This window comes from Pseudomonas sp. KB_12, assembly GCF_052114545.1.
GTDB lineage: Bacteria > Pseudomonadota > Gammaproteobacteria > Pseudomonadales > Pseudomonadaceae > Aquipseudomonas > Aquipseudomonas brassicacearum.
This window is the reverse complement of the sequence record NZ_JBFREY010000039.1, coordinates 1-45273: the sequence shown is the minus strand read 5'-3', so window position 1 is coordinate 45273 and position 45273 is coordinate 1. Positions and strand designations below refer to the sequence as shown.

41 protein-coding genes are annotated in these 45273 nt (G+C 61.0%); 27 read left to right on the top strand and 14 right to left on the bottom strand.

Annotation, left to right across the window (positions count from 1 at the left end):
• From AB4Z20_RS24390 to yjiA, 3 genes are all read left to right on the top strand, one after another.
• The coding region (locus AB4Z20_RS24390; RefSeq protein ID WP_442090717.1) for a hypothetical protein at positions 1-164 on the top strand (164 nt) is incomplete at its 5' end.
• A 15-nt stretch (positions 165-179) separates the two neighbouring features.
• Positions 180-377, top strand: coding sequence for a YbdD/YjiX family protein (locus tag AB4Z20_RS24385; protein ID WP_003201656.1), 198 nt, complete (start codon positions 180-182; stop codon positions 375-377).
• A gap of 277 nt (positions 378-654) precedes the next feature.
• Positions 655-1623 carry a GTPase gene (gene yjiA / locus AB4Z20_RS24380; RefSeq protein WP_253478314.1) on the top strand — a complete coding sequence of 323 codons (969 nt, stop codon included), beginning with the start codon at positions 655-657 and terminating at the stop codon, positions 1621-1623.
• A 148-nt stretch (positions 1624-1771) separates the two neighbouring features.
• Here yjiA and AB4Z20_RS24375 read toward each other — a convergent pair whose 3' ends face one another.
• The 5 genes from AB4Z20_RS24375 to AB4Z20_RS24355 all read right to left on the bottom strand — a co-directional run bounded on the left by AB4Z20_RS24375 (position 1772) and on the right by AB4Z20_RS24355 (position 10249).
• Complete coding sequence (locus AB4Z20_RS24375; RefSeq protein ID WP_442090715.1) at positions 1772-2470, bottom strand: GntR family transcriptional regulator; 699 nt, start codon at positions 2468-2470, stop codon at positions 1772-1774.
• 22 nt (positions 2471-2492) lie between these two features.
• Complete coding sequence (locus tag AB4Z20_RS24370) at positions 2493-3197, bottom strand: FadR/GntR family transcriptional regulator (protein WP_014340296.1); 705 nt, start codon at positions 3195-3197, stop codon at positions 2493-2495.
• Positions 3198-3256: 59 nt separating this feature from the next.
• Complete coding sequence (locus tag AB4Z20_RS24365) at positions 3257-4570, bottom strand: C4-dicarboxylate transporter DctA (protein WP_214512574.1); 1314 nt, start codon at positions 4568-4570, stop codon at positions 3257-3259.
• Positions 4571-4918: 348 nt separating this feature from the next.
• Positions 4919-6172, bottom strand: a complete 1254-nt coding sequence (gene glyA, locus AB4Z20_RS24360) for a serine hydroxymethyltransferase (protein WP_072347783.1) — start codon at positions 6170-6172, stop codon at positions 4919-4921.
• A gap of 228 nt (positions 6173-6400) precedes the next feature.
• Positions 6401-10249 (bottom strand): sensor domain-containing protein, encoded by a 3849-nt coding sequence (locus AB4Z20_RS24355; RefSeq protein ID WP_253469530.1) that lies wholly within the window; start codon positions 10247-10249, stop codon positions 6401-6403.
• A 271-nt stretch (positions 10250-10520) separates the two neighbouring features.
• Between AB4Z20_RS24355 and ettA the strand changes: the two genes are divergently transcribed.
• Positions 10521-12185 (top strand): energy-dependent translational throttle protein EttA, encoded by a 1665-nt coding sequence (gene ettA, locus AB4Z20_RS24350; RefSeq protein WP_018601028.1) that lies wholly within the window; start codon positions 10521-10523, stop codon positions 12183-12185.
• Between the two features lie 246 nt (positions 12186-12431).
• On the opposite strand, the gene AB4Z20_RS24345 is transcribed toward ettA, so the two are convergent.
• The 4 genes from AB4Z20_RS24345 to AB4Z20_RS24330 all read right to left on the bottom strand — a co-directional run bounded on the left by AB4Z20_RS24345 (position 12432) and on the right by AB4Z20_RS24330 (position 15889).
• On the bottom strand, positions 12432-12923 hold the full coding sequence (locus tag AB4Z20_RS24345; protein ID WP_442090714.1) for a GreA/GreB family elongation factor: 492 nt from the start codon (positions 12921-12923) through the stop codon (positions 12432-12434).
• 74 nt (positions 12924-12997) lie between these two features.
• Complete coding sequence (locus tag AB4Z20_RS24340) at positions 12998-13354, bottom strand: hypothetical protein (protein WP_253469524.1); 357 nt, start codon at positions 13352-13354, stop codon at positions 12998-13000.
• 104 nt (positions 13355-13458) lie between these two features.
• Positions 13459-15312, bottom strand: coding sequence for an Lnb N-terminal periplasmic domain-containing protein (locus AB4Z20_RS24335; protein ID WP_442090713.1), 1854 nt, complete (start codon positions 15310-15312; stop codon positions 13459-13461).
• 88 nt (positions 15313-15400) lie between these two features.
• A complete protein-coding gene (locus AB4Z20_RS24330) occupies positions 15401-15889 on the bottom strand; it encodes a DUF3015 domain-containing protein (RefSeq protein ID WP_003185616.1) in 489 nt (162 codons plus the stop codon).
• Between the two features lie 274 nt (positions 15890-16163).
• Here AB4Z20_RS24330 and AB4Z20_RS24325 point away from each other — a divergent pair, with 274 nt between their 5' ends.
• The 4 genes from AB4Z20_RS24325 to AB4Z20_RS24310 all read left to right on the top strand — a co-directional run bounded on the left by AB4Z20_RS24325 (position 16164) and on the right by AB4Z20_RS24310 (position 20754).
• Positions 16164-18602, top strand: coding sequence for a Lon protease family protein (locus AB4Z20_RS24325; RefSeq protein ID WP_253469518.1), 2439 nt, complete (start codon positions 16164-16166; stop codon positions 18600-18602).
• A gap of 367 nt (positions 18603-18969) precedes the next feature.
• Entirely contained in the window at positions 18970-19311 is a 342-nt protein-coding gene (locus AB4Z20_RS24320; RefSeq protein WP_186730510.1) for a PA4575 family protein, read from the top strand.
• Positions 19312-19443: 132 nt separating this feature from the next.
• Positions 19444-19932, top strand: coding sequence for a TIGR00645 family protein (locus tag AB4Z20_RS24315; protein ID WP_014340287.1), 489 nt, complete (start codon positions 19444-19446; stop codon positions 19930-19932).
• Positions 19933-20136: 204 nt separating this feature from the next.
• Entirely contained in the window at positions 20137-20754 is a 618-nt protein-coding gene (locus AB4Z20_RS24310; RefSeq protein ID WP_003205746.1) for an FKBP-type peptidyl-prolyl cis-trans isomerase, read from the top strand.
• Positions 20755-20888: 134 nt separating this feature from the next.
• Here AB4Z20_RS24310 and AB4Z20_RS24305 read toward each other — a convergent pair whose 3' ends face one another.
• From AB4Z20_RS24305 to AB4Z20_RS24295, 3 genes are all read right to left on the bottom strand, one after another.
• The gene (locus AB4Z20_RS24305; RefSeq protein ID WP_003205743.1) at positions 20889-21146 is read right to left on the bottom strand and encodes a PA4570 family protein; all 258 of its coding nucleotides are present in this window, start codon (positions 21144-21146) and stop codon (positions 20889-20891) included.
• 206 nt (positions 21147-21352) lie between these two features.
• Positions 21353-21694: a zinc ribbon domain-containing protein YjdM gene (locus AB4Z20_RS24300; protein WP_003205741.1), complete on the bottom strand. Its 342-nt coding sequence runs from the start codon at positions 21692-21694 to the stop codon at positions 21353-21355.
• Between the two features lie 198 nt (positions 21695-21892).
• A complete protein-coding gene (locus AB4Z20_RS24295) occupies positions 21893-22861 on the bottom strand; it encodes a polyprenyl synthetase family protein (RefSeq protein ID WP_024617321.1) in 969 nt (322 codons plus the stop codon).
• A 239-nt stretch (positions 22862-23100) separates the two neighbouring features.
• On the opposite strand from AB4Z20_RS24295, the gene rplU reads away from it, so the two are divergent.
• From rplU to AB4Z20_RS24265, 6 genes are all read left to right on the top strand, one after another.
• Positions 23101-23415 carry a 50S ribosomal protein L21 gene (gene rplU / locus AB4Z20_RS24290; RefSeq protein WP_003176051.1) on the top strand — a complete coding sequence of 105 codons (315 nt, stop codon included), beginning with the start codon at positions 23101-23103 and terminating at the stop codon, positions 23413-23415.
• 35 nt (positions 23416-23450) lie between these two features.
• A complete protein-coding gene (gene rpmA, locus AB4Z20_RS24285; protein ID WP_003176049.1) occupies positions 23451-23708 on the top strand; it encodes a 50S ribosomal protein L27 in 258 nt (85 codons plus the stop codon).
• Positions 23709-23898: 190 nt separating this feature from the next.
• Positions 23899-25122 (top strand): Obg family GTPase CgtA, encoded by a 1224-nt coding sequence (cgtA, locus tag AB4Z20_RS24280; RefSeq protein ID WP_018600990.1) that lies wholly within the window; start codon positions 23899-23901, stop codon positions 25120-25122.
• Positions 25123-25449: 327 nt separating this feature from the next.
• Positions 25450-26568, top strand: a complete 1119-nt coding sequence (proB, locus tag AB4Z20_RS24275) for a glutamate 5-kinase (RefSeq protein WP_018600988.1) — start codon at positions 25450-25452, stop codon at positions 26566-26568.
• A 9-nt stretch (positions 26569-26577) separates the two neighbouring features.
• Complete coding sequence (locus AB4Z20_RS24270; protein ID WP_003205733.1) at positions 26578-27033, top strand: CreA family protein; 456 nt, start codon at positions 26578-26580, stop codon at positions 27031-27033.
• An 81-nt stretch (positions 27034-27114) separates the two neighbouring features.
• The gene (locus tag AB4Z20_RS24265) at positions 27115-29151 is read left to right on the top strand and encodes a hypothetical protein (protein WP_442090712.1); all 2037 of its coding nucleotides are present in this window, start codon (positions 27115-27117) and stop codon (positions 29149-29151) included.
• 383 nt (positions 29152-29534) lie between these two features.
• Here AB4Z20_RS24265 and rpsT read toward each other — a convergent pair whose 3' ends face one another.
• Positions 29535-29813, bottom strand: coding sequence for a 30S ribosomal protein S20 (gene rpsT, locus AB4Z20_RS24260; protein WP_003185593.1), 279 nt, complete (start codon positions 29811-29813; stop codon positions 29535-29537).
• A gap of 254 nt (positions 29814-30067) precedes the next feature.
• Here rpsT and murJ point away from each other — a divergent pair, with 254 nt between their 5' ends.
• The 6 genes from murJ (at position 30068) to ispH (ending at position 37536) form a co-directional block, all read left to right on the top strand.
• A complete protein-coding gene (gene murJ / locus AB4Z20_RS24255) occupies positions 30068-31606 on the top strand; it encodes a murein biosynthesis integral membrane protein MurJ (protein WP_214512587.1) in 1539 nt (512 codons plus the stop codon).
• Positions 31607-31735: 129 nt separating this feature from the next.
• On the top strand, positions 31736-32674 hold the full coding sequence (gene ribF, locus AB4Z20_RS24250) for a bifunctional riboflavin kinase/FAD synthetase (RefSeq protein ID WP_214512588.1): 939 nt from the start codon (positions 31736-31738) through the stop codon (positions 32672-32674).
• Between the two features lie 13 nt (positions 32675-32687).
• A complete protein-coding gene (ileS, locus tag AB4Z20_RS24245; RefSeq protein WP_442090711.1) occupies positions 32688-35519 on the top strand; it encodes an isoleucine--tRNA ligase in 2832 nt (943 codons plus the stop codon).
• The gene (gene lspA, locus AB4Z20_RS24240) at positions 35512-36024 is read left to right on the top strand and encodes a signal peptidase II (protein WP_003205724.1); all 513 of its coding nucleotides are present in this window, start codon (positions 35512-35514) and stop codon (positions 36022-36024) included. The genes ileS and lspA overlap by 8 nt, the downstream gene beginning before the upstream one ends.
• A complete protein-coding gene (gene fkpB, locus AB4Z20_RS24235; RefSeq protein ID WP_063324306.1) occupies positions 36017-36454 on the top strand; it encodes an FKBP-type peptidyl-prolyl cis-trans isomerase in 438 nt (145 codons plus the stop codon). The genes lspA and fkpB overlap by 8 nt, the downstream gene beginning before the upstream one ends.
• A 134-nt stretch (positions 36455-36588) precedes the next feature.
• The gene (gene ispH, locus AB4Z20_RS24230; RefSeq protein ID WP_253469507.1) at positions 36589-37536 is read left to right on the top strand and encodes a 4-hydroxy-3-methylbut-2-enyl diphosphate reductase; all 948 of its coding nucleotides are present in this window, start codon (positions 36589-36591) and stop codon (positions 37534-37536) included.
• Here the strand turns inward: ispH and AB4Z20_RS24225 are convergent.
• A complete protein-coding gene (locus tag AB4Z20_RS24225; protein WP_253469504.1) occupies positions 37490-38029 on the bottom strand; it encodes a GspH/FimT family pseudopilin in 540 nt (179 codons plus the stop codon). The two genes, ispH and AB4Z20_RS24225, sit on opposite strands and share 47 nt — an antisense overlap.
• A 120-nt stretch (positions 38030-38149) precedes the next feature.
• Between AB4Z20_RS24225 and AB4Z20_RS24220 the strand changes: the two genes are divergently transcribed.
• The 7 genes from AB4Z20_RS24220 to thiO are packed head-to-tail and all read left to right on the top strand — an operon-like array spanning position 38150 to position 44941.
• Entirely contained in the window at positions 38150-38623 is a 474-nt protein-coding gene (locus AB4Z20_RS24220) for a GspH/FimT family pseudopilin (protein WP_253469501.1), read from the top strand.
• The gene (gene pilV, locus AB4Z20_RS24215; RefSeq protein WP_214512592.1) at positions 38620-39081 is read left to right on the top strand and encodes a type IV pilus modification protein PilV; all 462 of its coding nucleotides are present in this window, start codon (positions 38620-38622) and stop codon (positions 39079-39081) included. The genes AB4Z20_RS24220 and pilV overlap by 4 nt, the downstream gene beginning before the upstream one ends.
• On the top strand, positions 39078-39794 hold the full coding sequence (locus tag AB4Z20_RS24210; protein ID WP_253469499.1) for a PilW family protein: 717 nt from the start codon (positions 39078-39080) through the stop codon (positions 39792-39794). The genes pilV and AB4Z20_RS24210 overlap by 4 nt, the downstream gene beginning before the upstream one ends.
• Before the next feature lie 20 nt (positions 39795-39814).
• Entirely contained in the window at positions 39815-40285 is a 471-nt protein-coding gene (locus tag AB4Z20_RS24205) for a pilus assembly PilX family protein (protein WP_258691273.1), read from the top strand.
• Positions 40272-43370, top strand: a complete 3099-nt coding sequence (locus AB4Z20_RS24200; protein WP_442090710.1) for a pilus assembly protein — start codon at positions 40272-40274, stop codon at positions 43368-43370. Before AB4Z20_RS24205 ends, AB4Z20_RS24200 begins: the two co-directional genes overlap by 14 nt.
• 12 nt (positions 43371-43382) lie before the next feature.
• Positions 43383-43784 (top strand): type IV pilin protein, encoded by a 402-nt coding sequence (locus AB4Z20_RS24195; RefSeq protein ID WP_214512595.1) that lies wholly within the window; start codon positions 43383-43385, stop codon positions 43782-43784.
• Between the two features lie 56 nt (positions 43785-43840).
• The gene (gene thiO / locus AB4Z20_RS24190; RefSeq protein WP_258689405.1) at positions 43841-44941 is read left to right on the top strand and encodes a glycine oxidase ThiO; all 1101 of its coding nucleotides are present in this window, start codon (positions 43841-43843) and stop codon (positions 44939-44941) included.
• Positions 44942-45273: the final 332 nt, after the last annotated feature.

The window sequence follows — 45273 nt, the reverse complement described above, 5'->3', positions numbered from 1 at the left end:
AGCACGTGGTGTTCAACGCCTACACCAACGCGACGCTGACGGCATTGTTCCTGTTCGTGGTCTTCAGCATTTTGTTCTACGCGCTCAAGGTCGGCATCGCCGCCTGGGGCACCAAGGAACGCACGGACAAGGAAGCGCCATTCCAGGCCCTGCCGGACGCTTGATAGAGGATTGCAACGATGTTCAATGACTTGAGTCGCCTCGGTAAATACCTCGGTCAGGCCGCCCGCCTGATGGTTGGCATGCCCGACTACGACAACTACGTCGAGCACATGCAAACCAAGCACCCGGACAAACCGTTGATGGACTACGAGGCGTTCTTTCGCGAACGCCAGGAGGCCCGTTACGGCGGCAAGGGTGGGCCCAAGTGCTGTTGATCCGCTGATTGCCAGTGGATGAGCAACCCTTGTGGGAGCGAGCCTGCTCGCGATGGCGGTGGGTCTGACACTCCGCCATCGCGAGCAAGCTCGCTCCCACAGTTGCTTTTGGTGTCTCAGAATTTGTATACGCGCCTCAGACCCCTTGTGGGAGCGAGCTTGCTCGCGATAGCGTCGGGTCAGCAGTATTGGTGTTGACTGACTTACCGCTATCGCGAGCAGGCTCGCTCCCACATTGGTTTGTGCTTTTCTTTAATTTCGAAACAGGAGAATCATGTTGTCCTCTCCCATCCCGGTCACCATCCTCAGCGGCTTCCTCGGCGCCGGCAAGACCACGCTGTTGCGCCATCTACTCAAGGCCGAGCACGGCCTTAAAATCGCCGTGATCGAGAACGAATTCAGCGATGCCGGCATCGACACCCAACTGCTGGGCGACGAGCCGGTGCAGGTCATGACCCTGGCCAACGGTTGCGTGTGCTGCACCATCCACACCGACCTGACCAAGGCCCTGTACCTGTTGCTTGAGCGGCTGGACAGCGGCGAGATTGCCTTCGATCGCCTGGTGATCGAATGCACCGGCCTGGCCGACCCGGCCCCGGTGGCGCAGACTTTTTTCATCGACGAGGACCTGCGCGAGCGCTATATCCTCGACGGCATTCTTACGCTGGTGGACGCAGCTCATGCCGAGATCCACCTGACCCAGGCCATCGCCCAGGCCCAGGTCGGGTTTGCCGATCGCCTGCTCCTGAGCAAGACCGACCTGGTGGACACGGCCCAGGTCCAGGCCCTTGGCGAGCGCCTGACGCGCATCAACCGGCGGGCACCCATCAGGGTGGTGGAACACGGCAAGATCGACCTGGCCGAACTGCTCGATATTCGTGGCTTCAATCTCAATGCGGACCTGGGCGCAGGGTTCAGCCTGCGACCGGTCGGCAAGGCCACCCCGGGCGATCGCATCAGCAGCCTGGTGCTGCGTACCGACAAGGCGCTGGATATCGACAAGCTCAGCGAGTTCATGAATCAGTTGCTGGAAGAACACGGCAAGCAATTGCTGCGCTACAAGGGCGTGCTGAACATCGCCGGCGAACCCCGTCGGTTGGTATTCCAGGGCGTGCTCAAGTTGTACGGTTTCGATTGGGACACCGAATGGGCCCCCGGCGAGGCCCGGGAAAGCGTGATCGTATTCATCGCCGACGAACTGCCGGAAGAGAAGATCCGCGCCGGCTTCGAAGCCGCGCTACTTTGACGACGCTTTGCCTGCGACTATCAACAATGTGCGACCAAAGAGCTTCTCGTGGCGAGGGAGCTTGCTCCCGCTGGGGGGCGTAGCCGCCCTCGCTTTTTTTGCCGGTTGCTGCGCGACCGAGCGGGAGCAAGCTCCCTCGCCACAACCGCTATGCGACCAGCAGTTTTTGCTCCAGATGGTCCAGGTGCTCGTCCATCAGCCGCACCGCTTCGTTGACGTTGCGGCCTTCCACGGCGTCGACGATTGCCAGGTGTTCCTGCCAGGCACAGTGCCTGCGAGACTTGATCTCGTGTCGGGCCAGGGCCAACGAGGTCAACGGCACCAGGCTGCCGAGAAATTGCATTAACGGCGCGTTGCCAGCCATGGCGGCCAGTTGCAGGTGAAACTCGCCGGACAGGCGGATCGCCGGGCCACGCTCGCCACGAGCCAGGCATTGGCGCTCGCGCTCCACCAGATCGCGCAGCTGTTGCAGGTCCTTGGGCTGCGGCGCCTTGCAGGCCAGGCGCACCAGGGTCTGCTCTGCCAGGCGGCGAGCGTGGAGGATCTGCCGGGTCTGCTCCAGGTCTGGCGCGGCAACCTGTGGCCGGTGGTTGGGCCGCAGGATCACCACTTGCTGATGGGACAGGCGTGCCAGAACGCGGCGAATGACGCTGCGGCTGACGCCGAACACATCCCCCAGGCTTTCCTCGGTGAAGCGGCTGGCCGGGGCAATGCGTTGTTCGAGGATGGCGTCGAAGATCTGCGGATAGATATCGTCCACCGACGGTTTGCCGATCCGGCCGGGCAGGGGCAGGGTGGCCAGCACGTTGTGGTTGTGCTGGGGTTGATGGGGCATGAGGTTGTTCATGGCGGTCTCCACAGGCAATGGCTCAGGTGCCGAGGTTGTCGTCCGGAATGTTCAATTCGATGCCCATGCGCTGGCCTTCCCGGAGAATATGCCGGCGCATTTCGGCGCTGGCCTGGGCGCTGTTCTTGCCCCGGATGGCACGGACCACGGCTTCGTTTTCTTCCAGGCGTTCGGCCAGGTGCTCGGGCGAATTGCGCAACACATCGGCGCTCTGCTTGAGAGCGTTACTGGTCTGCTGGACCACGTTCTGGAAAATCGGGTTGGACGTCAGGGCAAACAATTCTTCATGGAAAGCGATGTAGGCGTTGGCGCAGGCATCGCTGTCGTTGGCTTCCAGGGCTTCGCGCATGTCCATGAGGGTCAGGCGCAACTGGCCGACCTCCTTGCTGCTGATGGACTGGGCCACCAGGCCGACGATGAACGGTTCCAGGGTGTAGCGCAGTTGCAGCAGGTCTTCCAGGCTCGCGCCGGCCATGGCGCTGCCTTCACCGGCAGCATCGTTGAGATGGGCCTCCAGCACCACGACGCCTTTGCCGGGCATCGAGCGCACCAGGCCCAGGGTCTCCAGCACAATCACCGCTTCACGCAGGCTGGGTCGGCTGATGCCCAGTTGCTCGGCCAGCTCGCGCTGGCCGGGCAGCATGTCGCCCGAGCGCCACTGGCCCCGGGCGAGGGCGGCGCGGAGTTTCTCCACCACGGAATTGACGACGGTCGATGAACTGATCACATGTGACTCCTTGAAAATCGATCAGGCGATGCCGGTTCGCGGGCCGGCATCGCCGTCTTTCAGAATTGCTGGTGATGGGCACTGCCCACCGGTTTCCTGGGTTGGAAGGTATAGCCTTGTTGGCCGGACAGCACCTTGCGCGCCCGAGGGATGTCGATGTCTTTTTCCCAGCGGGCAATCGCCACGGTGGCCACGCAGTTGCCAATCAGGTTGGTCAGGGCACGACCGATGCCCATGAACCAGTCCACGGCCAACACCAGCACCAGGCCGACCACCGGGATTGCCGGGATCGCCGTCAGCGTCGCTGCCAGGATCACCAGCGCCGAGCCGGGAATCCCATGGGCACCCTTGGAGGTGATCAGCGAGACCAGCAGGATGGTCAACAGATCGCTCATGGCCAGGGGCGTGCCGGTCGCGTTGGCGATGAAGACAATGGCCAGGGTCAGGTAGATCGAAAAACCATCCAGGTTGAACGAGTAGCCGGTTGGAATGACCAGGCCCACGGTAGAGCTGCCGATGCCCAGGTGTTCGAGCTTGCGCATGATCTGTGGCAGCACGGCATCGGACGATGCGGTGCCGAGTACGATCAGCAGCTCTTCGCGCAGGTATTTGAGGAATGGCAGCATAGGCAGGCCCGACACGCGCATCACCGCACCCAGGATCACCGCGACAAAAGCGCTGCAGGTCAGGTAGAACAGGCCGACGAGGCTGCCCAGGTGCTGTAGCGAATCCAGGCCATATTTGCTGGTGGTGAAGGCAATGGCCCCGAAGACGCCGATCGGGGCCAGGCGCACGATCATGCCCATGATGCGGAAGATCACGTGGCTGAGTTCGTTGATCAGGCGTGAAATGCCGGAAGCAGCGTCACCAACAAGGTTCAACGCGCTGCCGAACAGCACGGCAAACAGCAGCACCTGCAGGATGTTGTTTTCCGCGAACGCGCCGATTACCGAGGTCGGGATCAGGTTCATCAGGAACTGGGTGGTGGTGACCATGTGCTGGCCGCGCTGGGCGATATCGTTCACATCAGCGCTGGAGAGCTGCTCCAGGTGGATGTTCGCGCCGCTGCCAATGCCTGTGCTGAAAGCAAGGACCAGGCCGATGACCAGGGCAATGGAGGTGAGTATTTCGAAGTAGATGACCGACTTGAGGCCGATGCGCCCGACCTTCTTGAGATCGCCGGCGCCGGAGATGCCGCTGACCACCACGCAGAACACGATCAGGCCGATGAGCATCTTGATCAGCTTGATAAAACCGTCGCCGAGGGGTTTGAGCTGTGCAGAATATTCGGGAAGGGTAAGCCCGCAGACGATGCCGAGCACCAGTCCGAGGACAACTTGAAGGAAGATCGACCGCGAGCACCATTTGAGCATGGGAGGGATTCCTGGTTCGGTGTCCTTGTTCGCCAGGGAGGGCTGGCGTCGGGACTTCATTATTGTGGTCTTACCGGTTTGTCCAGTGCAGGCGCAGTCTAGGCGCTGTTTTCGCGGGGATGCAAGCTCGATTGTGATGATTTGGCTTTACCGGTCTTACCAGTTGGGGTGAAAGCCCTGTGCTTGAGCGTTTTCTCGGCAGGAAAAAAAGTCGCCAGCTGCCTGAGCGAGTCAGTAAGGAAATAACAGCTATGCACACCCTGGTCTTCGGCGTGCATCCGAGCAGGCAATAAAAAAGGCCCGCATCTTTCGATGCGGGCCTTGTTCAACTGCGCTCTGGCGGGCTAATTAAGCGCCGTAGACCGGCAGCTTCTTGCAGATGGCCTTGACCTTCTCACGCACGGCGTCGATGACCGCTTCGTTGTTCAGGTCCGCCAGGATGTCGCAGATCCAGCCAGCCAGTTCCTTGCACTCGGCTTCCTTGAAACCACGAGTGGTCACGGCCGGGGTGCCGAAACGCAGGCCCGAGGTGACGAACGGAGAGCGTGGGTCGTTTGGCACCGAGTTCTTGTTGACGGTGATGAACGCCTTGCCCAGCGCCGCGTCGGCGTCTTTACCGGAGATCTCTTGCTTGATCAGCGAGAGCAGGAACAGGTGGTTTTCAGTACCGCCGGACACCACGTCGAAGCCGCGCTCGATGAACACGCCGGCCATGGCCTTGGCATTCTTCACCACTTGTTGCTGGTAAGCCTTGAACTCAGGTTGCAGCGCTTCCTTGAAGCAGATCGCCTTGGCTGCGATCACGTGCTCCAGTGGGCCACCCTGGGCGCCTGGGAAGACGGCGGAGTTCAGCTTCTTCTCGATGTCGGCATTGGCGCGCGCCAGGATCAGGCCGCCACGTGGACCGCGCAGGGTCTTGTGGGTGGTGGTGGTGACCACGTCGGCGAATGGCACCGGGTTCGGGTAGACGCCAGCGGCGACCAGGCCGGCAACGTGGGCCATGTCGACGAACAGGTAGGCACCGACCTTGTCGGCGATCTCGCGAAAGCGCGGGAAGTCGAGGACCTGGGAGTAGGCGGAGAAACCGGCCACGATCATTTTCGGCTTGTGCTCGAGGGCCAGGCGCTCGACTTCGTCGTAGTCGATCAGGCCGTTGCCGTCGATGCCGTACTGGACGGCGTTGTACAGCTTGCCGGAGGAGGAAACGCTGGCGCCGTGGGTCAGGTGACCGCCGTGGGCCAGGCTCATGCCCAGGATGGTGTCACCGGCCGACAGCAGCGCCAGGTACACGGCGGAGTTGGCTTGGGAGCCTGCGTGCGGCTGGACGTTGGCGTAATCGGCACCGAACAGTTGCTTGGCGCGGTCGATGGCCAGTTGCTCGACCACGTCGACGTACTCGCAACCACCGTAGTAACGCTTGCCTGGGTAGCCTTCGGCGTACTTGTTGGTCAGTACCGAGCCTTGAGCTTCCATCACCGCGGGGCTGGTGTAGTTTTCCGAAGCGATCAGCTCAATGTGCTCTTCCTGGCGCTGAGCTTCTTGCTCCATGGCGGCAAAGAGATCGGCGTCGTACTTGGCAATAGTCAAATCACGGCTGAACATGGCGGTCCTCAAGGATCGGGGGCAGAAAAGGGGGGCATTCTACCTCAACCGGTTTTGGAAGGCATATGAAAGGGCGTCATGTCGCGGACGAATGGGTTTCACGCGCCATTCTGCGTTGCCCTGGCGGGCCTCATCGCGAGCAAGCTCGCTCCTACATTGGACCTGCGTACACATAACCTGTGGGAGCGAGCTCGCTCGCGATGAGGCCGCTACAGGCGCTGAAGGGCCTCAGTCGAGCATGAACAACGCATCATTGCTGAACTGCGCTTCAAACCGGGTGGCCGGCATCGGCCGGCCGAACAGGTAGCCCTGGACTTCGTCGCAACCGTGTTCGCGCAAGAAGTCCAGTTGCTCGTGGGTCTCGACACCCTCGGCGATCACCGCCAGGTTGAGGCTGTGAGCCATGGCGATGATCGCCCGGGCGATCTGTGCATCCTGCTCGCCGGACGGCAGGCCGTCGACGAAGGTGCGGTCGATCTTCAGCACGTCGATGGGGAATTGCTTGAGGTAGTTGAGCGACGAATAACCGGTGCCGAAATCATCGACGGCGATGCTCAGGCCCAGGTTTTTAAGCCCGGCCAGGATCTGCATCGCCTCGCTGACTTCGCGCATCAGGATACTTTCCGTCAGTTCCAGCTCCAGGCAGGCTGGCGGCAGGCCGGTGCTGCGCAGGATATTGGCGATGCGCGTGCCCAACTGGCCGTCGGAGAACTGCCGGGCCGAAATGTTGACCGAGACCTTCGGCACCCGGACCTTGGCCTGGTGCCACGTCCTGAGCTGCCGACAGGCCTCGGTGATGACCCAGTCGCCGACGTCCACCACCAAGCCGAGTTCTTCGAGTACCGGGATGAAATCCCCCGGCGGCACCAACCCGCGTCGCGGATGGCGCCAGCGCAGCAGGGCTTCGGCGCCAGTCAAACGTTTGCCATCGCCGCTGAACTGCGGCTGGTAATACAGCACGAACTCGTTCTGTTCCAGGGCGTGGCGCAGGTCGCTTTCCAGCTCCAGGCGCTCCAGGGCGCTGGCGTTCATGTCGGCCTGATAGAACTGGAAGTTGTTCTTGCCACGCTCCTTGGCGTGATACATGGCGGTGTCGGCGTTCTTCATCAATTGGCTCAGTTCGTTGCCGTCCTGGGGGCTCAGGGCGATACCGATACTGGCGGTGACGAAGAACTCCCGGCCTTCGAGCACGAATGGCCGGACCAGGCTGGCGAGGATCTGCTCGGCTACGTTGATTGCCCGGTTCAGCGCCATTTCGCGGCTGGCGCGTGGTTGCAGCAGCAGGGTGAATTCATCGCCACCCATGCGTGCCACGGTGTCGTCGTCGGCGACGCAGCCGAGCAGGCGCGTGGCCATTTCCTTGAGCATCCGGTCGCCGGCGGCATGGCCGAGGGAGTCGTTGATCGGCTTGAAGCGGTCCAGGTCGAGGAACATCAGCACGACCCAGGACTTCTGCCGCTCGGCCGATTGCAGCGCGGTGTGCAGGCGATCCTGGAACAGCGTGCGGTTGGGCAGGTGAGTCAGGGCATCGTAATAGGCCAGGCGATGAATGCGCTGCTCGCTGGCCTTGCGCTCGCTGATGTCGCTGAAGAAGCATACATAGCTGGCCAGGTCGCCTTCGTCATCCAGCACGGCCGTAATGCCGACCCAGGCCGGGTAATGCTCGCCATTGCGGCGCTTGAGCCAGACTTCGCCTTCCCAGGTGCTGTGCTGTTGCAACTGCTTGAGCACGTAGCGCAAGTGGGCTTCCTGCTGTTCGTCCACGGTCAGCATGTTGGGCAACTGGTCCAGCACTTGCGACACGGCATAACCGCTGACGCGACTGAAGGCTTCGTTGGCCTGGACAATGTAGCCGGCCGGGTCGGTGATCAGGATCGCCGAGGTCGAGTGCTCGAAGACCGTAGCGGCCATGCGCAGGTCTTTTTCGGCGCGACGCTGCTGGCTGATGTCGCGACCGACGCCGAGCACGCCTTCGAACGCGCCGTGTTCATCCCACACCAGTACCAGCCGCAGCTCGATGGGAATCTTGCGCCCGTCGGCACGCAGGCAGTCGAACAGGAACAACTGGGTCTGCATCTGGTTGCGCAGCTCGGCCAGTTGGTCGGGCTTGTCGAGGGCTTTGCTGACCCGGTCCATCATGCTGTAGATGCCGGTCAGTTGTTGCGGGTTGGCGATGATCGATTGCCAGCCGTTCTGGAAGATCCAGTCGGCGGTGTAGCCCAGCACCGCTTGCACCGACGGGCTGACGTAGTTGAGCGAAAGCTTGTTGTCGGTGGAGAAAATCACGTCGCTGATGCTTTCGGCGAGCATCCGGTAGCGTTGCTCGCTGTCACGCAGCGATTCGCTGGCCTCGATCTGCTCGGTGATGTCCTTGGCTACGCCGATGATTCGTGTCACCTGGTTTTCCCGGTCCCGGGCCAGGGCCTGTTCGCGGATGTCGAAGCAGCGCCATTTGCCATTGCGATGGCGAAAGCGCAGTTGGCATTGCAACAATTGCGTGTACCCGCCCCGCCGTTGTGCCTGGCGCAGGCTGTGGTAATGATCGGCATCGTCGCTGTGCAGCAGGATTTCCCAGAAGTACTCGCCCATCTGGTGCAGTTCGGTGCGGTCGTACCCCAGGGTCTGGCCCAGGTGGTGGTTGCTGAAGATCATCCGCTGGCTGATGACGTCCTGCACATAGAGATGATCCGGCACGGTGCGCACCACGTCGGACCAGAAACCCTCGCGTTCGAGCAGCGAGAGCTCGATCAGCTTGCGGCTGGTGATGTCGCTGATGCTCAGGATGACCGCGTTATGGTCTTGCTGTTTTTCCGGCAGGCGCAGCACCAGCCACAGGTACTGGTCGCGGCCATGGGCGTCCTGGAGCTTGATTTCCAGTTCCAGTTGCTTGTGTTGATCGAGCAGCGCTTCGAGCAGCTTCGAGCCGACGGGGTTGTTGTCCTGCGCACCTTTGCCGACCAGCAGTTGCCAGGCCTGGTCGCAGGAATCGACATTGAGCAGCTTCAACGCCATCTGGTTGACTTCGGTGACGTGGACTTCCTGGCGCAATTGCTCAAGTTGATGGGAGGTTTTCGTCCAGGCGCGCAATTGATCGCCCGTGTGCAGGCCGGCCCGCTCAAAAAAGGCCTTGAGCCCCGATAGGTCAAGCACGCACAGGGCCACGCCAGTGCCTTCGAAAATATCCTGGTAGCGCCGCCGACCTTCATGCAACTGCCGCTGACGCCGGCGCATGTTCAGGAGCGCAATCACCGGCAACAACGAAAACGCCAGGCCCAGCAGGCATTTGCCGATGAAGGCCGGCAGCAGTTGTTCGATCACCTGGCGACGGTCGAACAGCCCCCGCAGTTGCCAGTCGCTGCTGCTCAAGGGCACGGTCAGTACGGTGTTCTCCAGGTCATCCGGGGACAAATGGGTAGGGCTGCTCGAGGGCAGGTTTTCGTCGCGGCTGATGATCTGCTGGTTGAGACGGTTTTCCACCAGCCACAGCGGGCGCAGCCCCATATCGGTCTGCTTGGTCAGGGTGGAGAAAAAATTCGGGTTCAGGCGCAGGGCCCAGTAGCCACGGCTACTGCCGCTGGCCTGGTGCAACAATAGATGCACCACGGAGCCGTCTTCGGCATTGCTGAAATAATGGGCCTGGGCCCGGCTGCGCCGCACCAGCTCGCCGAGGTAATCGGCGTCGGGGCTGTCGGCGTCGCTGTCACTGAGTACTCGGCCGGAGGGGCTCAGCAGGGCCAGGCTGCGCAGTTCAGGCAGCGATTGCTGGAGTTTGCGCACCAGTGCCTGCTGTTCGTCGGTCGTTTGTGGTTGTTCGACGATCGGTAGCAGGTTGAGGGCGATTTGCGCGTTCAGGGCCATGTTCAGGCTGACCTGCGCGGCGAGATCGGCGGTGTAGTCGATGGTGTATTGGCGTTGTTGCTGTTGGGTTTCGCGCAGTTGGTCGAGCAATTGCCAGAACAGCAAGCCGAGCAACAGCAACACCAGTGTGGCCAGCGCACTCTTCAATGTCCCGCGCAGGGGCGAGCCGGGCACGACAGCGGGTGCGCGAGGGGACAGGGGCGGAGTGACGTTGGACAAGCTGTAATCCTGCAGTTTGCTGGACTGGCGCGACGTGCACTATAAGCCGGACGCCCGAAGGGCGGCTAGCATGCCTTGACTTGTGGCAAAGTGCCAGCCCTTGGCGGCTGGACCTTGACCGACGGTTGAGGTAGCTTTGCCGGTCAAACAAGAGCGTTCCAGCTCCAGATTCCCAGGCTCTATCCGCGCGCAGGCATTGATGACCGTCAAGAGCCGGCGCCGCGCATGGCCTGGCTCGTTCTTTTCACCTGTCACTGACGCTAGGTTCACCATGGCTCAATACGTCTTCACCATGCATCGGCTGAGCAAAGTTGTTCCGCCGAAGCGGGAAATCCTGAAAAATATTTCACTGTCCTTCTTCCCCGGCGCCAAGATCGGCGTACTGGGCCTCAACGGTTCGGGTAAATCCACGCTGCTGAAAATCATGGCCGGCGTCGATAACGAATTCGACGGCGAAGCCCGCCCGATGCCGGACCTGAACATCGGCTACCTGCCCCAGGAACCTCAGCTGGACCCGAGCAAGACCGTCCGTGAAGTGGTCGAGGAAGCGGTCAGCGTGATCAAGGACGCCCAGGCGCGCCTCGACGAGGTCTATGCCGCCTACGCCGATCCGGATGCCGACTTCGACAAGCTGGCCGCCGAACAGGCCAAGCTCGAGGCGATCCTGCAGGCCAGTGACGGCCACAACCTGGATCGCCAGCTGGAAGTCGCCGCCGATGCGCTGCGCCTGCCGGCCTGGGACGCGAAGGTCGAACACCTGTCTGGTGGTGAAAAGCGCCGCGTGGCCCTGTGCCGCCTGCTGCTGTCGGCCCCGGACATGCTGCTGCTCGACGAACCGACCAACCACCTGGACGCCGATTCCGTCGCCTGGCTCGAACACTTCCTGCACGACTTCCCAGGCACCGTGGTTGCGATCACGCACGACCGTTACTTCCTGGACAACGTCGCCGGCTGGATCCTGGAACTCGACCGCGGCGCAGGCATTCCGTACGAGGGCAACTATTCGGGCTGGCTGGAAGCCAAGTCCGATCGTCTGGCCCAGGAATCCAAGCAGCAGTCGGCCCATGAAAAAGCCATGAAGGAAGAACTGGAGTGGGTGCGCAAAGGCGCCAAGGCCCGCCAGTCCAAATCCAAGGCCCGTCTGCAACGCTTCGAGGAAATGCAATCCCAGGAATTCCAGAAGCGCAGCGAAACCAACGAGATCTACATCCCGGCCGGTCCGCGCCTGGGTGACAAGGTCATCGAGTTCAAGAACGTCACCAAGGGTTATGGCGACCGCGTGCTGATCGACAACCTGTCGTTCTCCATGCCAAAAGGCGCCATCGTCGGTGTGATCGGCGGTAACGGCGCGGGTAAATCCACGCTGTTCCGCATGCTGATGGGCAAGGAAACGCCGGATTCGGGCAGCATCGAAATCGGTGAGACCGTGCAACTGGCCTGCGTCGACCAGAGCCGCGAAGACCTGGACGGCAGCAAGACCGTGTTCCAGCAGATCTCCGACGGTTCCGACCAGATCCGCATCGGCAACTATGAAATCCCGTCGCGCACTTATGTGGGCCGCTTCAACTTCAAGGGCGGCGACCAGCAGAAGTTCGTCAAGGACTTGTCCGGTGGTGAGCGCGGTCGCTTGCACCTGGCGTTGACCTTGAAGGAGGGCGGCAACGTCCTGCTGCTCGACGAACCGTCCAACGACCTCGACGTCGAAACCCTGCGTTCCCTGGAAGAAGCCTTGCTGGACTTCCCGGGCGCCGCCATTGTGATCTCCCACGATCGGTGGTTCCTCGACCGCGTGGCGACCCACATCCTGGCATACGAAGACGACTCGCAAGCGGTGTTCTTCGAAGGCAACTACACCGAGTACGAAGCCGATCGCAAGAAACGCCTCGGCGAGGCTGCTGCCCAGCCGCATCGCGTACGGCACAAGAAATTGGCCTGATTCGGTCGGTTGCATGAAAAACGGAGCCTTCGAAGGCTCCGTTTTTTTATGCATGTAAATCCATTGTGGGAGCGAGCTTGCTCGCGATAGTGGTGTGACAGTCAGTGGAAATGTTGACTGGCACTCCCTCATCGCGAGCAAGCTCGCTCCCACAGTGTGTAAGGCTTAATTGAGGGGGCGACCCGAGCACCGCGTAATATCGGGCCTTGTTAGAAGCTTCAGGCATGTTTAAACCGGTCGGTAGTATCACTGGAGATCTATCGCAACGACCTCGATAACGAGATTTCCCAATGGTCGCTCCCATGTCACCTCATCCCCAACCTTCGCCCCCAGTAGCGCCCGTCCCAGCGGCGAGCCCCAGTTGATCAGCCCACTGGCCGCATCGGCCTGGTCTTCCCCGACCAATTGCACCCGCTGCTCATGATCATGCTCATCGATAAAGGTCACCCAGTGTCCGATCCGCACTTGATCGGATGAAGTCGGCGCAACGACCTGGGCGCTTTGCAGGCGCTGCGTGAAATAGCGCAGATCCCGTTCAAGGTCGGCGATCCGCTGCTTGTCCGCCAGCTCCCCTCGGCTCGCCTGCTGGGTGTGCAGCGCCTGCAACTCGGCGACCCGGGCCTGTAGCTGGGCAAGTCCGGTGGGCGTGACGTAGTTGGGTTGCGCGCTGACCTGGCGTTCGACCGGCTGGTCGGCCTGGGCAGCGGCATTATCTTCGTTGACGAAGGCGCGGCTCATGACATTTGCTCCTCTGCATTGGAGTTTGGGCCATGGTCACAGGGTTTTGGTTTCGACGGATGTCTGTACGCGACTTATGGCGAGCGATAAGCCCGGGCGGCGTCCTGGTCTTTCTGTTGCTGCCAGGCCCGTTCACGCTCGTCCCAATGGCGCTCGCGATAGGCATTACGCTCTTCGCTCTCGCGCATGGCCTGGCACTGGCGGAAGCCATCGCTCCAGCCCTCGGCATAACGCGGATCCTTGAGGTAACGCGGCACGTCTTTCCTGAATTGGCCGGTGATCACCCCGGCGGCTTGCCGGCCACTGCTGCAACCGTCGTCGTAGCCGTCGGCGAACGCTGGCGGATAACCCCGGGCGATCAGGTCTTCGTGGGTGGTTTCACAGCCACCGAGCAACATCAACATACCCAGGACCACTGCCGTGCGCTTCATTTCTGCTTTCCTGCCGAATCCCGCTCATACGATAAGTCTAGAAGTGGATTCGTCAGTAAGGCGTGAAAGCGTGGTGATTAATCCGTTCGTTGCGCAGGCCATGGTCAGTAGTGGTACCACTTCACCTCAAGCATCACTTCGTTTTCCGGCGAGGCCAACTGGCTGAATTCCCGCTGTGCACTCAGGCGCAGGCCGAGGTTGCGGGACAATTCCCATTGTTGATTCAAGCTCAGGCTGCGACGCACTTCGCCGTTGACGAAATAATCACCCTTGGCTTCCAGGCTCAGGTTGCCCAGCGGGTTTTTCCACAGTACCCCGCTGTTGAAACCGGCAGCCGGGGCGATGAATTGGGCGAAGTCATTGTTGTGCTCGACCCGCACCGTGCCCAGGGCAAAACCCAGCACCTCTTCGCCCAGCGCCCAGGTGCCACCCGCGCCACCGTTGACGTGGCTGACCAGGGTTTCGTCGTCGTGTTTGCCCGGCACCCGCTCCAGGCCGCCGGTGACCTGCCAGGACAGCGGTTGCAGTAGCTCGTTGCGTGGGGTCAGGGAGCGAATGGTCGCCAGGTCCAGTTGTTGCACCTGCCAGTCATTGCCTTCGTACTGGCGCAGTTTCAATTGCAGGATTTCGATCTGCGCGCCCAAGGGGAAGCTCTCGGCGTTGTCGTTGAGATCGTGATAGGCCATGCGCAAGCCATACTCGCCGAACGCCCGGTCGCCTCGCGTGCCGAGGCCAGCCTGCCAGGTGCGCGATTGATGACCGTCCTCGGGCAGGCCCGGTTGCGGGATATCGAGTTCCGGCGCGGGGTTCTGGTTGATCGCCCGCAACAGTTCGAAACTGCGCTGGGAGCGCTGCGGATCACGTTCCTGGCCGTTGGCGCGATAGCGCTCCAGGCGATAGGCCGCATCGATGATCAGCGCCTGGCGTTCGCGCGGCAGCGCCTTGAAGCCGGGGGCTTGCAGTTGCTGCTGGTCGGCGCTGACTTTCAGTACCCATTGCTGTTCTTCGTCGCTGAGCGGTTCGGCGCGGCTGAGCAGTTCCCGTTCACGGGACGGTCGATACTGGATGCTTTCCACCAGGCCGGCTTCTTTCACTGCCTTGACGGTGTCGGTGGGAATCGCGGTCAGCGGGAATTGTTCGGTCAGGCGCAGGCTGGGACGGGCCACTTGCAGCAATTCGAGCAGGCGATAGGAGCAGTTTTCGTCGAAGAAAAAATAGTCGAACTGAATCTGCTTGAGTTCCCAGACGTGCTCGACCATGCGCTCGGTTTCCGCCTGGCTCAGGTTCAGGCGATATTCCCACAGGTCGCGGTTCTCCAGGCTACGGTACTCGGAGAGTTTTTCCTGGTACGGCACCAGGGCGAACAGGCCGGGATAGCCGCCCATCAGGCCCTTCCAGGCATAGAGGATGCTGTTGTCCGAGCCTTCGATGTAGGCGCCGAAATTGATCGCATAGCTGAGCAGGGCGGTCTTGTCGCTTTGCACATCGGCCTGGTCGATGCGCAGCAGGGTGTGGCCGAACATCGAGGACGGGCTGTTCAGGTACGCAGCGGGGAAGATCATCACCGCGCTGTGGGGCGAGACGTCCTTGAACCATTGCTTGAAGTCGCTGCAGGTAACGGCCGGCAGATCCGTCAGGTTGAGCTGGGCCTTGAGCCAGCGCGTTCGCGCCGGGTACACGCACTGGGCATGCTGCTGGCCGGCGCTGGCCGGGCCGTACAGGGCTTTTAGCGTGGCGCTCAGTTCACGCTCGGGATGTTCGTTGCCATCGGGCGCGAGGAAGAATTTTTTGTCGCTGATATAGCTGCGCCAACCGCCAAGCTTGGCGGTTTCGTAGTGGCCCAGGGAAATCCAGAAGCGGTCATTGGCCAGTTGCTGCAAACGTTGAGGGTCGACATGAGGCGCGGCGGACAGCGGGGCGCACACACAGAGCGCCAGCCAGGCAAGGCGTTTGAGCATAGTCGGCTACTTGGAAAGGCGAAAAATAAAGACCGAAGGGGCCCCAAAAAGAAAACCCGCTCCCCGAGAGGAGCGAGTGGTGTCGAGCTTAAGCTTGAGTGGCGTACTTGGCCAGGCGAGGATCGCTTTTCAGCACGGCCAGGGTGTTGGTATGCACGTCTTCGGCGGTCACGTCAGCCTTGCTGAAGATCTGCTGGAAGTGCTCGTGGGTCACAGCGGAGAAGTGTGCGCGGTCTTCCGGCGCCACGCCCAGTACCACGGCATAGGTGGTCAGCGCTTCGCCCTGACCCTTGGCCATGTCTTCGGACAGCTCGTTCATCATGCCATTCATGGCCAGCCAGGACTTGCCACCGTAGGTCAGTGCCGCGTTGGTCGAGCAACCGTTGGTGCCGGATGTCATGCCGAAGGTAGCGTTACCGGACGTGCCGTTGGTAGTGGATGCCAGGAAGTGTGCCGGAGTGCCACGCTGACCTTCGAACAGCATGTTGCCCCAGCCGCAATCCGGGCCGCCCGGCGCCTGAGCCATGGCGTTGATGGATACAGCGGTGAAGAGAGTACCGAGAAGAATCCGTTTCATAGCTATGTTCTCTTTATGTGCATACCGATGGACAGGGTCTGGCCCTATAGCAGCCAGTGGGCCGGTTATTGTTCCAGCCGCGCAATTTGGAGTTTAGGCACGATCCAGGGGTTCCGTGACATTTTGCAAAAACATTACTGGGAGATCGCCTGTCTACTGGGCCCCGCCCGTGGTTTCCCCTTTGACTATGCTTTGGGCAGAGGCGCTCCTTGCCAGTCAGGTACAGGCAGCGCCAGAATGCCGCTATCTGCCCCGCCTGATGTAAGGAAGCCCGATGCCTGATCCTGTTGCTGCCAGCTTGCGTCTAGCGCCCGAAGCGCTGACCCGTCCGTTTTCCGCTGAACAGTTCAGCTTCTCTACCACCAATGATCTGGAGCCCTTCCGCGGTGTGCTTGGCCAGGAACGTGCGGTCGAAGCCTTGCAGTTCGGCGTGGCCATGCCGCGCCCCGGTTACAACGTATTCGTCATGGGCGAGCCCGGCACTGGCCGGTTTTCGTTCGTCAAACGCTACCTCAAGGCCGAAGGCAAGCGCCTGCAGACCCCGGCGGACTGGGTCTACGTCAACAACTTCGATGAGCCTCGCGAACCCCGTGCCCTGGAACTGCCGTCAGGCACGGCCGGTGCTTTCATCGCCGACATCAACGGCCTGATCGACAACTTGCTGGCGACATTCCCGGCGGTATTCGAACACCCGTCCTACCAGCAGAAGAAAAGTGCCATCGACCGCGCCTTCAACCAGCGCTATGACCGCGCCTTGGACGTGATCGAGCGCCTGGCGCTGGAGAAGGATGTCGCGCTGTACCGTGACAGCAGCAACATCGCCTTCACGCCGATGAGTGAAGGCAAGGCCCTGGATGAAGCGGAATTCGCCCAGTTGCCGGAAGCCGAGCGCGAGCGTTTCCATGAGGACATCTCGGGCCTGGAAGAGCGCTTGAACGAAGAGCTCGCCAGCCTGCCGCAATGGAAGCGCGAGTCCAGCAACCAGCTGCGCCAGCTCAATGAAGAAACCATCACCCTGGCCCTGCAACCGTTGCTGGCACCACTGTCGGAGAAATACGCAGAGAACGCTGCGGTCTGCGGCTACCTGCAGGCCATGCAGGTCTATCTGCTCAAGACCGTGGTCGAGCAATTGGTGGACGACAGCAAGACCGACGCCATCGCCCGCAAGCTGCTGGAGGAACAGTACGCCCCGAGCCTGGTGGTCGGGCATCCGTTCAGCGGCGGCGCGCCAGTGGTGTTCGAGCCGCACCCGACCTACGACAACCTGTTTGGTCGCATCGAATACAGCACCGACCAGGGCGCGCTCTACACCACGTACCGGCAGTTGCGTCCGGGCGCCTTGCACCGGGCCAACGGCGGTTTCCTGATTCTGGAAGCGGAAAAAATGCTCGGTGAGCCGTTCGTGTGGGATGCGCTCAAGCGGGCCCTGCAATCGCGCAAGCTGAAAATGGAATCGCCGCTGGGTGAGCTGGGCCGGCTGGCCACGGTGACCCTGACGCCGCAGCACATTCCGCTGCAGGTCAAGGTCGTGATCATCGGCGCCCGCCAGCTCTACTACGCCTTGCAGGACCTGGATCCGGACTTCCAGGAAATGTTTCGCGTGCTGGTGGATTTCGACGAAGACATCCCGATGGGCGACGAGAGCCTGGAGCAGTTCGCCCAGTTGCTCAAGACCCGCACTTCGGAAGAGGGCATGGCGCCGCTGACCGCCGACGCGGTAGCGCGCCTGGCGACCTACAGTGCGCGTCTGGCCGAACACCAAGGGCGCTTGTCGGCGCGTATCGGTGATCTGTTCCAACTGGTCAGCGAGGCGGATTTCATTCGCCAATTGGCCGGTGACGAGATGACCGACGCCGGCCACATCGAACGCGCCCTCAAGGCCAAGGCCACCCGCACCGGGCGTGTCTCGGCGCGAATCCTCGACGACATGTTGGCGGGGATCATCCTGATCGACACTGCCGGCGCGGCCGTGGGCAAATGCAACGGGCTGACAGTCCTTGAGGTCGGCGACTCGGCGTTTGGTGTACCCGCGCGGATTTCCGCCACGGTGTACCCGGGCGGCAGCGGTATCGTCGACATCGAGCGGGAGGTCAACCTCGGCCAGCCGATCCACTCCAAGGGCGTGATGATTCTGACCGGCTACCTGGGCAGTCGTTATGCCCAGGAATTCCCGCTGGCGATCTCGGCCAGCATCGCGCTGGAGCAGTCCTACGGTTACGTGGACGGCGACAGCGCGTCTCTGGGCGAGGCGTGTACGCTGATCTCGGCCCTGTCGAAGACGCCGCTCAAGCAGTGCTTCGCCATTACCGGCTCGATCAACCAGTTCGGTGAAGTGCAGGCGGTGGGCGGGGTCAACGAGAAGATCGAAGGCTTCTTCCGCCTCTGTGAAGCCCGCGGGTTGACCGGTGAGCAAGGGGCGATCATTCCCCAGGCCAACGTCGCGACCCTGATGCTCGACGAGAAAGTGCTGGCCGCCGTGCGCGCCGGGCAGTTCCATGTCTATGCGGTGCGTCAGGCCGATGAAGCCCTGAGCCTGTTGGTGGGCGAGCCTGCTGGCGAGCCGGACGAAAACGGCGAGTTCCCCGAGGGCAGCGTCAACGCCCGCGTGGTGGAGCGGCTGCGGGTGATCGCGGAGATGATCAGCGAAGACGACATCAAGGAAGCGGAAAAGGAACTGGCACAGCAGGCATTGGCGGAGGCCAAGCCGGCTTGATGTTTTCCTGACCGCAGCAAGCCCCCCTGTGGGAGCGAGCTTGTGGGAGAACAGCCTGTGGGAGCAAAGCTTGCTCGCGATAGCGTTTGTCCAGTCAACAGAAGTGTTGCATGTGACAACCCCATCGCGAGCAAGCTTTGCTCCCACAGGCTTGCTCTCACAATCAATGTTTTGTGGGTTATCACTAAAAAACGCCACCACTTTGGCGTCAATATTCACACTGTGACCGCTCGGCGTATTCTGGTCTCGAAAGTCCTTGCGGCCGGAACTTTTCTTCTATCCTCAGCTCAAGGATAACGAGAGTCATCATCGGATCGAAACAGCCTCCTCCAGGGGCTGAATACCGGATCTACCGAGGGGCGCCGCCATGTCGCGCAACCTTTGCCTCACTCGTCAATGCCTGGGCCTTGTCACCCGTATCGAATGCGCCATCCGCCCCCTGGCGGGAGATACCGGTATGTGGACCTTGCTCTTCGCCGCCGGAATGGCCGGTGAACAACCTTCTGCCATCAAGGCCCAAGGGCCATTCCCCGGCCCGACTGCCGCCGAAACCATCCTCGATACCATTGTGCAAAGCCTGACGCTGCACGGCTACGAGCTGGCCGACGACCCGCAGATCTGGTCCCTGCACATGCAAGCCCAACTGCGTGAGATCAATGGAGGCCGTTGTCGCAACGTCGGCGGCTTCGAGTTTCGTCCGCTGCATTGAAGGCCATCACCGCACGGGCACCGGCAGTAAAATTTTGTCACAAGGGCAGGGACCAGGGAGGGGCCCGGCGTTTGTGGGGCCGGTCGTGGCTGATATACTCGCCGCGATTTTTCAGCCCTGGTATGAGATTCAATGGAACGCTTTATCGAAAACGCAATGTACGCCTCCCGTTGGCTGCTGGCGCCGATCTACTTCGGGTTGTCCCTGGGCTTGCTGGCCCTGGCGCTGAAGTTCTTCCAGGAAGTTTTTCACGTCATCCCCAACGTGTTTTCCATGGCCGAGTCCGACCTGATCCTGGTGCTGCTGTCGTTGATCGACATGGCGCTGGTGGGCGGCCTGCTGGTGATGGTGATGATTTCCGGCTACGAGAACTTCGTCTCGCAACTGGATATCGCCGACGACAAGGAAAAGCTCAACTGGCTGGGCACGATGGACTCTTCGTCGCTGAAGATGAAAGTCGCTGCCTCGATCGTGGCCATTTCCTCCATCCACCTGCTGCGCATTTTCATGGACGCCAAGAACGTCGATCCCGAGCACCTGATGTGGTACGTGATCATCCACATGACTTTTGTGGTCTCGGCATTTGCCATGGGCTATCTGGACAAACTGACCAAGCACTGAGGTCCGTTCACCGCCCTGGCGCAACGCCCGCCTGTAGAATTGCAGGCGGGCGTTGTCGTTTCTGGCGGCTTGCTTTGGCGCAGGGGGCTCGTCACCCGTGGTGGCATCTGTGCTAGTCTGCTCGCCCTTTTGGTTCCGGGCGCTCCGGGAGGCGCTGTGGCACACACGGCAATTCTCGAGCCGTCCGCACAGCGGAGCAGCATCATGTCCGAAGTTAACCTGTCCACCGACGAAACCCGCGTCAGCTACGGCATTGGCCGTCAGTTGGGCGACCAACTGCGCGACAACCCGCCACCGGGCGTGAGCCTGGACGCCATCCTGGCCGGCCTGACCGACGCGTTCGCCGGCAAGCCAAGCCGCGTGGGCCAGGACGAAATGTCCGCCAGCTTCAAGGTCATCCGTGAAATCATGCAAGCTGAAGCCGCTGCCAAGGCTGAAGCCGCCGCTGGCGAAGGCCGTGCATTCCTGGCCGAAAACGCCAAGCGTGAAGGCATCACCACCCTGGCTTCCGGCCTGCAATTCGAAGTGCTGACCCAGGGTGAAGGCGCCAAGCCGACCCGTGAAGACCAGGTGCGTACCCATTACCACGGCACCCTGATCGACGGCACTGTGTTCGACAGCTCCTACGATCGTGGCCAGCCAGCCGAATTCCCGGTAGGCGGCGTGATCCCAGGCTGGACCGAAGCCCTGCAACTGATGAACGCCGGCAGCAAATGGCGCCTGTACGTGCCGAGCGAACTGGCTTACGGCGCTCAAGGCGTTGGCAGCATTCCACCGCACAGCGTGCTGGTGTTTGACGTCGAGTTGTTGGACGTACTGTAAGACCCTGTCCGGTTTTACAGCCGGACAAAAAACTGTGGGAGCGAGCTTGCTCGCGAAAGCGGACTGTCAGTCGACACTTTCGTGACTGATACACCGCCATCGCGAGCAAGCTCGCTCCCACATGATTTCTACGCTCATCCGTGGAACCTGCCGCTGAAATCACCCGTCGGGCGCAACGCCCGGGCGTAGCAGAACAGGAACAGATTGCGCACCAGCTCCTTGAGCACCAACGGCTCGCTGGAATTGAGGCTGTTGAGGTCCAGATCCCCCTGGTCCTGCAGCTCGTTCAGGGCTTCTTCTTCAAGTACCGCACAGACTTCCCCGGTTTCCCGATGCAGGATCCTGAGGTAGGGATGTGGGCGGTCCAGCCAGGCATCGATCAAATAAGTCATGGTTCTCATCTCCTTGATGGGGTTCGATGAGAATAATTCTTATTCGCTAAATAGCAAGTCTCTATTGGCGTTGCGATTGTTTTTCTGACGATGGGTTATGGCAGCTCAGGATGGCTGGCACTTGGCTGATGTCCAGGAAATGGGGGCGAAGCGCAGAGGGCGAAGCTCCATCCCACACGCGGGGCGTGGGATGGAATGCCGCAGTATCAGACTTTTCTTACGAACTCGGATTTGAGTTTCATCGGGCCGATGCCGTCGATCTTGCAGTCGATGTCGTGGTCGCCATCGCACAGGCGGATGTTCTTGACCTTGGTGCCGACCTTGACCACCAGCGACGTGCCCTTGACCTTGAGGTCCTTGATCACGGTGATGGTATCGCCGTCCTGCAGGACGTTGCCGACCGAATCTTTCTTCACGGTATCGTCGGACACTGTTTCAGCTTCGCCGCTGGCGGACCATTCGTGGGCACACTCCGGGCAGACCAGTTGAGTACCGTCTTCGTAGGTGTATTCGGAATTGCATTTCGGGCAGGGAGGCAACGTGCTCACTAAGGTTCCTTGGGTATCAGGAGGGCAAAAGGGCGCACATTATATAGGGTTTTGTGGCGAGGGGGGTGATGCGGGGCTTTTGTGGCGAGGGAGAATTTGTGGGAGCAAGGCTTGCCCGCGATGGGGGCGATGCGGTCCTTCAGAAACCGAGTCGCCTGTATCGCGGGCAAGCCTTGCTCCCACAAAAAGCCCTGTGTGTCAGTGCGTACGGGCGACCGCAAACTCGCTCAGTTCCACCAGCGCATCGCGGTATTCGCTGGCCGGCAGGGCGTCGAGGCATTTGATCGCGCGGGCAACGTAGTCCCGGGCCAGGTTTGCGGTGTAGTCCAGCGAGCCGGACGCTTCGACCGCGACACGGATGCTTTCCAGGTCTTCGATCCCGCCTTTCTGGATCGCCTGGCGAACCAGTGCTGCCTGTTCAGGCGTGCCCTCGCGCATGGTGTAGATCAGCGGCAGGGTCGGCTTGCCTTCGGCCAGGTCGTCACCGACGTTCTTGCCCAGGGTCTCGGCATCGCCCTTGTAGTCGAGCAGGTCGTCCACCAACTGGAAGGCCACGCCCAGGTGGTCACCGAAGGTGCGCAGCGCTTCGCTCTGCTCGGCGCTGGCACCGGCCAGGGCGGCAGCGCTGTGGGTCGAGGCTTCGAAGAGCATCGCGGTCTTGCCGCGGATGACTTCCATGTAGGTTTCTTCGGTGGTGCTGGCATCGCGTACCTTGGACAACTGCAGCACTTCGCCTTCGGCGATGATGCGCGTGGCCTGGGACAGGATCTTCATCACCGGCATCGAGCCCAGCTCGACCATCATTTCGAACGAGCGCGAATACAGGAAGTCGCCCACCAGCACGCTCGGGGCATTGCCCCACATGGCGTTGGCGGTCGAACGACCACGCCGCATGCCGGACATGTCGACCACGTCGTCGTGCAGCAGGGTCGCGGTGTGCAGGAATTCGATGGTGGCGGCCAGCAGGCGCATGTCGTCGCCTTCGCGACCCAGGGCCTTGCCGCACAACAGCACCAATAAAGGCCGCAGGCGTTTACCGCCGGCCGATGTGATGTAGTCGCCGATTTTCGATACCAGCGGCACTCGGGAAGTCAGCTGCTTCTTGATGATGCCGTCGACGGCGCTAAAATCGTCCGCCACCGTGCGGTAGAAAGCTTGGGGTTGCATCAGCGACAGGTGCTCCAGAAGGGTTGCGCGGCATGCTAGGACCCCCACCCAGGCCTGTCAAGGCGCGATGGACGGCTACTTGCAAGGCTGTTGCGCCTTGCGTACAATCGCGCACCCTGAACTTCCTGGGCAGCACCTGCCTTACGCAATTGCATCAGGGCCTTCCAGCCCATGCAGCCATGCCAGCCAATACCTCTTCTTATAAAGCGCTGGGTGAGCAGGATTATCGGAGAAATACCATGTCGTACGCAGTAATTGTTACTGGTGGCAAGCAATACAAGGTCGCCCCAGGTGAATACCTGAAGATCGAAAAACTGGAAATCGCTACCGGCGAATCCGTGACTTTTGATCGCGTTCTGTTGGTCGCCAATGGCGACGACGTGAATATCGGCGCTCCAGTCGTTGCTGGCGCTACCGTTGTGGCTGAAGTGATCTCCCAAGGTCGTCACGATAAAGTCCGCATCATCAAGTTCCGTCGCCGTAAGCACCACATGAAGCGTATGGGCCACCGCCAGTGGTACACCGAGATCAAAATCACCGGTATTCAGGCTTAATTTCAGCCTAATTCCTCACTAGGAGAATTGAACTCATGGCACACAAAAAAGCTGGTGGTAGTACCCGTAACGGTCGCGACTCAGAAGCCAAACGCCTTGGCGTGAAGATGTATGGCGGCCAGAAAATCATTCCGGGCAACATCATCGTGCGTCAGCGCGGCACCCAATTCCACGCCGGTTACGGTGTTGGCATGGGTAAAGATCACACCCTCTTCGCGAAAATCGAAGGCGTGATCAAGTTTGAAGTAAAGGGCGCGTTCAACCGCCGTTACGTGAGCGTTGTCGCAGCTTAATTGCGAGATCGCTGGAAAAGCCCTGTCTTGCGACGGGGCTTTTTCGTTTGTGGGGTGAGTCTCTTGCAAAACTGTTTGTATGGGCTGTCGGCGCTGCGGTTGGGGCGTGTCATCAGGTCGCTGCGCTCATTTTTGCAAGAGTCTTATGTCTTGTTTTTTTGGCTCGTCCGTATGGCGAGAGGCGTGTGTCATGAAGTTTGTTGATGAAGTATCGATTCGAGTAAAGGCCGGCGACGGCGGCAATGGTTGCATGAGTTTCCGTCGGGAAAAATTCATTGAAAACGGTGGCCCGAACGGCGGTGACGGGGGCGACGGCGGCTCGATCTACATGCTCGCCGACGAAAACCTCAACACCCTGGTGGACTACCGTTACACCCGGCACTTCGATGCCGAGCGTGGCTCCAACGGCGGCAGCACCGACTGCACCGGCAAGAAGGGCGAAGACCTGATCCTGCGCGTGCCAGTCGGCACCACGGTGATCGATTCGGCCACCCAGGAAGTGATTGGCGACCTGACCAAGGCCGGCCAGCGTCTGCTGGTCGTCCATGGCGGCTGGCACGGCCTGGGCAACACCCGTTTCAAATCCAGTACCAACCGTGCGCCACGCCAGACCACGCCAGGCAAGCCAGGCGAGCAGCGTGACCTGAAGCTGGAAATGAAAGTGTTGGCTGACGTGGGCCTGCTGGGCTTGCCGAACGCCGGTAAAAGTACCTTCATTCGCTCGGTGTCGGCGGCCAAGCCGAAGGTGGCCGATTACCCGTTCACCACCCTGGTGCCGAACCTGGGCGTGGTCAGCGTCGACCGCTGGAAGAGTTTCGTAATCGCCGACATTCCAGGGTTGATCGAAGGGGCTTCCGAGGGCGCAGGCCTGGGGATTCGTTTCCTCAAGCACTTGTCCCGTACCCGTCTGTTGCTGCACCTCGTGGACATGGCGCCACTGGATGAAACCAGTGCCGCCGATGCCGCCGAAGTCATCGTCAACGAACTGACCAAGTTCAGCCCGGCCCTGGCTGAGCGCGACCGTTGGCTGGTGCTGAACAAGTGCGACCAGATCCTTGAAGAAGAGCATGAGGAGCGGGTCAAGGAAATCGTCGATCGCCTGGAGTGGGAAGGTCCGGTCTACGTGATCTCGGCCATCGCCAAAGACGGCACCGAGCGCCTGTGCCATGACATCATGCGTTACCTGGAAGATCGCGCCGACCGCCTGGCCAACGATCCGGCCTACAAGGAAGAGCTGGCCGAGCTCGACCAGCGCATCGAAGACGAGGCTCGTGCCCAGTTGCAGGCGCTGGACGACCAGCGTGCCCTGCGTCGCAGCGGCGTCAAGTCGGTCCATGACATCGGTGACGACGATTGGGACGAAGAAGATGTGGATGACGAAGACGGTCCGGAAATCATCTACGTCCGCGACTGATCTTGTGCTGATGCCACTTAGCTGAAGCCAGTACCTGTGTGGGCGAATTTGTGGGAGCAAAGCTTGCTCGCGATAGCGGTTTGCAGTCAGCCAAGGTGTTGAGTGTGACGAGGCCATCGCGAGCAAGCTTTGCTCCCACAGGCTTGATCCCCCCAAGGATTCTCGGGTGGCTGGCATTAACTGGTCCAGTGCGGTGTTATCATCGCAACCAGCCGGTTTCCAAGGCGCCGCTCATTCGAGCGGCGTTTTGGTATCTGTAAAACGCAAATACGAATAATCCCATGGGCGGCGCTGGGTCGCGCCGTTCGCTGGCAAAGGTTGAAGATGATGCGGAGCAAGGTGACGGGTGCGCAGCGCTGGGTCGTGAAGATCGGCAGCGCACTGCTGACGGCAGATGGCAAGGGCCTGGACCGCCAGGCAATGGCGGTGTGGGTCGAGCAGATGGTGGCCTTGCATGAGGCTGGCGTCGAGCTGGTATTGGTCTCTTCCGGGGCTGTGGCCGCCGGTATGAGCCGCCTGGGCTGGACGTCGCGACCCAGCGCGATGCATGAGCTGCAGGCTGCCGCCGCCATCGGCCAGATGGGCCTGGTGCAGGCTTGGGAATCAAGCTTCGCCGAGCACGGTCGCCATACGGCGCAGATCCTGCTGACCCACGATGACCTGTCCGACCGCAAGCGCTACCTCAATGCCCGCAGTACCTTGCGCGCGCTGGTGGAGCTGAAAGTCATCCCGGTGATCAACGAGAACGACACGGTGGTCACCGACGAGATCCGTTTCGGCGATAACGACACCCTGGCCGCGCTGGTGGCGAACCTGGTGGAGGCGGATCTGCTGGTGATCCTCACGGATCGCGACGGCATGTTCGATGCCGATCCGCGCAACAATCCCGATGCCAAGCTGATCTACGAAGCCCGCGCCGACGATCCGGCGCTGGACGCGGTGGCGGGTGGCACGGGTGGTGCGCTGGGCCGTGGTGGCATGCAGACCAAGCTGCGCGCCGCGCGTCTGGCGGCGCGGTCCGGGGCTCACACCATCATCGTGGGTGGGCGCTTGGAGCGGGTGCTGGATCGCCTGAAAGCTGGCGAACGGATCGGCACCTTGCTCTCTCCGGAGCGTGGCATGTTGGCGGCGCGCAAGCAGTGGCTGGCTGGGCATCTGCAGACCCGTGGCACCTTGGTGCTGGATGCTGGTGCTGTGACGGCCCTGTCCCAAGGCAACAAAAGCCTGCTGCCGGTGGGTGTGAAGTTGGTACAAGGCAGTTTCCGTCGGGGCGAAATGGTGGTGTGCGTGGCCCCGGACGGTCGCGAGATCGCCCGTGGCCTGGCCAACTACAGTGCGTTGGAAGCGCAGAAAATCATCGGTCAGTCGTCCGATGCGATTGTCGGTCTGTTGGGTTACATGGCGGAGCCCGAGCTGGTTCACCGTGACAACCTGATCCTCGTCTAAGGAAAAATCATGGGTTTGGCAAAAGGATTGATCGGCTTGCTGCTGGCTGTGCCGCTGCTGGCTTCGGCCGAAGAAATTGGCCAAGTGTCGACGGTGTTCAAGTTTGTCGGGCCGAACGATCGGATCGTGGTCGAGGCGTTCGACGATCCCAAGGTGGATGGCGTGACCTGTTACCTGTCGCGGGCCAAGACCGGCGGCGTGAAGGGCGGCCTGGGTCTGGCCGAGGATCGCGCCGAGGCGTCCATCGCCTGCCGCCAGGTGGGGCCCATCAGCTTCAAGGGTGAGCTCAAGGATGGCGAAGAGGTGTTCCGTGAGCGCACTTCGCTGGTGTTCAAGACCATGCAAGTGGTGCGATTCCTCGACAAGAAGCGCAATACGCTGGTGTACCTGGTCTACAGCGATCGCGTGATCGAGGGCAGCCCGCAGAACGCGGTGACGGCTATTCCGATCTTGCCTTGGCGTTAAGTAGCGAATGACGGGCGAGCCGATCGGCTCGCTTTTTTTATCTCCATGGATTTGTTGTGCTTTTGGCGCGAAGGGATTCGTATGCGTGCGTTTTTGCTGTTGTTTGTATTGGGCTGTTCGGTGTCCGTCGGGGCTTTGGCCGAGCCGTTTTATAGCGAAAAAATCCTGGCCCATCCGCTGATAAAAACTTCCCAGGAGAGTGGGGCGACGCTGGCATTTATCCGCGAGGCCGAGGGTGTCGTGGGCTACTCATGTCTGTGTGATTCGCCGGATGGCGTCCCGCAAGTGCTCGACAGATATGGCGATGCGAGTGTCGAGTCGGTGTTCTACGCCAGCCTCGACAGTGATCTCCAGACGCTGGTCGTGCTGTCGCGGGCAAAGGGGCAGTATGCCCTTCATGGTTATCGGTTCGTGCCGTCCACTGGTGGTTATCGCCGGCTCGAGACATTGCAGTCGGTATTGGATCGTATCGCCGCTGATCGCAAGGTCCTCACTGCCGCGCTGGTCCAGAAAGAGCTGGGCAAGTTGCCGCCCTACGATTACAGCGCCGTTTTGCCCAAGACCGGTATCGCCGAGTTCGACACGCTGGAGCCCGCGAGTGGCACGCTGGTGGGGTACTTTGGCGTCGACGGTGTCCCGGCGTCAGTGGGGCAGCCGCCAGAGGACCCTCATCGCGACACCTACAAAAAGACTTTTCAGCAGCGCGAAGGACGCTGGCTCACGCTGACTTATGAGCGCGTGCCGCCTCAGGACGAGGATGTGGGCTCTGCCTATCGTGTCAGCAGGATGGCCTGGGAAACCCGTCCAGAGGTGTACCAGGGCTCCGAGGATGGGGCGTGGGCGTTCTTGGGTAACGGGCGGCTCTGGGCGCTGGGTGCCTATGTCCAGGGCAAGAGGTCGGGCAAGTGGGCGGAGTTCGACGAGTCGGGCTACGCGTCCACCGGCGCCTATGTGGATGGACTGCGCCAGGGGCCGTGGGTCGTCAGTGATGGCGGCACGGTTTCCAAGGGCATGATCGTCGACGATTTCTATGAGGGGCGCTGGACGATCGAGGCGCAGGACGATGAGGGGGCGATGTCCGGCTTCGATACATACAAACACGGCGATTTTGACGGGCCTTCCGAGCGCGTGCGCCATGGTGAGGTGGTCCAGCGCGGCGATTTCGTGGCGGGGATGCAGCACGGTGACTGGAAAATGCCGTGGGGTGAGGGGCGTTACGTGCAAGGTGTTCGAGAAGGCCGTTGGACATTGAAGGTGGAAGGCGGTGGTGTCCAGACCGTCGATTTCGTCGCCGACAAGAAGCAAGGCGAATTGCGTGAAGTGGATGCCGCAGGTGTGTTGCGGCTCGTCGAGCATTACCGCGCGGGTGTGTTGGATGGATTGAAAGAAGCCTATGCGGCCAATGGCAAACTCATCTATTCGGCCAGCTATGTCAACGGCCAGATCGAAGGGCGGGCGCTGACCTACACCGATGATGGTGCCGTGCTGCTGTCGGATATCTCGTGGCGCCATGGTTCGCGAGAGGGCGCCTTTCGTCTCTATCATCCCAATGGCCAGCCCGATACGGTGGCGACGTACGAGGGGGATGAGCCCATTGGCAACCTGCAGTCATTTGATGCGACTGGGGTGCTGATCGCGGACAGGAACTATTGCCACGTGCCTGATGGGAAATACACCCGTATCAAGCTTTGCGGCAAACAGCGCGGGGCTTTCAACAATGGGCATTTCGACTCGGAGAGTGATTACCTGTTCGGTAATGAGCAAAGTGCCCGCCACACCCAGGATGGGCGCAAGGTCCGGGAGGTGCTGTTGGGGCCTGATGATCGCGTGACTCGTAACGACTACTACCCCAATGGCCAGTTGAAGTTCTCTGAAGCCAAGCAGGGCTTTCGCCTGATAACGGTCGAGGGGCGCGAATACAAGGACTACTCGTACGCCAAGCGCGAAGGTGAGACGGTCTACTACTACCCGACGGGTGTGGTTGAGCGCCGTATGAACTTCAAGGGTGACAAGATAGTGGGTTGTTACACCGGCTACGACGAGGCGGGGGTGCAGAATTTCCCACCACCGGGAGGCTGTCCTCCGCCGAAGCCGGTGGTTTTCAACTTTGGCGAATAGTGCGGGGCTTTAGTGGAGGTATCTGTTTTCACTGACGCCATCGCGAGCAGGCTCGCTCCCACAAGGGGTCTCTGGTGGGCAGTGGATATGCAGCGCACCGAGAATCGATGTGGGAGCCGAGCYTGCTCGCGATAGCGGTGGCACGCCCAGCATGGATGCAGGCTGACTCTCCGCCATCGCGAGCAAGCTCGGCTCCCACAGGGATTTGTGGTGGATGCGATTTGTGTGAGTGTCTCGGAGTTGATGTGGGAGCGAGCCTGCTCGCGATGCGGTGGTGCATTCAGTATTAAGGCAAGCTGATCCACTGCTTCCGCAAGGAGGGGTGTTAAATCGCAGGCAATAAAAAACCGACCCTGAGGTCGGTTTTTTAACGAGCGCGTCGCTTAGGCAGCAGCGGCAACGTTCAGGGCCTTTACGTGGCCATTCAAACGGCTCTTATGGCGAGCAGCCTTGTTCTTGTGGATGATGCCTTTATCGGCCATGCGGTCGATAACTGGCACAGCCAGAACGTAAGCAGCTTGAGCTTTTTCAGCGTCTTTTGCGTCGATGGCCTTAACTACGTTCTTGATGTAGGTACGGACCATGGAACGCAGGCTGGCGTTGTGGCTGCGACGCTTCTCAGCCTGTTTTGCACGTTTTTTGGCGGAAGGTGTGTTGGCCACCGTCGAGCTCCTCGAAAGACTTTTTGGGAAATAGCAAACAAAATAGGCCGCGAATCATGCCGATGAGTTGAAGTCTTGTCAAGGGCGGGTGACGCGTTCCGCTGAATGGCAGGTGCTGCGCACCGAAGGATTTCTTTCCGGCGTGCGACCTGTAAACTCGCGGACTTTGGCTCTGCACTGTTTAGCGGCGCGGAGTATCGCACAAGTGGGCGCGTTGTTCGCCTGCTGTTTATCGACAGGCAAAAACTCTTTTCATGAATCTGCTCAAATCGTTGGCCGCCGTCAGCTCTATCACGATGCTTTCCCGCGTCCTGGGGTTCGTTCGCGATACGTTGATCGCACGGATATTCGGCGCCGGGATGGCCACCGACGCCTTCTTCATCGCCTTCAAGTTGCCCAACCTGCTGCGGCGGATCTTCGCCGAAGGGGCGTTCTCCCAGGCCTTCGTGCCGATCCTGGCGGAATATAAAAGCCAGAAGGGCGACGAAGCGACCCGCACGTTCATTGCCTACGTCACCGGCCTGCTGACGTTGGTGCTGGCGCTGGTCACGGCGGCGGGCATGCTCGCCGCGCCCTGGGTAATCTGGGCCACGGCCCCGGGTTTCACCGATACGCCAGAAAAATTCCAGCTCACCTCGGACCTGCTGCGGGTGACCTTTCCTTATATATTGCTGATTTCCCTGTCGTCCCTGGCCGGGGCGATCCTCAATACCTGGAACCGCTTTTCCGTACCGGCCTTTGTGCCGACCCTGCTCAACGTCAGCATGATCGTGTTCGCGGTATTCCTGACGCCGTATTTCGATCCACCGGTGATGGCCCTCGGCTGGGCAGTGCTGGTGGGTGGCCTGGCGCAATTACTTTATCAACTGCCGCACCTGAAAAAGATCGGCATGTTGGTCCTGCCACGGCTGAACCTGCGCGACAGCGGCGTGTGGCGGGTGATGAAGCAGATGTTGCCGGCGATCCTCGGGGTGTCGGTAAGCCAGATTTCCCTGATCATCAACACCATCTTTGCCTCGTTCCTGGTGGCCGGCTCGGTGTCGTGGATGTATTACGCCGACCGCTTGATGGAGCTGCCGTCCGGCGTGCTGGGCGTGGCCCTGGGGACGATCCTGCTGCCCACCCTGGCCAAGACCTACGCCAGTCAGGACCGCCAGGAGTACTCGCGCATCCTCGACTGGGGCCTGCGCCTGTGTTTCGTGCTGGTCTTGCCCTGTTCCCTGGCACTGGGAATCCTGGCTGAGCCGCTGACGGTTTCGCTGTTCCAATACGGTCAATTCAACGCCTTCGACGCCTTGATGACCCAGCGTGCGCTGATTGCCTACTCGGTGGGCCTGCTCGGGATCATCGTGATCAAGGTGCTGGCGCCGGGATTCTATGCCCAGCAGAACATTCGCACGCCAGTGAAAATCGCCATTTTCACCCTGGTGATGACCCAATTGTTCAACCTGATGCTCATCGGCCCGTTGGCCCACGCCGGCCTGGCCCTGGCGATCAGCGCTGGCGCGTGCCTCAATGCCGGGCTGCTGTTTTACCAGTTGCGCAAGCAGAAGATGTATCAGCCGCAGCCGGGCTGGGGCAAATTCGGCCTCAAGCTGGTGGTGGCCGTGGCGGTGATGTCGGCGGTTTTGCTGGGGGCGATGCATTTCATGCCGGCCTGGGGCGAAGGGCAGATGCTCGAGCGGTTCCTGCGCTTGGGTGTGCTGGTGGTTGCCGGCGTGGTGGCGTATTTCGGCATGTTGCTGCTGATGGGGTTCCGTCTGCGTGACTTCAATCGCAAGGCCTTGAGCTGAGGGCAAGCACCCGATAATCCCGGGCCGGGCAGTGGTTTTGTCGGTTCGATCACTTTGGGGTGCGGTGTTGCCTGTCGTCGGCCGCCGGGTGTGGTTATAATCGGCCACTTTATGAGCAAGAAGCGCGTTATGCAGCTGGTCCGAGGCCTCCACAACCTGCGCCCCCAGCATCGGGGCTGTGTCGCCACTATTGGCAACTTTGACGGTGTTCACCGTGGCCACCAGGCTATCCTGGCGCGACTGCGCGAGCGTGCGCTGGAGTTGGGCGTGCCCAGCTGCGTGGTGATTTTCGAGCCGCAGCCGCGGGAGTTTTTCGCCCCGGATACCGCCCCGGCCCGTCTGGCCCGGTTGCGCGACAAACTGCAATTGCTGGCCGCCGAAGGCGTCGACCGGGTCCTGTGCCTGGCCTTCAACCAAGGCCTGAGCAAGCTCAGCGCTGCTGAGTTCGTCAAGACCATCCTGGTGGACGGCCTGGATGTGAAGCATCTGGAAGTCGGCGATGATTTCCGTTTCGGCTGCGACCGCTCCGGGGATTTCGACTACCTGCAACAAGCCGGTATCGCCCATGGGTTTACCGTCGAAGCGGCGCAGACTGTCGAGATGGACGGCTTGCGCGTCAGCAGCACCCAGGTCCGCAATGCCCTGGCGGCTGCCGACTTTGAATTGGCCGAGCGCTTGCTTGGCCGGCCGTACCGGATTGCCGGGCGGATCCTGCACGGGCAGAAACTGGCGCGCCAATTGGGCACGCCAACGGCCAACGTGCAACTCAAGCGTCGTCGTGTGCCGCTGACCGGGGTGTTCCTGGTGAGTGTCGAGATCGACGGCAAGACCTGGCCCGGTGTCGCCAATATCGGCGTACGACCTACGGTCCAAGGGGATGGCAAGGCCCACCTCGAAGTACATGTTCTGGATTTTGCCGGCGATCTGTATGACCGGCGTTTGACGGTGGTTTTCCACCATAAGCTGCGTGAAGAGCAGCGTTTTGCCTCTCTGGAGGCGCTCAAGACGGCGATCCATGCAGATATCGCCGCCGCCCGTGCCCTTGTCGCAACCAGCGCCAATCGCTAATGAAGAGCCTTAAATGACCGACTATAAAGCCACGCTAAACCTTCCGGACACCGCCTTCCCAATGAAGGCCGGCCTGCCTCAGCGCGAACCACAGATTCTGCAGCGTTGGGACAGCATTGGCCTGTACGGAAAGTTGCGCGAAATTGGCAAGGATCGTCCGAAGTTCGTCCTGCACGACGGCCCTCCGTACGCCAACGGCACTATCCACATCGGTCACGCGCTGAACAAGATTCTCAAGGACATGATCATCCGCTCCAAGACCCTGTCGGGTTTTGATGCGCCGTACGTCCCGGGCTGGGACTGCCATGGCCTGCCGATCGAACACAAGGTCGAAGTGACCCACGGCAAGAACCTGGGCGCGGACAAGACCCGCGAACTGTGCCGTGCCTACGCCACCGAGCAGATCGAAGGGCAGAAGTCCGAATTCATCCGCCTCGGCGTGCTGGGCGACTTCGCCAACCCGTACAAGACCATGGACTTCAAGAACGAAGCCGGCGAAATCCGTGCCCTGGCGAAAATCGTCGAGGGCGGCTTCGTGTTCAAGGGCCTCAAGCCGGTGAACTGGTGCTTCGATTGCGGTTCGGCCCTGGCCGAGGCGGAGGTCGAGTACGAGAACAAGAAGTCCTCGACCATCGACGTCGCGTTCCCGATCGCCGATGAAGACAAGCTCGCCGCGGCTTTCGGCCTGAGCAAGCTGGCCAAGCCGGCCTCGATCGTGATCTGGACCACCACCCCGTGGACCATCCCGGCCAACCAGGCGCTGAACGTCCACCCGGAATTCAACTACGCCCTGGTCGACGTCGGCGACAAACTGCTGGTGCTGGCCGAAGAACTGGTCGAATCCTGCCTGGCCCGCTACAACCTCGAAGGTTCGGTGGTCGCCACCGCGCCAGGTTCGGCGCTGGAGCTGATCAATTTCCGTCATCCGTTCTATGACCGCCTGTCGCCGGTGTACCTGGCCGACTACGTGGAACTGGGCGCAGGTACTGGCGTGGTTCACTCCGCGCCGGCCTATGGCGTCGACGACTTTGTGACCTGCAAGAAATACGGCATGGTCAACGACGACATCCTCAACCCGGTGCAGAGCAATGGCGTGTACGCGCCGTCGCTGGAGTTCTTTGGCGGCCAGTTCATCTGGAAAGCCAACCCGGCCATCGTCGACAAACTGACAGAAGTCGGCGCGCTGCTGCACACCACCGTCATCGAACACAGCTACATGCACTGCTGGCGGCACAAGACCCCGCTGATCTACCGCGCCACCGCGCAGTGGTTCATCGGCATGGACAAGCAGCCAACCAGCGGCGACACCCTGCGCCAGCGTTCGCTCAAGGCCATCGAAGAGACCCAGTTCGTGCCGGCCTGGGGCCAGGCGCGCCTGCACTCGATGATCGCCAACCGTCCGGACTGGTGCATCTCCCGCCAGCGCAACTGGGGCGTGCCGATCCCGTTCTTCCTGAACAAGGAAAGCGGCGAGTTGCACCCGCGCACCGTCGAACTGATGGAAATCGTGGCCAAGCGCGTCGAGTCCGAAGGCATCGAAGCCTGGTTCAAGATGGATGCCGCCGAGCTGCTGGGTGACGAAGCGCCGCTGTACGACAAGATCAGCGACACCCTGGACGTCTGGTTCGACTCCGGCACCACCCATTGGCACGTGCTGCGCGGTTCGCACCCGATGGGCCACGAGACCGGCCCGCGTGCCGACCTGTACCTGGAAGGCTCGGACCAGCACCGCGGCTGGTTCCACTCGTCGCTGCTGACTGGTTGCGCCATCGACAACCACGCGCCGTATCGCGAGTTGCTGACCCACGGCTTCACGGTCGACGAGTCCGGTCGCAAGATGTCCAAGTCCCTGGGCAACGTGATCGCGCCGCAGAAGGTCAACGACACCTTGGGCGCCGACATCATGCGCCTGTGGGTTGCGTCCACCGACTATTCCGGCGAGATGGCCGTTTCCGAGCAGATCCTGCAGCGCAGCGCGGACGCCTACCGGCGGATCCGTAACACCGCGCGCTTCCTGCTTTCCAACCTGACCGGTTTCAACCCGGCCACCGACCTGCTGCCGGCCGAAGAAATGCTCGCGCTGGACCGTTGGGCCGTGGACCGTACCCTGCTGCTGCAACGCGAATTGCAGGAGCACTACGGCGAATACCGCTTCTGGAACGTCTACTCCAAGATCCACAACTTCTGCGTGCAGGAGCTCGGTGGTTTCTACCTCGACATCATCAAGGACCGCCAGTACACCACTGGCGCCAACAGCAAGGCCCGTCGTTCGTGCCAGACCGCGCTGTTCCACATCAGCGAGGCCCTGGTGCGCTGGATCGCACCGATCCTGGCGTTCACCGCCGACGAGCTGTGGCAGTACCTGCCGGGCGAGCGTAACGAATCGGTGATGCTCAACACCTGGTACGAAGGCCTGACCGAACTGCCGCAAGGCTTCGAGCTGGATCGTGCGTATTGGGATCGCGTGATGGCGGTCAAGGCGGCGGTCAACAAGGAAATGGAGATCCAGCGTGCGGCCAAGGCCGTCGGTGGCAACCTGCAGGCCGAAGTGACCCTCTATGCCGAAGATGACCTGAGTGCCGATCTGGCCAGGCTGAGCAACGAGCTGCGCTTCGTGCTGATCACCTCCACCGCCAGCGTTGCACCTTTCGTGCAGGCGCCGGCCGATGCGGTGATCACTGAAGTCAGCGGCCTGAAGCTGAAGATCGTCAAGTCGAACCACACCAAGTGCGCCCGTTGCTGGCACTGCCGTGAAGACGTCGGCGTGAACCCGGAGCATCCGGAAATCTGCGGTCGTTGCGTCGACAACATCAGCGGCACCGGTGAGGTTCGTCATTATGCCTAACGCGGCGGGCCGCTTCGGGCGGCTGGGCTGGCTCTGGTTGAGTGTGCTGGTACTGGTCATCGACCAGGCCAGCAAGTACTACTTCGAGAACTCGCTGACCATGTACCAGCAGATCGTGATCATTCCCGACTACTTCAGCTGGACCTTGGCCTACAACACTGGTGCGGCATTCAGCTTCCTGGCCGACAGTTCGGGCTGGCAGCGCTGGCTGTTCGCCCTGATCGCCGTCGTAGTCAGCGCCGTGCTGGTGGTCTGGCTCAAGCGCCTGGGGCGCAATGAGACCTGGCTGGCCGTGGCGCTGGCCTTGGTGCTCGGTGGTGCCTTGGGCAACCTCTATGACCGCATCGCCCTGGGCCATGTCATCGATTTCATCCTGGTGCATTGGCAGAACCGCTGGTATTTCCCGGCGTTCAACTTTGCCGACAGCGCCATCAGCGTGGGCGCCGTGATGCTCGCCCTGGATATGTTCAAGAGCAAGAAAACCGGAGAAGCCGTCCATGACTGAGCAGCGTATCGCTCAAAACACTGAAGTGAAGCTTCACTTCGCCCTGTACCTGGAAAACGGTGACACCGTCGACAGCACCTTCGACAAGGCTCCGGCGGTGTTCAAGGTCGGTGATGGCAACCTGCTACCAGGCTTCGAAGCGGCGATCTTCGGCTTCAAGGCCGGCGACAAGCGCACCGTGGTCGTACCGCCAGAAAACGCCTTTGGTCAGCCCAACCCGCAAAACGTGCAGACCATGCCACGCTCCCAGTTCCAGGACATGGAACTGTCCCAGGGCTTGCTGGTGATCTTCAACGACGCGGCCAATACCGAGTTGCCGGGTGTGGTGAAGGCTTTCGACGACGCCCAGGTGACCGTGGACTTCAACCATCCGCTGGCGGGCAAGACCTTGAACTTCGAAGTGGAAATCCTCGAAGTGAAGGCGGTTTAAGAGTTAACGGCAATTACCGCTCCCACAATACCTGTGGGAGCGAGCCTGCTCGCGAAGGCTGAGTCACACCACCGTCGAGTTGACTGACCCACCGCATCGCGAGCAGGCTCGCTCCCACAGACACGAGGCACAGCATGCAAATCAAACTCGCCAACCCCCGTGGCTTCTGCGCCGGTGTGGACCGGGCGATCGAAATCGTCAACCGCGCCCTGGAAGTCTTCGGGCCGCCGATCTACGTGCGCCACGAAGTGGTCCACAACAAATTCGTCGTCGAAGACCTGCGTAGCCGTGGGGCGATTTTCGTCGAGGAACTGGACCAGGTGCCGGACGACGTCATCGTGATCTTCAGCGCCCACGGGGTTTCCCAGGCCGTACGCACTGAAGCCGCCGGCCGTGGCCTGAAGGTCTTCGACGCGACGTGCCCATTGGTGACCAAGGTGCACATCGAAGTGGCGCGCTACAGCCGTGATGGTCGCGAATGCATCCTGATCGGCCATGAAGGCCATCCGGAAGTCGAAGGCACCATGGGTCAATACGATGCCAGCAACGGCGGTGCGATCTACCTGGTCGAAGACGAGGAAGACGTTGCAGCCCTGCAGGTTCGCAACCCTGAGAGCCTGGCTTTTGTTACCCAGACGACCCTGTCCATGGACGACACCAGCCGTGTGATCGACGCCCTGCGCTCGCGATTTCCGGCCATCGGCGGTCCGCGCAAGGATGACATCTGCTACGCCACCCAGAACCGTCAGGATGCGGTCAAGCAACTGGCCGACGAATGCGATGTGGTGCTGGTCGTCGGCAGCCCCAACAGCTCCAACTCCAACCGCTTGCGTGAGCTGGCCGAGCGCATGGCCACCCCGGCCTACCTGATCGACGGTGCCGAAGACATGCAACGCAGCTGGTTCGATGGGGTCGAGCGCATCGGCATCACTGCCGGTGCCTCCGCGCCGGAAGTGCTGGTGCGCGGTGTGATCCAGCAATTGCAGGCCTGGGGCGCAACGGGTGCCGATGAACTGGCCGGTCGCGAGGAGAACGTCACGTTCTCGATGCCGAAAGAGTTGCGCGTGCGCTCCTTGCTTTAAGTCCTTTCTCGCACAGCGCCTGTTCGGCCTCGACGCTTTCCAGGCGGACGCGGCCGGAAGGCGCCAGTATCACTTGATGATGGCTGACCGGCCCGCGTTTGGCGCAGACGTGCAGCCTGCCGGCCTGGAAGGCGCCGCTGGGGTACAGTGCTTCGCCCTGGCTGCCAAACCTCACCCTGCGTCTCATCGGCTGGTTGCCGACCACACGAGCGCTTGCGGTGCGTTCCATCAGCAAGGTTTTCTCCTTGTTGTCCAGCATGATCCGCCAACCCCGGCCCCAATCGTTGTCTATCCCTTGTATCAATACCCTGCGGTTACGCGTGATGGCTTCGCTGCGGGCAATGCGCAATCCGCTGATCAGCAACTGCGCGGTGTCCTCGCGTTCGATGGATTCGATCAGCTCTTTGTAGCTCGCGCCGGCCCACGGCAGAACAATTGCGGCGATTGCCAGTCCCATGAGCAGTTCGATCAGGCTGAAACCCTGTTGATACATGACGTCTCCTCCCTGGAGTACGAAAACGACGAGCGCCGTGAACCGAAACAACCGCACACAAGGCGGTGGTTTGTTCTAGCGTGTAGAGGCAGGTATAGCCGACGGCAACGGAGGGCATCGATGGATCTTCGTACAAAAGGTTTCACGCTGATCGAGGTGCTGGTGGCCCTTGGCGTGCTGCTGATCCTGATTACCATGGCGGTGCCGTCATTCACGGGCTCGCTGCAGAGCACCAAGGCCGATACCGAGATCGGCGACTTGCGCCGGGCGCTGAACTTTGCCCGGATGGAGGCGATCGACCGTGGTATCACCACGCGAATTCGTCCCACGACCCAAGGCGGTGCCTGGAGCGGCGAACTCACGGTGTATGACAGTACTGGCTCGTCGCCCATTATATTGCGGGTTGTTCCAGCGATGGGCAGTGGCGTGACTCTGACGCTACCCTCAGACGTGACTAGCATCGATTTCAACAACCTCGGCGGGTTATCGGCACCGGCCACGCCAGTGAGCTTCAATTACGTAAGAGGAGCGCAGAGCAGGACGCTGAATGTTTGCCTCAATGGACGAATCGTATTGGGTGGAAATTGCGGATGAAGGGTTGCAGTAAAAGGGCGCAGGCCGGCATGACGTTGATCGAGGTGCTGGTGGCGGTGCTGATTCTCGGCGTCGGCTTGCTGGGGGCGGCGATGATCCAGCTCAATGCGCTCAAGTACACCGACAGTTCGCGCATGACCAGCCAGGCCAGTTTCATTGCCTATGACCTGCTGGACCGCATTCGCGCCAACTCCGGCGCCGACTACACCATCACACCGCCCAGCTCGCCGAACCTCAACGTGGCCCGGGACCAGGATCTCTACGATTTCAAGACCAACATCATCGCCTTCGGCGGCGCCACGGCCACCGGCACCATTGCCCTGAACCAGCGGGTCTACACGATTACCATCTCCTGGGACGACGCCCGGGCCGCCAACACCACCAACGCCGCTGAGGCGCGACGCAGCTTCGTACTGACCAGCCGCGTCGCTGTCGATCCGGCGGGGACGCCGCCATGAACCGGTACAGTCGCGGTTTTGGCCTGATCGAGTTGATGATCGCGCTGGTGCTCAGCCTGATCGTCATCCTGGGTGTCGTGCAGATTTTCATTGCCGCCAAAAATACCTACGTCAGCCAGAATGCCGCCGCGGTGATTCAGGAGGACGCGCGGTTTGCCTTGAGCAAAATGGTCCAGGAAATTCGCATGGTGGGCATGTTCGGCTGCCTGGCGACCATCATCGATGCCTCGACGGATAACAGTTTCGCTGCCAGCCAGACCACTCCAATCCGTTGGGATAACGCCAACCGGAGGCTGACGCTGGTCACCGCGGACATTGGGGGTGGCGGTAGCCTGCCGACCTGGACCGTCGTCTCCGATTGCCGTACCTCGGCGACGGCCTACTCGAACGCCCGGGCGCCAGCGACGGGGCAGTTGGCGTTCCCGATCCGTCGACTGGTCTACAGCTTCAACAACAACCAATTGCTGTTGGGCAGCGGCACCGGCAATCCGCCGACGCTGTCGGTGCTGGTGGACAACGTGCGGGCATTCGATGTGACGTTCGGCATGGCCGCCAGCGCCACGGACATCGCAGCGTCGAGCTACACCGGCAACCCGGCAGACCCGGCACTGATCCGCAGCGTGCGCCTGAGCCTGACGCTCTTTGATCCAAGGAACACGGTGCGCGAGCAGACCTTCAATGTGGTTGCCGCCTTGCGCAACCGGCTTCTATGAGGGGGCGATCGATGATCTCGATGGATCTCAAGCATCGCCAGCGTGGCATGGCACTGCTGGTCAGCCTGGTTTTCCTGTTGCTGCTGACGCTGATCGGCCTGTCGTCGATGCAGAGCGCCACTCTTCAGGAAAAAATGACCAGCAGCGTCATGCAACGCAACCAGTCCTTCCAGATCGCCGAGGCTGCGTTGAGGATGGGTGAGAGTGCGGTGCAGGTCGAGACCTATTCACTGGCGGTCTGCACCACCGCGACTCAATGCGCGCCGCCGGCCGAGTCGGCGACCATCACTGCGGCGGGGCGCAATTCGTCGTCCGGGGTGCTCTGGGTTGCCGCTGCCGGCGGGTTTTATGGCGTGCAGAACATCGGCACTACACTTGCTGCGGTCAACGTGCCGGTCAATACCTCGGCGACGCTGTACCGGATCACGGCGGTGGCGGTGGTGGGCAATAACCAGCGCAGCGTGGTGGAGAGCATCTATGCGAAATACTGAGGCTCGCCGTGGCTGGATAGCGATGTTGTGGGGGGTGTTGCTCAGCCTTTACCTGATGGCCCCGGCTTATGCCTTCACGCCTTCGGATTCACCGCTGTTGAGTGCGGCTGCCGTCACGCCGAATGTCATGCTGCTGATCGATGATTCGGGGAGTATGAACAACATTATCTGGGAGGCGGGGTTTGATCCGAATGTGTCGCGTCCAGCGGTTAATAACTGTAACTCCAATACTAGTTGTTCCGGAGGAGTGCTGCTGGACCCCGACGATGGGAACGTTTTGCTGTTCAGCCTCCTCCGTGGCAATTGCACGAGCGGTTGGTATGGCTTCTACCGGGGTAACCTAGGCCGGGTCTGTCTGCGCTTGCCGGACCCGGTGGGCGGCGGCAACACCCGCTATACCACCAAATACCTGGCCTATTTGCTGACCTTGGCCAACGGCTCGAATCGCGACTTCACCACCGGCTCGATTCCCACCGACTATCGAATCAACGTGGCACGGGATGTCTCCAACGACTTGGTCGCCAATAACCGTGCCCTGCGTATTGGCCTCGCCACGTTCAATCCACCTAATTTCAGCAACTCCGGCCCCGGGGGCTACATCGCTCGCGCCATCAGCGACCTGTCACCGGTCAGCGGCAGCGTGACCCAGACCCAGGCCAACAGCAACTACAGCGCCCTGATCAACGCGATCAACACCTTGGGTGCGGTCGCCAATACACCGTTGGCCGAGAGCTATTACGAGGTCACCCGTTACTTCAGGGGCATGGCGCCGTACCACAACAGCACACCGGCCACCTACACCAGCCCGATCCAGTACCGTTGCCAGAAGAACTTCGGTGTAGTGATCACCGACGGCTTGCCCACCTTTGACCGAACGTTTCCCACCAACGACCCGCAGGGCTTGGCCCGGTTGCCGAATTGGGATGGCATCAACAACGATGGCGACGATCTCAATGGTGATGGCGAGGGCGACACGCTTTACCTGGACGACATCGCCAAGTTCGCTTTCGATATCGACATGCGCACCACCGGCACCGACGCCACCGGCAAGAGCTGGAACGCCACGGATTTTCCCCGGCAATACCTCAATACCTATACCGTGGGTTTTACCGCCGCCAACCCGATGTTGTCCGACGCTGCCCGCTACGGCACCGGGAAGTATTACCAGGCGACCGACAGCGAAGGCCTGAACTCAGCGCTGTCATCGGCCTTGAGCGACATCACTTCCAAGGCCGGCTCCGGGGGCGGCGGCACGACCAATGCCGCGACACTGTCCAGCACCTCCAGCTACTACCAGACCACCTATGATCCCAAGGATTGGCGCGGCACCATCAAGGCGTTCGGCTTCAACTCGACCGGAACGGTCAACACGGCAGCGGTGCAATGGACCACCGACACGGCCATCGTGCCCAGCGCCACGGCGCCGATCTATCAATCCTGGAACACCGCGACCAATGTGCCGGTGACCCTGGCCTATGGCAACTTTTCGCCGGCCCAGCAAACCAGCCTCAGCCAGAACCTGCCCACGGGGATCACCGGCAATGACCTGGTGGAGTGGAGTAAGGGCGTCAATAAAACCGGCTTGAAGGTACGCAGCGTGTTGCTGGGGGACATCATCAATTCGCCGCTGGTACTGGCATCGCCCAATGACCAGACCGCTGCGGATTTACTCAACGACACCAGCTACAGCACCTACCTGGCGACCAAGGCAACGAACATGAATGCCAACCTAGTGGTGAATGCCAATGACGGCTTCTTCAGCGTCATCAACAGCACCAATGGCACGCGGCGCTATGCCTATATGCCTTCGAGCGTGCTGTCCTCGTTGGAAGATATCGCCGACATCAACTACATCAATGGCGTGAGCCATCAGTTTTTGGTGGACGGGCAGGTCGGCGTGTTCGATGTGCAATCGGGCAGCGCCTGGAAGACCGTCGCCCTTGGCGGAACGGGGGCTGGCGGCAAGACGTTCTATGCGGTGCAACTGTTCGATGCGGCGGCGGGCAATGCGTTGCGGGCGTTGTGGGAAATCAGCGCTCCCACCGTTGCCAACACGGCTAACGTCTTCAATGACTTGGGCTACGCCTACGCACGCCCTGAAGTCGCGCGCCTGGCGGACGGTCGCTGGGCGGCGTTCATCGGCAATGGCTATGGCAGCAACAGTGGTGTGGCGGCGTTGTATGTGGTGGATATCCGCGACGGTTCGCTGATCAAAAAAATCGTCATTAACAGCAGCGAGACTGATAACGGCCTGTCGTCGGTCAAGCTGCGGGTCAATTCCCAGAACGTGGTGCAGTCCGCGTACGGCGGAGACCTGAAGGGACGGATGTGGAAGTTCGACCTCAGCGGCACCTCGCCCACCGCGTGGGGCCTGGCGTTCGCCGGCCAGCCGTTGTTCACCGCACCCGGGGGGGCAACCCAGCCGATCACCGTGCAGCCACTGCTGGCAGACAACCCCCAGGGTGGCACCCAGGTGTTTTTCGGCACCGGCAAGTTCAATGAAGCGGCAGACAAGCTCAACAAGGATCTACAGGCGTTCTATTCGATCTGGGACGCCACCGGCGGTGCAGGGCAAATCACCGTGTCGAGCCTGCAGGCCCAGTCGATCACGGGGGTGTTTTCAGGCAGCGCGGGGCAGTTCGTGACCACCAGCCAGACCGACGTGACGTATCCGACGAAGAAGGGTTGGTACCTGCCTTTGGTGTACAACAATGTGCTGACCGGAGAGCGGGTCATCAACCCGGCCAACCTGGTGCTTGGGCGGGTGGTCTTTACCACGGCCGCCGTGGACACCACCGACCCTTGCGTCAGCTTCGGTACCGGCAAACTGATCGAATTGGATGCATTCAACGGTAAGATGCTCAACTATGCGGTACTCGATACCAACAACGATGGTTCGCTCACCAGCCTCGACACGATTTCCGCCGGCGTGGTGTTCACGGGCGGGATCCCGACCCTGAGCGCCGTCGTCAGCGCCAACGGCGCCACTAATATGATCGTGAACGACTCCAGTGGCGGTATCACCGATCTGGTGGGCAAATCCGTCGGCGGCAGCCGCCGCATCATGTGGCGGCAAATACAATAGAAGAGGCAAGGCATGCGCAGATCCAACCGGGGTTTCACCTTGATCGAAATCATGATCGTGATTGCGATCATCGGTATCGTGATCACCATCGGCTATCCGAGCCTGACCGAATACATGAAGAAGGGCCGACGCACTGAAATTGCCGGGCTGTTATCGGAGCAGGCGCAGATTCTCGAGCGCTACTACTCGAAGAATAACGTCTACACCAATGCGACCGGCCTGAGCGGCGGTAACGATTTCTACACCATTACCCCGACGCTGGCGGACCAGAGCTTCACCCTGATCGCCGTGCGCAAGAGCGGTTCGTCCATGGCGACGGACAAGTGCGGTGATTTCAGGATCAACAACACGGGCACGCGAGACGTGGTCAACCAGGCCACCGGGCTGACCGCCAAGGATTGCTGGGGCCGCTGAGTTTCTTTTATTCGGGCGCGGTCTTGCGCCCTCTGTCTTATGAGTCGAATCAAAACATGACCAGGCAACAGCAAGTGGTGATTGTCGGTGGCGGAGTCATCGGCCTGCTGACGGCGTTCAATCTGGCGTCCGAAGGGCAACGTGTGGTGCTGCTGGACCGTTCCAGTGTCGGCCAGGAATCGTCCTGGGCTGGCGGCGGTATCGTGTCGCCGTTGTACCCCTGGCGCTACAGCCCGGCGGTCACGGCGCTGGCCCATTGGTCGCAGGATTTTTATCCACAGCTGGGCGAGCGCTTGTTCGCCACTACCGGGATCGATCCGCAAGTGCATGTCACCGGTCTGTATTGGTTGGACCTGGACGATCAGGACGAAGCGCTGGCCTGGGCCGAACGGGAAGGCCGCCCGATGCGGGCTGTGGATATCTCGGCTGTCCACGATGCCGTGCCGGTGCTGGGCGCGGGTTTTTCCCGAGCGATCTACATGGCCGACGTGGCCAACGTGCGCAATCCGCGGTTGGTGAAGTCCCTCAAGGCTGCGTTGCTGGCGATGCCGAACGTCACGCTTCATGAGCATTGCGAAGTCAGCGGGTTCATTCGTGACGGCGGGCGCGTGGTAGGTGTGCACAGTTCTGCCGGTGAAATTCGTGGCGATGAGGTGGTGCTGGCTGCCGGTGCCTGGAGTGGCGAGTTGCTCAAGACCTTGGGCTTGAAGTTGCCGGTCGAGCCGGTCAAGGGCCAGATGATTCTGTACAAGTGCGCGTCGGATTTTCTGTCGAGCATGGTCCTGGCCAAGGGGCGTTATGCGATTCCGCGTCGTGATGGGCATATTCTGGTTGGCAGTACGCTGGAGCGCGAAGGCTTCGACAAGACCCCGACCGATACTGCGCTGGAGAGCCTGAAGGCTTCGGCACAGCAGTTGATTCCAGCGTTGGGCGGTGCTGAGGTGGTTGGGCATTGGGCTGGGTTGCGGCCAGGCTCGCCTGAGGGCATTCCCTATATCGGCGAGGTGCCGGGGGTTGCGGGGCTGTGGTTGAACTGTGGGCATTATCGCAATGGGTTGGTGTTGGCGCCGGCGTCGTGTCAGTTGTTTACGGATTTGATGTTAGGGCGTGAGCCGGTGATTGATCCTGCGCCGTATGCGCCGGCGGGGCGGTTGTAAGGTCCGGCTTTGATACTGTTCCTATACTCAGATCCAATTGTGGGAGCGAGCTTGCTCGCGATGGCGGCCTTACAGTTGGCCTTGTTGATCGAGTACATATCCATTGCTGCGGTAACGGCGGCTTAGGGTTCCGCCCTGACGGCGGCTCACTTTTGAAAAGCGCAAAAGTAAGCAAAACGCTCTTGCCCCACCACTCGGTGCCTCGCCTAGGCTCGGCATGCCCTCACTCCGGCATTGCTCCGTGGGCCGCCGCGAAGGGCCATCCATGGCCCAGCGCGGCTACCTCGGCATCCATGCCGAGGTGCCCACTGCGCAATGCCTGCGTTCGGCCA

Excerpts from the sequence above, each read along its gene's own strand:
- AB4Z20_RS24200 (WP_442090710.1), top strand. The coding sequence starts at position 40,272 with ATGCGAAATACTGAGGCTCGCCGTGGCTGGATAGCGATGTTGTGGGGG.
- ettA (WP_018601028.1), top strand. The coding sequence starts at position 10,521 with ATGGCTCAATACGTCTTCACCATGCATCGGCTGAGCAAAGTTGTTCCG.
- glyA (WP_072347783.1), bottom strand. The coding sequence starts at position 6,172 with ATGTTCAGCCGTGATTTGACTATTGCCAAGTACGACGCCGATCTCTTT.
- AB4Z20_RS24270 (WP_003205733.1), top strand. The coding sequence starts at position 26,578 with ATGGGTTTGGCAAAAGGATTGATCGGCTTGCTGCTGGCTGTGCCGCTG.
- AB4Z20_RS24265 (WP_442090712.1), top strand. The coding sequence starts at position 27,115 with ATGCGTGCGTTTTTGCTGTTGTTTGTATTGGGCTGTTCGGTGTCCGTC.
- AB4Z20_RS24195 (WP_214512595.1), top strand. The coding sequence starts at position 43,383 with ATGCGCAGATCCAACCGGGGTTTCACCTTGATCGAAATCATGATCGTG.
- AB4Z20_RS24310 (WP_003205746.1), top strand. The coding sequence starts at position 20,137 with ATGTCCGAAGTTAACCTGTCCACCGACGAAACCCGCGTCAGCTACGGC.
- thiO (WP_258689405.1), top strand. The coding sequence starts at position 43,841 with ATGACCAGGCAACAGCAAGTGGTGATTGTCGGTGGCGGAGTCATCGGC.
- AB4Z20_RS24345 (WP_442090714.1), bottom strand. The coding sequence starts at position 12,923 with ATGAGCCGCGCCTTCGTCAACGAAGATAATGCCGCTGCCCAGGCCGAC.
- AB4Z20_RS24205 (WP_258691273.1), top strand. The coding sequence starts at position 39,815 with ATGGATCTCAAGCATCGCCAGCGTGGCATGGCACTGCTGGTCAGCCTG.
- proB (WP_018600988.1), top strand. The coding sequence starts at position 25,450 with ATGCGGAGCAAGGTGACGGGTGCGCAGCGCTGGGTCGTGAAGATCGGC.
- ribF (WP_214512588.1), top strand. The coding sequence starts at position 31,736 with ATGCAGCTGGTCCGAGGCCTCCACAACCTGCGCCCCCAGCATCGGGGC.
- AB4Z20_RS24210 (WP_253469499.1), top strand. The coding sequence starts at position 39,078 with ATGAACCGGTACAGTCGCGGTTTTGGCCTGATCGAGTTGATGATCGCG.
- AB4Z20_RS24225 (WP_253469504.1), bottom strand. The coding sequence starts at position 38,029 with ATGTATCAACAGGGTTTCAGCCTGATCGAACTGCTCATGGGACTGGCA.
- AB4Z20_RS24315 (WP_014340287.1), top strand. The coding sequence starts at position 19,444 with ATGGAACGCTTTATCGAAAACGCAATGTACGCCTCCCGTTGGCTGCTG.
- lspA (WP_003205724.1), top strand. The coding sequence starts at position 35,512 with ATGCCTAACGCGGCGGGCCGCTTCGGGCGGCTGGGCTGGCTCTGGTTG.
- AB4Z20_RS24325 (WP_253469518.1), top strand. The coding sequence starts at position 16,164 with ATGCCTGATCCTGTTGCTGCCAGCTTGCGTCTAGCGCCCGAAGCGCTG.
- cgtA (WP_018600990.1), top strand. The coding sequence starts at position 23,899 with ATGAAGTTTGTTGATGAAGTATCGATTCGAGTAAAGGCCGGCGACGGC.
- AB4Z20_RS24335 (WP_442090713.1), bottom strand. The coding sequence starts at position 15,312 with ATGCTCAAACGCCTTGCCTGGCTGGCGCTCTGTGTGTGCGCCCCGCTG.
- AB4Z20_RS24220 (WP_253469501.1), top strand. The coding sequence starts at position 38,150 with ATGGATCTTCGTACAAAAGGTTTCACGCTGATCGAGGTGCTGGTGGCC.
- AB4Z20_RS24375 (WP_442090715.1), bottom strand. The coding sequence starts at position 2,470 with ATGAACAACCTCATGCCCCATCAACCCCAGCACAACCACAACGTGCTG.
- rplU (WP_003176051.1), top strand. The coding sequence starts at position 23,101 with ATGTCGTACGCAGTAATTGTTACTGGTGGCAAGCAATACAAGGTCGCC.
- ispH (WP_253469507.1), top strand. The coding sequence starts at position 36,589 with ATGCAAATCAAACTCGCCAACCCCCGTGGCTTCTGCGCCGGTGTGGAC.
- ileS (WP_442090711.1), top strand. The coding sequence starts at position 32,688 with ATGACCGACTATAAAGCCACGCTAAACCTTCCGGACACCGCCTTCCCA.
- AB4Z20_RS24365 (WP_214512574.1), bottom strand. The coding sequence starts at position 4,570 with ATGCTCAAATGGTGCTCGCGGTCGATCTTCCTTCAAGTTGTCCTCGGA.
- rpmA (WP_003176049.1), top strand. The coding sequence starts at position 23,451 with ATGGCACACAAAAAAGCTGGTGGTAGTACCCGTAACGGTCGCGACTCA.
- pilV (WP_214512592.1), top strand. The coding sequence starts at position 38,620 with ATGAAGGGTTGCAGTAAAAGGGCGCAGGCCGGCATGACGTTGATCGAG.
- AB4Z20_RS24320 (WP_186730510.1), top strand. The coding sequence starts at position 18,970 with ATGTCGCGCAACCTTTGCCTCACTCGTCAATGCCTGGGCCTTGTCACC.
- AB4Z20_RS24385 (WP_003201656.1), top strand. The coding sequence starts at position 180 with ATGTTCAATGACTTGAGTCGCCTCGGTAAATACCTCGGTCAGGCCGCC.
- AB4Z20_RS24295 (WP_024617321.1), bottom strand. The coding sequence starts at position 22,861 with ATGCAACCCCAAGCTTTCTACCGCACGGTGGCGGACGATTTTAGCGCC.
- fkpB (WP_063324306.1), top strand. The coding sequence starts at position 36,017 with ATGACTGAGCAGCGTATCGCTCAAAACACTGAAGTGAAGCTTCACTTC.
- AB4Z20_RS24305 (WP_003205743.1), bottom strand. The coding sequence starts at position 21,146 with ATGACTTATTTGATCGATGCCTGGCTGGACCGCCCACATCCCTACCTC.
- AB4Z20_RS24340 (WP_253469524.1), bottom strand. The coding sequence starts at position 13,354 with ATGAAGCGCACGGCAGTGGTCCTGGGTATGTTGATGTTGCTCGGTGGC.
- AB4Z20_RS24330 (WP_003185616.1), bottom strand. The coding sequence starts at position 15,889 with ATGAAACGGATTCTTCTCGGTACTCTCTTCACCGCTGTATCCATCAAC.
- murJ (WP_214512587.1), top strand. The coding sequence starts at position 30,068 with ATGAATCTGCTCAAATCGTTGGCCGCCGTCAGCTCTATCACGATGCTT.